At 33.0% G+C, this 57,671-nt stretch carries 60 protein-coding genes and 1 tRNA gene (2 of these 61 cut by a window edge); 38 read left to right on the forward strand and 23 right to left on the reverse strand.

Translation table 11 applies throughout. The features are described from left to right. The 6 genes from ACN5J3_RS09595 to ACN5J3_RS09620 form a co-directional block, all read right to left on the reverse strand. A protein-coding gene (locus tag ACN5J3_RS09595) for a cytochrome-c peroxidase (protein WP_418511604.1) crosses the window boundary here: on the reverse strand, positions 1–655 show its 5' portion. It extends 401 nt beyond the left edge of the window; only the first 655 of its 1,056 coding nucleotides appear in the window; its start codon is at positions 653–655; the stop codon falls past the left edge of the window. A 66-nt stretch (positions 656–721) separates the two neighbouring features. Next, a complete protein-coding gene (locus ACN5J3_RS09600) occupies positions 722–1,522 on the reverse strand; it encodes an MbnP family protein (protein ID WP_418511605.1) in 801 nt (266 codons plus the stop codon). A 76-nt stretch (positions 1,523–1,598) separates the two neighbouring features. Further along, positions 1,599–1,919: a hypothetical protein gene (locus ACN5J3_RS09605; RefSeq protein WP_418511606.1), complete on the reverse strand. Its 321-nt coding sequence runs from the start codon at positions 1,917–1,919 to the stop codon at positions 1,599–1,601. A 157-nt stretch (positions 1,920–2,076) separates the two neighbouring features. Next, entirely contained in the window at positions 2,077–2,274 is a 198-nt protein-coding gene (locus ACN5J3_RS09610) for a hypothetical protein (RefSeq protein WP_417289594.1), read from the reverse strand. A gap of 126 nt (positions 2,275–2,400) precedes the next feature. After that, entirely contained in the window at positions 2,401–3,201 is an 801-nt protein-coding gene (locus tag ACN5J3_RS09615) for a TIGR00266 family protein (protein WP_418509445.1), read from the reverse strand. 58 nt (positions 3,202–3,259) lie between these two features. Beyond that, positions 3,260–3,712: a DUF4442 domain-containing protein gene (locus tag ACN5J3_RS09620; protein WP_344728931.1), complete on the reverse strand. Its 453-nt coding sequence runs from the start codon at positions 3,710–3,712 to the stop codon at positions 3,260–3,262. A gap of 144 nt (positions 3,713–3,856) precedes the next feature. Between ACN5J3_RS09620 and ACN5J3_RS09625 the strand changes: the two genes are divergently transcribed. The 4 genes from ACN5J3_RS09625 to ACN5J3_RS09640 all read left to right on the forward strand — a co-directional run bounded on the left by ACN5J3_RS09625 (position 3,857) and on the right by ACN5J3_RS09640 (position 7,295). After that, positions 3,857–4,303: a DUF4870 domain-containing protein gene (locus tag ACN5J3_RS09625; RefSeq protein WP_344728929.1), complete on the forward strand. Its 447-nt coding sequence runs from the start codon at positions 3,857–3,859 to the stop codon at positions 4,301–4,303. Positions 4,304–4,347: 44 nt separating this feature from the next. After that, positions 4,348–4,689, forward strand: a complete 342-nt coding sequence (locus tag ACN5J3_RS09630) for a PadR family transcriptional regulator (RefSeq protein WP_344728927.1) — start codon at positions 4,348–4,350, stop codon at positions 4,687–4,689. After that, the gene (locus ACN5J3_RS09635; protein WP_418511607.1) at positions 4,686–6,476 is read left to right on the forward strand and encodes a PspC domain-containing protein; all 1,791 of its coding nucleotides are present in this window, start codon (positions 4,686–4,688) and stop codon (positions 6,474–6,476) included. The genes ACN5J3_RS09630 and ACN5J3_RS09635 overlap by 4 nt, the downstream gene beginning before the upstream one ends. A 99-nt stretch (positions 6,477–6,575) precedes the next feature. Beyond that, the gene (locus ACN5J3_RS09640; protein ID WP_418511608.1) at positions 6,576–7,295 is read left to right on the forward strand and encodes a head GIN domain-containing protein; all 720 of its coding nucleotides are present in this window, start codon (positions 6,576–6,578) and stop codon (positions 7,293–7,295) included. A 78-nt stretch (positions 7,296–7,373) separates the two neighbouring features. Here the strand turns inward: ACN5J3_RS09640 and trxB are convergent, their stop codons facing one another. Then, entirely contained in the window at positions 7,374–8,357 is a 984-nt protein-coding gene (trxB, locus tag ACN5J3_RS09645) for a thioredoxin-disulfide reductase (protein ID WP_418511609.1), read from the reverse strand. A 181-nt stretch (positions 8,358–8,538) separates the two neighbouring features. On the opposite strand from trxB, the gene ACN5J3_RS09650 reads away from it, so the two are divergent. Both ACN5J3_RS09650 and ACN5J3_RS09655 read left to right on the forward strand, forming a co-directional pair. After that, a complete protein-coding gene (locus ACN5J3_RS09650) occupies positions 8,539–8,949 on the forward strand; it encodes an arsenate reductase family protein (RefSeq protein WP_418511610.1) in 411 nt (136 codons plus the stop codon). Positions 8,950–8,982: 33 nt separating this feature from the next. After that, positions 8,983–10,350: an NAD-dependent succinate-semialdehyde dehydrogenase gene (locus tag ACN5J3_RS09655; RefSeq protein WP_418511611.1), complete on the forward strand. Its 1,368-nt coding sequence runs from the start codon at positions 8,983–8,985 to the stop codon at positions 10,348–10,350. A gap of 10 nt (positions 10,351–10,360) precedes the next feature. Here the strand turns inward: ACN5J3_RS09655 and ACN5J3_RS09660 are convergent, their stop codons facing one another. The 5 genes from ACN5J3_RS09660 to ACN5J3_RS09680 form a co-directional block, all read right to left on the reverse strand. Then, positions 10,361–10,561 carry a DUF6327 family protein gene (locus ACN5J3_RS09660; RefSeq protein ID WP_344728915.1) on the reverse strand — a complete coding sequence of 67 codons (201 nt, stop codon included), beginning with the start codon at positions 10,559–10,561 and terminating at the stop codon, positions 10,361–10,363. Positions 10,562–10,567: 6 nt separating this feature from the next. After that, the gene (locus ACN5J3_RS09665) at positions 10,568–10,915 is read right to left on the reverse strand and encodes a hypothetical protein (RefSeq protein ID WP_418511612.1); all 348 of its coding nucleotides are present in this window, start codon (positions 10,913–10,915) and stop codon (positions 10,568–10,570) included. A gap of 2 nt (positions 10,916–10,917) precedes the next feature. Next, the gene (locus ACN5J3_RS09670) at positions 10,918–11,247 is read right to left on the reverse strand and encodes a YtxH domain-containing protein (protein WP_417289654.1); all 330 of its coding nucleotides are present in this window, start codon (positions 11,245–11,247) and stop codon (positions 10,918–10,920) included. Between the two features lie 205 nt (positions 11,248–11,452). Further along, the gene (locus ACN5J3_RS09675) at positions 11,453–11,881 is read right to left on the reverse strand and encodes a peptidylprolyl isomerase (RefSeq protein WP_344728909.1); all 429 of its coding nucleotides are present in this window, start codon (positions 11,879–11,881) and stop codon (positions 11,453–11,455) included. 151 nt (positions 11,882–12,032) lie between these two features. Further along, a tRNA-Pro gene (locus tag ACN5J3_RS09680) sits at positions 12,033–12,107 on the reverse strand. Positions 12,108–12,202: 95 nt separating this feature from the next. On the opposite strand from ACN5J3_RS09680, the gene ACN5J3_RS09685 reads away from it, so the two are divergent. The 14 genes from ACN5J3_RS09685 to ACN5J3_RS09750 all read left to right on the forward strand — a co-directional run bounded on the left by ACN5J3_RS09685 (position 12,203) and on the right by ACN5J3_RS09750 (position 24,644). Then, complete coding sequence (locus ACN5J3_RS09685) at positions 12,203–13,300, forward strand: PQQ-dependent sugar dehydrogenase (protein ID WP_418511613.1); 1,098 nt, start codon at positions 12,203–12,205, stop codon at positions 13,298–13,300. A 1-nt stretch (position 13,301) separates the two neighbouring features. Then, positions 13,302–13,739, forward strand: a complete 438-nt coding sequence (locus ACN5J3_RS09690) for a c-type cytochrome (protein ID WP_418511614.1) — start codon at positions 13,302–13,304, stop codon at positions 13,737–13,739. A gap of 53 nt (positions 13,740–13,792) precedes the next feature. Next, positions 13,793–14,401, forward strand: coding sequence for a uridine kinase (gene udk / locus ACN5J3_RS09695; protein WP_344728790.1), 609 nt, complete (start codon positions 13,793–13,795; stop codon positions 14,399–14,401). Between the two features lie 4 nt (positions 14,402–14,405). Then, positions 14,406–14,732: an FtsB family cell division protein gene (locus tag ACN5J3_RS09700; protein ID WP_417289679.1), complete on the forward strand. Its 327-nt coding sequence runs from the start codon at positions 14,406–14,408 to the stop codon at positions 14,730–14,732. Next, on the forward strand, positions 14,725–16,083 hold the full coding sequence (locus ACN5J3_RS09705) for a methylmalonyl-CoA mutase subunit beta (protein WP_418511674.1): 1,359 nt from the start codon (positions 14,725–14,727) through the stop codon (positions 16,081–16,083). Before ACN5J3_RS09700 ends, ACN5J3_RS09705 begins: the two co-directional genes overlap by 8 nt. Positions 16,084–16,095: 12 nt before the next feature. Beyond that, the gene (locus ACN5J3_RS09710) at positions 16,096–16,779 is read left to right on the forward strand and encodes a hypothetical protein (RefSeq protein WP_418511615.1); all 684 of its coding nucleotides are present in this window, start codon (positions 16,096–16,098) and stop codon (positions 16,777–16,779) included. Positions 16,780–16,783: 4 nt separating this feature from the next. After that, positions 16,784–18,904, forward strand: a complete 2,121-nt coding sequence (gene scpA / locus ACN5J3_RS09715; protein WP_417289681.1) for a methylmalonyl-CoA mutase — start codon at positions 16,784–16,786, stop codon at positions 18,902–18,904. A 128-nt stretch (positions 18,905–19,032) separates the two neighbouring features. Beyond that, complete coding sequence (locus tag ACN5J3_RS09720) at positions 19,033–19,797, forward strand: AAA family ATPase (RefSeq protein ID WP_344728782.1); 765 nt, start codon at positions 19,033–19,035, stop codon at positions 19,795–19,797. 3 nt (positions 19,798–19,800) lie between these two features. Continuing rightward, positions 19,801–20,703 (forward strand): ParB/RepB/Spo0J family partition protein, encoded by a 903-nt coding sequence (locus ACN5J3_RS09725; RefSeq protein WP_344728780.1) that lies wholly within the window; start codon positions 19,801–19,803, stop codon positions 20,701–20,703. Further along, on the forward strand, positions 20,693–21,286 hold the full coding sequence (locus tag ACN5J3_RS09730) for a DUF5683 domain-containing protein (protein ID WP_344728778.1): 594 nt from the start codon (positions 20,693–20,695) through the stop codon (positions 21,284–21,286). Before ACN5J3_RS09725 ends, ACN5J3_RS09730 begins: the two co-directional genes overlap by 11 nt. Before the next feature lie 2 nt (positions 21,287–21,288). Beyond that, a complete protein-coding gene (gene dapB / locus ACN5J3_RS09735; RefSeq protein WP_417289682.1) occupies positions 21,289–21,993 on the forward strand; it encodes a 4-hydroxy-tetrahydrodipicolinate reductase in 705 nt (234 codons plus the stop codon). Positions 21,994–22,088: 95 nt separating this feature from the next. After that, positions 22,089–23,687: a signal peptidase I gene (gene lepB, locus ACN5J3_RS09740; RefSeq protein WP_418511616.1), complete on the forward strand. Its 1,599-nt coding sequence runs from the start codon at positions 22,089–22,091 to the stop codon at positions 23,685–23,687. A 22-nt stretch (positions 23,688–23,709) separates the two neighbouring features. After that, positions 23,710–24,330, forward strand: coding sequence for a WbqC family protein (locus tag ACN5J3_RS09745; RefSeq protein ID WP_418511617.1), 621 nt, complete (start codon positions 23,710–23,712; stop codon positions 24,328–24,330). Beyond that, positions 24,330–24,644, forward strand: coding sequence for a DUF6122 family protein (locus ACN5J3_RS09750; RefSeq protein ID WP_418511618.1), 315 nt, complete (start codon positions 24,330–24,332; stop codon positions 24,642–24,644). Before ACN5J3_RS09745 ends, ACN5J3_RS09750 begins: the two co-directional genes overlap by 1 nt. Here ACN5J3_RS09750 and ACN5J3_RS09755 read toward each other — a convergent pair. From ACN5J3_RS09755 to ACN5J3_RS09790, 8 genes are all read right to left on the reverse strand, one after another. Beyond that, positions 24,630–25,658, reverse strand: coding sequence for an endonuclease/exonuclease/phosphatase family protein (locus ACN5J3_RS09755; RefSeq protein WP_417289685.1), 1,029 nt, complete (start codon positions 25,656–25,658; stop codon positions 24,630–24,632). The two genes, ACN5J3_RS09750 and ACN5J3_RS09755, sit on opposite strands and share 15 nt — an antisense overlap. A gap of 14 nt (positions 25,659–25,672) precedes the next feature. After that, positions 25,673–26,542 (reverse strand): rhomboid family intramembrane serine protease, encoded by an 870-nt coding sequence (locus ACN5J3_RS09760; protein ID WP_344728765.1) that lies wholly within the window; start codon positions 26,540–26,542, stop codon positions 25,673–25,675. A gap of 3 nt (positions 26,543–26,545) precedes the next feature. Continuing rightward, complete coding sequence (locus tag ACN5J3_RS09765) at positions 26,546–27,304, reverse strand: rhomboid family intramembrane serine protease (protein WP_418509563.1); 759 nt, start codon at positions 27,302–27,304, stop codon at positions 26,546–26,548. 15 nt (positions 27,305–27,319) lie between these two features. Further along, positions 27,320–29,185, reverse strand: coding sequence for a DNA mismatch repair endonuclease MutL (mutL, locus tag ACN5J3_RS09770; RefSeq protein ID WP_418511619.1), 1,866 nt, complete (start codon positions 29,183–29,185; stop codon positions 27,320–27,322). Next, positions 29,185–29,469 carry a riboflavin synthase subunit beta gene (locus tag ACN5J3_RS09775; RefSeq protein WP_344728761.1) on the reverse strand — a complete coding sequence of 95 codons (285 nt, stop codon included), beginning with the start codon at positions 29,467–29,469 and terminating at the stop codon, positions 29,185–29,187. Before ACN5J3_RS09775 ends, mutL begins: the two co-directional genes overlap by 1 nt. Before the next feature lie 103 nt (positions 29,470–29,572). After that, complete coding sequence (locus tag ACN5J3_RS09780) at positions 29,573–29,803, reverse strand: hypothetical protein (RefSeq protein ID WP_344728760.1); 231 nt, start codon at positions 29,801–29,803, stop codon at positions 29,573–29,575. A 190-nt stretch (positions 29,804–29,993) separates the two neighbouring features. Then, entirely contained in the window at positions 29,994–30,473 is a 480-nt protein-coding gene (gene ribH / locus ACN5J3_RS09785) for a 6,7-dimethyl-8-ribityllumazine synthase (RefSeq protein ID WP_344728757.1), read from the reverse strand. Positions 30,474–30,497: 24 nt separating this feature from the next. Continuing rightward, positions 30,498–31,268, reverse strand: a complete 771-nt coding sequence (locus ACN5J3_RS09790) for a tetratricopeptide repeat protein (RefSeq protein ID WP_418511620.1) — start codon at positions 31,266–31,268, stop codon at positions 30,498–30,500. 129 nt (positions 31,269–31,397) lie between these two features. On the opposite strand from ACN5J3_RS09790, the gene recF reads away from it, so the two are divergent. The 3 genes from recF to ACN5J3_RS09805 are packed head-to-tail and all read left to right on the forward strand — an operon-like array spanning position 31,398 to position 33,222. Next, on the forward strand, positions 31,398–32,477 hold the full coding sequence (recF, locus tag ACN5J3_RS09795; RefSeq protein ID WP_418511621.1) for a DNA replication/repair protein RecF: 1,080 nt from the start codon (positions 31,398–31,400) through the stop codon (positions 32,475–32,477). Next, on the forward strand, positions 32,474–32,896 hold the full coding sequence (locus tag ACN5J3_RS09800) for a hypothetical protein (protein WP_417289689.1): 423 nt from the start codon (positions 32,474–32,476) through the stop codon (positions 32,894–32,896). Before recF ends, ACN5J3_RS09800 begins: the two co-directional genes overlap by 4 nt. Before the next feature lie 29 nt (positions 32,897–32,925). Then, complete coding sequence (locus ACN5J3_RS09805; protein ID WP_418509421.1) at positions 32,926–33,222, forward strand: DUF721 domain-containing protein; 297 nt, start codon at positions 32,926–32,928, stop codon at positions 33,220–33,222. A 71-nt stretch (positions 33,223–33,293) separates the two neighbouring features. Here ACN5J3_RS09805 and ACN5J3_RS09810 read toward each other — a convergent pair whose 3' ends face one another. Further along, positions 33,294–35,864: a M4 family metallopeptidase gene (locus ACN5J3_RS09810; RefSeq protein ID WP_418511622.1), complete on the reverse strand. Its 2,571-nt coding sequence runs from the start codon at positions 35,862–35,864 to the stop codon at positions 33,294–33,296. Positions 35,865–35,962: 98 nt separating this feature from the next. Next, the gene (locus ACN5J3_RS09815; RefSeq protein WP_344728745.1) at positions 35,963–36,382 is read right to left on the reverse strand and encodes a nucleoside-diphosphate kinase; all 420 of its coding nucleotides are present in this window, start codon (positions 36,380–36,382) and stop codon (positions 35,963–35,965) included. 87 nt (positions 36,383–36,469) lie between these two features. Here ACN5J3_RS09815 and ACN5J3_RS09820 point away from each other — a divergent pair, with 87 nt between their 5' ends. From ACN5J3_RS09820 to ACN5J3_RS09830, 3 genes are read left to right on the forward strand one after another with little or no spacing between them, the layout of a single operon-like run. Continuing rightward, the gene (locus ACN5J3_RS09820) at positions 36,470–37,489 is read left to right on the forward strand and encodes a DHH family phosphoesterase (RefSeq protein ID WP_418511623.1); all 1,020 of its coding nucleotides are present in this window, start codon (positions 36,470–36,472) and stop codon (positions 37,487–37,489) included. Next, the gene (gldI, locus tag ACN5J3_RS09825) at positions 37,482–38,027 is read left to right on the forward strand and encodes a gliding motility-associated peptidyl-prolyl isomerase GldI (RefSeq protein WP_417289692.1); all 546 of its coding nucleotides are present in this window, start codon (positions 37,482–37,484) and stop codon (positions 38,025–38,027) included. The genes ACN5J3_RS09820 and gldI overlap by 8 nt, the downstream gene beginning before the upstream one ends. A gap of 24 nt (positions 38,028–38,051) precedes the next feature. Beyond that, positions 38,052–39,266: a peptidylprolyl isomerase gene (locus ACN5J3_RS09830; RefSeq protein WP_418511624.1), complete on the forward strand. Its 1,215-nt coding sequence runs from the start codon at positions 38,052–38,054 to the stop codon at positions 39,264–39,266. A 54-nt stretch (positions 39,267–39,320) separates the two neighbouring features. Here ACN5J3_RS09830 and ACN5J3_RS09835 read toward each other — a convergent pair whose 3' ends face one another. After that, positions 39,321–40,781 carry an aminoacyl-histidine dipeptidase gene (locus ACN5J3_RS09835; RefSeq protein WP_418511625.1) on the reverse strand — a complete coding sequence of 487 codons (1,461 nt, stop codon included), beginning with the start codon at positions 40,779–40,781 and terminating at the stop codon, positions 39,321–39,323. Positions 40,782–40,856: 75 nt separating this feature from the next. On the opposite strand from ACN5J3_RS09835, the gene ACN5J3_RS09840 reads away from it, so the two are divergent. From ACN5J3_RS09840 to ACN5J3_RS09895, 12 genes are all read left to right on the forward strand, one after another. Next, complete coding sequence (locus ACN5J3_RS09840; protein ID WP_418511626.1) at positions 40,857–41,924, forward strand: DUF3810 domain-containing protein; 1,068 nt, start codon at positions 40,857–40,859, stop codon at positions 41,922–41,924. A 79-nt stretch (positions 41,925–42,003) separates the two neighbouring features. After that, on the forward strand, positions 42,004–44,991 hold the full coding sequence (locus ACN5J3_RS09845; protein WP_418511627.1) for an amidohydrolase family protein: 2,988 nt from the start codon (positions 42,004–42,006) through the stop codon (positions 44,989–44,991). A 6-nt stretch (positions 44,992–44,997) separates the two neighbouring features. Further along, positions 44,998–46,299, forward strand: coding sequence for an amidohydrolase family protein (locus ACN5J3_RS09850; RefSeq protein WP_418511628.1), 1,302 nt, complete (start codon positions 44,998–45,000; stop codon positions 46,297–46,299). A gap of 76 nt (positions 46,300–46,375) precedes the next feature. Further along, a complete protein-coding gene (locus tag ACN5J3_RS09855) occupies positions 46,376–47,173 on the forward strand; it encodes a TrmH family RNA methyltransferase (protein ID WP_418511629.1) in 798 nt (265 codons plus the stop codon). Further along, positions 47,170–48,402 carry a M48 family metallopeptidase gene (locus ACN5J3_RS09860; protein WP_418511630.1) on the forward strand — a complete coding sequence of 411 codons (1,233 nt, stop codon included), beginning with the start codon at positions 47,170–47,172 and terminating at the stop codon, positions 48,400–48,402. The genes ACN5J3_RS09855 and ACN5J3_RS09860 overlap by 4 nt, the downstream gene beginning before the upstream one ends. 5 nt (positions 48,403–48,407) lie before the next feature. Beyond that, on the forward strand, positions 48,408–48,863 hold the full coding sequence (locus ACN5J3_RS09865; RefSeq protein WP_418511632.1) for a hypothetical protein: 456 nt from the start codon (positions 48,408–48,410) through the stop codon (positions 48,861–48,863). 62 nt (positions 48,864–48,925) lie between these two features. Further along, positions 48,926–51,139, forward strand: coding sequence for a RelA/SpoT family protein (locus tag ACN5J3_RS09870; protein ID WP_417289701.1), 2,214 nt, complete (start codon positions 48,926–48,928; stop codon positions 51,137–51,139). 27 nt (positions 51,140–51,166) lie between these two features. Further along, complete coding sequence (locus ACN5J3_RS09875; RefSeq protein ID WP_418509411.1) at positions 51,167–51,619, forward strand: Fur family transcriptional regulator; 453 nt, start codon at positions 51,167–51,169, stop codon at positions 51,617–51,619. Positions 51,620–51,630: 11 nt separating this feature from the next. Further along, a complete protein-coding gene (locus ACN5J3_RS09880; RefSeq protein WP_418511633.1) occupies positions 51,631–52,902 on the forward strand; it encodes an adenylosuccinate synthase in 1,272 nt (423 codons plus the stop codon). Between the two features lie 397 nt (positions 52,903–53,299). Continuing rightward, positions 53,300–55,111 (forward strand): OstA-like protein, encoded by a 1,812-nt coding sequence (locus tag ACN5J3_RS09885; protein ID WP_418511634.1) that lies wholly within the window; start codon positions 53,300–53,302, stop codon positions 55,109–55,111. Between the two features lie 5 nt (positions 55,112–55,116). Next, the gene (locus ACN5J3_RS09890) at positions 55,117–56,292 is read left to right on the forward strand and encodes an aspartate aminotransferase family protein (protein WP_418511635.1); all 1,176 of its coding nucleotides are present in this window, start codon (positions 55,117–55,119) and stop codon (positions 56,290–56,292) included. Positions 56,293–56,444: 152 nt separating this feature from the next. After that, positions 56,445–57,671, forward strand: partial view of a tetratricopeptide repeat protein gene (locus ACN5J3_RS09895; RefSeq protein ID WP_417289706.1) — the 5' portion only. Its footprint extends 159 nt past the window's final position; the window shows 1,227 of its 1,386 coding nt (coding positions 1–1,227); the start codon lies at positions 56,445–56,447; its stop codon lies beyond the right edge, outside the window.

Genomic DNA, 57,671 nt, shown 5'->3' on the forward strand with positions numbered 1-57,671 from the left:
TATTATAACCGTCTAACTCTAATGCAGTAAATGTAACCTGATCTTCTGCCCTAATATATTTATCATATTTAGAATTTGAAGAAATCATAGTTATCATAAATTGCGATAACGCTTTAAGCATATTTGAGCTATTTATTTTACCGTCTTCAAATGCTCTTATAAAATCTTGTTTGTATTGAACATCAGCTTGTAATTTACTAACTACATTGCTTAATGTTTCTCCCATTTCTAGATCACTTGTTAATGGAATAATAGGCTGTAAATCCAGATGCGAAGCAGCTCCATCCCACATAAATTCATTTTGAAATGCCAAATTTTGCATTGGTTGAGAGTTTCTAAACCCAATACCTCCATTTACACCATGGCTTAATGTGTGCCCGTGATGTGTAAAAGCAAAAGCTTGCTCATGACAAAATGCACAAGGAATAGAGTTGTTTGCAGATAGTCTTCCGTCATAAAACAACTTTTTCCCTAAAGCAACACCAGCTTCTGTAGGCGGATTAGCTTCTAAATTATAAGCTATTTCTGGAAAATTATCAGGTTTTTCAATACTTACTGGAATAGGTTCGTATGCTGCTTGTGGTATGCTTGTTTCATCTTTATCACAAGAAAAAAACAACAATACCAATACCGGCATAATGTGTATTATTTTCATCTGCTATATATTTAAGATTAAAAAAACAGGAATACTCATAGCGTATTCCTGTTTTTCTTGAAAATATTACTCATTGTGTACGTGGTGTACAACAAACATTTTACTAATGTTATTAGCTATTACCGGAGTAGTTTGAGGATCTGTATGCACCTGACTGTAACCTTCTTCAAAATTTACTGAAGTTTCTCCATCAAAAACTTTAGAGATGTCTGCTTGTACATGAATTTGAGGTTCAACTCCTGGACGAACTCTTACAGTATTTGGAAACGGCAGTGTTACTTCTCTGTAGTTATCTAAATCTGTACCAACACTTCCCATGTGCACATTTAATGCACCATCTGTAGTTACTGCTGATGAATACGTACCATCAAACCTTGTAAAACGGTAGCCTGTTGCCCAAGACCAAAGCATACCTTCTTCTTGAGCGACTTCTAAAAAGTCTCCTTGTCCTTCAGCTCCTAATGCATAACGTTCCTGATCTATTCCTACACCAAAAGTTAACTCGGTGTAATTTGCAGCATCAACATTGTTTAATGTAATATAGATTTCACCTGCATTATTTGCATCAGCCTCATCTACAATAAAGATGTTTTCTTCATAAGGGTATACATACTCAATTCCGTTAGCATCTTTTAATTTGACATTACTTATTAAGTATTTTAAACTTTCTAATTTATAAGACTCGCCGTTTGATTTGTTATAGTTTACACCAAAAATAAAGTCTTGGTCACCTACTCCGTTATCAAACTTGATTACGACATCGCCTTTTTGACCTACTAAATTTGTTGATAATGAGTCATCATCTGATGAACATGATAATATAGTTATTGCTAGCATTAACATAAATGCTAATTTTAAAATTTTCATTTTTATGTTATTTTAATTTAATATTAGGGTACGCTCTATGGCAAGCACCAAAAAGCCTTGTAAAAAAAACTAGATATTAAATTAAATGCTGCGGTGGTTTATATTGGCTTTCGCCTTTTAAGAAGAAATAATTATTAAAATACCCATCAACAATATGTTTTGATATTGTTAGCTTGGGTTTTTTAGGTAATGTATATGTTTGTATCTGATTAAAAACAGGTAAGAAACCTTCAAAAACAGCTATACTATTAAGCTCGTTTTCATCTTCAGAGTTTTGAGTTTCTAAATTAAGTTGCTTTGCTAAATGACATTTACCATTACACTTTAGTTCTGGCTTATCAGTATTTATACAATACGTTTTTATGATGTAGTCTATATTTAGCTCATAATAAGCCATTTGCCCCAGATAATAAATAGGACGTAGCGAGAGCGCTAATAAAAACGTTATTGCAATTATTCTTTTCAGAAGAAAAATATTTTTGCAAAGATACTTCTAAAACTTTTTACATTAAAGTAAAAAACTAAAAAAGCGACTCCTTTAGAGTCGCTTTTTTTTATGGTTTTAAATAGATTAGACATTGATTTAATTCTGGGTTTTGCTGCACAAGTGATTGAATATAAATCTTGAGCTCTTCTATTTCGTAGGGTAATAATCTTTGAAGGGCTTTTTGTACTTCTTTGCAAAACAACGTAGCATCGAAACTTACTTTATTAAGTACAGTTTTAGTGTACTCAAACATTGCTCTTGCCATATTAATTTTAAGGTTATAGTTAGGTAGTTTTTTAATATAAGCTTTGTTTTATTGTTTGCTTAAAAATACTAAAAAAAAGGATTAGATTTTTATTTAAACAAAACTTTAACAAGAAAAAATTAGTGTTTAAAATCTGTTATCTCCATCTAGTAAATCTCCTAGCCCGCCTAAAATACTTCCTTCTCCTTTATCTTTTCCTCCAGATCGTGGTGCCGATGCCAAAACACGACCTGCTAGTCTACTAAATGGTAGTGATTGTATATAAACAGTTCCAGGACCTTGAAGCTTTGCAAAGAATAATCCTTCTCCTCCAAAAATGGAATTTTTAATACCTCCTACAAATTCTATATCATAATCTACATCTTGGGTAAAACCTACAATACAACCTGTATCTACTCGTAAAGTTTCTCCTGCTTGCAATTCTTTTTTAGCCATAGTTCCGCCTGCATGTACAAATGCCATGCCGTCTCCTTCTAGCTTTTGCATAATGAAACCTTCGCCACCAAACAACCCACGACCTAAACGTTTACTAAACTCAATGCCTACACTTACACCCTTTGCAGCGCATAAAAAGGCATCTTTTTGACAAATAAACTTACCACGAAATTCTGTTAAATCTATTGGCACTATTTTTCCTGGATATGGTGATGCAAAACTTACGTTTCTTTTTCCTGAAAGCTCATTGTAAAAAGCTGTCATAAATAAACTTTCTCCTGTAAGAATTCGCTTTCCAGCTCCTAAAATAGAACCTAAAAATCCTTTGTTCTTTGAAGAACCATCTCCAAAAATAGTTTCCATCTTTATACCATCATCCATCATCATAAAGCTTCCAGACTCTGCAATTACACCTTCTTGAGGGTCTAATTCAATTTCTACAAACTGCATTTCTTCTCCGTAAATTCTGTAATCTATTTCATGTGCTGTCATAATTATATATTTATTGATTGATGTATATAGGTTTCTTTTTTATTGTTTTTGTTACAAATCACTTCACTTTTATACTCCATTCAAAATAAAATGTTGAGACTTCAACATTATCTTGATTTACACCAATTGATTTCATCCAGAAGGTCTGACCTTCTCCTGTTTTTATTGCTTTATCAATAGCTTCGTTTATTAAGTCTCCATCATTGCACGTAAACGTAATACGTCCGGTTGCTTTTTTTGTAAACGTAGCTTTATTATTAGCTACAAGCATTGATATATTTTTACCACTTGACTTAATTTTACCTAAAACTAAAGCTCCAGTAGTCAATTCAGCAGCCATTCCTTGTACGGCCCAAAAAAGAGATTTAAATGGATTTTGATTAATCCAACGATGTTTTACTGTAACAACACAGCGTTGCTCTGTAATAGTTTTTACTCGTATTCCAGTAAAGTAAACTGCTGGTAATTTATAGAGATTAAACAAGTTAATCTTTCTTGGTGTAAGTTTCATTTAGCCTGTATTATTTCCTTAAAAATAGATAAAATATTCTATTTTCAATATGTTAATATTATGTTAATTTTAGGTACTTTGCATTGCATAATACCTTTTTTTAAACATATATTTGCATAAGAAACTATTATATACTTTTAAAAAATGATAGATAATCACCAAAAAAATATAGCCACATTTATTCATTTATCTAGCTTTTCTAGGTTTATTATTCCGTTAGGAAATTTTATTGGACCAATTATTTTATGGGTTGCCAATAAAGATAAATCTGAATTTATTGATACACATGGAAAACAAATTATTAATTTTCAAATAAGTATACTGCTATACGCTTTGGTTTTAGGAATGATAACCGTTCCATTATTCTTATTAAGCTTTTTTAATGGGTTTGACTTTATAGATGTAGATGCTTTTAATAGTGTAAGCATAAGTTTAAACAAACCTTCACCTTTGCTTTATGTTTCTGGTGGTTTAGGTTTTTTAACTGTCATTGGCTTCATTTTAGAGTTAGTATTAATAGTTAAAGCAAGTTTAACAGCCAAGGAAGGCTCACTATATAAATATCCGTTTACAATCAATTTCATCAAATAATCAATCAAAAAATGAACAGTTTCACAATTAAATCGAATTAGAACATGAAGATAGAAAACACAAAAGCACAAATGCGAAAAGGTGTTTTAGAATACTGCATATTATCCATCTTAAAAGATGATGATGCATATGTTGCAGAAATTTTAGAAACCTTAAAAGATGCAAAAATGCTTGTGGTAGAAGGAACCATTTACCCACTACTAACACGACTTAAAAACGCCGGACTTCTCAATTATAGATGGGAAGAATCTACTTCAGGACCGCCAAGAAAATATTACGGCTTAACAGAAACAGGAAAACTGTTTCTTAATGAACTTAACACCACTTGGAGTGAATTACAAAATGCAGTTAACATAGTAACCAGACAAAAAAACACAAAAAAATGAATAAAACAGTCAACATAAATTTAGCAGGTATATTTTTTCATATAGATGAAGATGCATACTTAAAATTACAACGCTATCTTGAGGCTATAAAACGTTCATTTACAGACTCTCAAGGTCGATCTGAAATTATATCAGACATTGAAGCTAGAATTGCTGAACTTTTTAACGAACGTGTTCAAAATGAAAAGCAAGTTATTTCAACAAAACAAGTTGACGAAGTTATTGCCATAATGGGACAACCTGAAGACTACCTTGTTGATGATGAAATCTTTGAAGATGAACCAAAAACCACTTACAAAAGTCAGCGCTCTGCATCAAAAAAACTTTTTAGAGACACAGACAACTCTTACATAGGTGGTGTTGCTTCTGGTTTAGCTCACTATTTAGGCATTGATGCTATTTGGGTACGTTTACTATGGTTATTGCTTGCTATAGGCTCTGGAGGAACATTTATTTTTATCTATGTTTTATTCTGGATATTAGTACCAGAAGCACTTACAACTGCTGATAAGCTTACTATGACTGGAGAACCAGTGAATATAAGTAACATTGAAAAAAAAATTAAAGACGGGTTTGAAAATGTATCACAAACAGTATCTGATACTGTAAAAAACATAGATTTACCTAAACAAGGAGAAAGAATAAAATCTACTTCTAAAGGTTTTTTTGACACCATAGGAGACATCATAATGTTTTTCTTGAAAGTTTTTGCCAAGTTTATAGGCATTATCTTAATCATGGTAGGTGCAGGTACACTTATAAGTCTTATTATAGGGTTATTTACAGTAGGCATTACAGATATTGTACATATTCCTGGTTTTGACTTTGTTGATGCCGCCAACGCAGCTGACACACCTGTTTGGTTTATTTCACTTCTACTATTATTTGCTGTTGGCGTTCCTTTTTTCTTTGTATTCTATTTAGGATTAAAAATATTGGTAAACAACCTTAAATCTATAGGTAATGTAGCTAAATTCTCTTTGTTAGGTTTATGGATAATGGCAATTATTGGACTTATTATAGTTGGCGTAAGACAAGCTAGTGAGCATGCCTATGATGCCAGTGTAACACATAAAGAAGAACTTTACATTACAGCAAAAGACACCTTGCATATAAAAATGGTTGATAATGAAAACTATTTTAAGTCTCATGGTAGATACTACAGAAATAATGGCTACAGAATTGTTCATGATGACAAGAATGAAAAAGTAATTTTAACATCAGACATTAGATTAATTGTTCGTTCTACAAAAGACTCACTTGCATCTATTCATATAGAGAAAAATGCTGAAGGCAGAAGTTATCAAATTGCTAGAAATAGAGCCGAAAACATTACGTACAATTACGCGCTAGTTGGTAATGAATTACAGTTAGAAAGTTATTTAATGACTGCATTCAACAATAAGTTTAGAGATCAACAAGTAGAAATAACGTTATACCTACCTATTGGGTCAACTTTATATGCTGATGAAAACACCTATAGTTTCCACAGAAACTCTAGTTATTATAATGATATTTTAGATAATGGTATGGAATCTCACTATCTAAAGGTATTAGACGGTAGTTTACTTTGTGAAAATTGCCCAGCTGATGAAGATGATGATTTTAAAGTTCGTGTAAACGTAGGCAATAAAGAATCGCATATCAAAATAAACGATGAAGGTCTAGAAATACAATCAAAAGATTCTAGCCTTGAAATTAACAACAACGGAATAAACGCAAAAGACGATGACGTAAATGTTAACATTGACGATAATGGTATTGAAATAACCACAGATAACAATTAACAACAACTCATCAATGCTATATAACAATTCAGAAAATCAAACTTTAAAAAAATAATTTAAGTTAAGATATTTAAACCATCAATCAAAAAACAATCAATCATGACAACCATCACCAAAATTATTATATCAATTGCCTTATCACTTATGGTATTATCATGCCAATTTGATATAAATAGCGTTCATGGTAACGGTAATGTTACTACCAGCAATCGTTCTGTAAACAAAAGCTTTAACAAAATTAAAGCTAGTCGCGGATTAGATGTCTATCTAACACAAAGCAATGATGAAAGTGTTTCTGTTGAAGCCGATGAAAACCTTCAAGAAATCATTATTACTGAAGTAGAAAATGACGTCTTAAAAATTTATGCTAGCGAAAATATTGGTCAGGCATCAGCAAGAAAAGTATTTGTAAATTTCAAAAACATTTCGGCAATAAAAGCTAGTAGCGGTAGTGATGTTTTTTCAACCAATACAATTATTGCTAACGATTTAGATCTTGCTTCTACCAGCGGTAGCGACTTAATACTAGATGTAAAAGCAAAAACCATAGACTGTAAATCATCAAGTGGTAGCGATCTAGAATTGTCTGGAACTGTAGATCACTTGATAGCTCAAGCTTCAAGTGGTAGTGATATTGAAGCCAGCGAGTTAAAATCAATAACATCTAGAGTAAAAGCAAGTAGCGGTGCAGAAATTGTTGTAAACACAAGTAAAGAACTCATAGCAAAAGCTTCAAGCGGTGGTGACGTAACTTATTACGGAAACCCTGAACGTGTTGATAAATCTGATGGTGTTTCTGGTTCAATTACCAAACAATAACTTAATCTATAATAACCAACCAATAAAAAACCCGAAGCTAAATGCTTCGGGTTTTTACCTTTAAAAAGAAATATTTTATTAATTGTATGTAGAAGTACTTACTTCAAAACTTGCATCTTTTGCTGCTAAATAGCGTTCTGCATCAAGTGCTGCCATACATCCTGTTCCTGCTGCTGTGATTGCTTGCCTATAAACATGATCTGCTGCATCACCACTTACAAAAACACCTTCTACATTGGTTTTACTTGTTCCTGGTACTGCATTTATTATATATCCTGTTGTATCAAGATCTAAATAGTCTTTAAAAACGTCAGTATTAGGTTTATGTCCAATAGCAACGAAAAACCCAGTAGCTGGTATTTCGTGCTTTTCATTTGTTTGGTTATTAAATACTCTAACACCAGTTACAACTTGACCATCTCCTAAAACCTCATCAGTTTCAGTATTATAAAGTATTTCTATATTTTCAGTATTTTGTACACGAGCTGCCATGATTTTTGAGGCTCTAAACTCATCGCGTCTTACCAACATAGTTACTTTTTTACAAAGTTTTGATAAGTAATGAGCTTCCTCACAAGCAGAATCTCCTGCTCCAACTATAACTACTTCTTGATTTCTATAGAAAAATCCGTCACAAACGGCACAAGCTGAAACGCCACCACCAAGCTTTAAATATTTTTGTTCAGACTCTAATCCTAGATATTTAGCTGATGCTCCTGTTGAAATAATGACTGTATCACAATGAATTTCTTTTGTATCATTTACCCAAACCTTATGTACATCACCAGAAAAATCTACTTTGGTAATCCAGCCATCTCTAACATCGGTATTGAAACGCTCTGCTTGTTTTTGTAACTGTATCATCATTTCTGGCCCTGTTATTCCTTCTGGGTATCCAGGAAAGTTTTCTACTTCATTAGTCGTTGTTAATTGTCCTCCTGGTTGAGATCCTTGATATAAAACAGGATTCATATTGGCTCTAGCTGCATAAATAGCTGCAGTATATCCTGCAGGTCCAGAACCTATTATTAAGCATTTTACTTTTTCAATTGTATCTGACATAATTATCTTTTGCGTTATTAATCATAACAAAAGTAGGTTTTTTAACTAAAAACTTACAGATTAGTTATTAACAGTTGTTATGATGCTATTTACATTTTCTATGTTCAATAATTTAAAATAGTTTTAACTATACTTCCTAGGTATTATACGTATTTTAGTAAAAACCACAACACAAAAAACAATGACTGTGATTTCAAAAAATAGCAAAACCAATAAAATTTTTTATAATTCAGAATCTACTATAGGCAAACAAACTTTGGGATATCTAAACGGATCTTTCAAAAGCTTACTCTCAATTGATGTCACAAAAACCAAAGTGACTGGCACGCAATGGAAAGAACTTGCTGATGGCTTAAATATGTCTTTAGAAGATTTAACAGATAAAAACCATCCTGAATTTAAAAAACATTACGACAAGCATATATCGCTTGATGAAACAGATTGGATTAAAGTACTAAATGCTCACCCTGAAGTACTAAAGAATCCTATTATAATTCTAGGTGAAAAATATTATAAAATTGAGAACCCTTCAGATGTTGAAAAGTTATTAGAACCCAATAGTAAAGACATTAACGAGAAGAAGCATATTTAAAATTATAAGGACTCAAAAATCATAAAAAACGACATGAAAAGTAACACTATAAAATCTATAAATCCTTTTAATGGTGAACTCATTAAAACATATGAATTGTTTACTGATAAAACTGTTGAAGACACAGTAAGTAAAGCTCATGAGACACAGCAAGATTGGAAACTATTAGATATAGACGACCGTACCGAACTTCTTGCCGAACTTTCTGATACACTTCTCCAAAACAAACAGATGTATGCTGAACTTATGACAAACGAAATGGGTAAACCCATTAGTCAAAGTATTGCTGAAATAGAGAAATGTGTGTTTTTATGTGATTTTTACGAAACTAATTCTGAAGAGCTTTTATCAGACGAAATAATTGATACCGAAGCAGAAGAAAGCTTTATTAGCTATGATCCTTTAGGTGTTATATTAGGAGTAATGCCATGGAACTACCCTTTTTGGCAAGTAATGCGCTTTGCGGTTCCTACACTTATGGCCGGAAATACAGTATTACTAAAACATGCTGCCAATGTTTCTGGATGTGCCTTAATACTACAAAAGCTATTTGAAGACGCTGGTTTTCCAGAAGGATGTTTTCAAACACTTCTTGTAAATCACAACCAAATAGAATCCATAATTGCAGACTCCCGAATAAAAGCAGTTTCTCTTACTGGTAGTGAAAAAGCAGGAAGAAAAATTGCTGAAATCGCTGGAAGAAATTTAAAAAAATGTGTTTTAGAATTAGGAGGCAACAATGCATGTATTGTATTAAATGATGCTGATCTAGAAAAGCATTTAGATACCATTGTTAATGCAAGAATGCAAAACACTGGACAAAGTTGTATTGCTGCAAAACGCTTTATTGTAGAAGCAGGTATTTATGATGTTTTTTTAGAAAAATTTCAAAAAAAAGTGTCAAGTTTAAAACACGGAGAGCCACTAAATTCTGAAACTCAAATAACCGTTCTAGCAAGACCTGACCTAGCTGATGATTTACAAAAACAAATAAATGACTCTATAGAAAAAGGCGCTAAAGTTATAATAGGAAACATAAAAAAAGACGCCTATTTTGAACCAACAATTCTAACAAACGTTACTCCTGGAATGCCGGTATTTGACGAAGAAACCTTTGGTCCTGTAGCTGCTATAATAAAAGCTAAAGATGTTGAAGACGCCTATGAGCTTGCTGCTAATTCTAAATTAGGGTTAGGAACTATGATTTTTAGCAAAAACACCAATGACGCTATTGATAGAATAAGCGCTATTGAAGACGGCGCTTTTTTTGTAAATGAATTGGTAAAATCTGATCCTAGGTTACCTTTTGGAGGCACTAAAAATTCTGGATATGGTAGAGAATTATCGCGAGAAGGTATTTTAGAATTTACGAATAAAAAAACAGTCTACGTAAGTAAATAACTTACGCCATTTATTTAAAAAAACGTTTTAATAATACATAAAACCCATATTTACCAGCCACATTAAAAATGGTACTAACCCAGTTGGCTGGTTTTAAATCATCTTTAAACTCGCTTTTAAGTAGTTTCATTTCTTCTAAAGCAATATTGCGTTCTAGTTTTAAGCGCGTTAAATCTTTTTCTATATCTTCAAAAGATTGATAGTTTTTCATAATAAGTTAGTCAAAAAATTTGGTTGCTAATGCTTTGATAATTTTGTTGTTTATAAAGTGTCTCTTATAGTAAATAATAGCTGTAATGATTAAAAACAAACCAGCTACTATAACATAACCTAAAGCTACATTATCAAGCCACTCACCTATAGCCACTGCTGCTGCAAGAGCTAAAAAAAACAAGCCTATAAATAATAAGCCGCCAATAATTAACCCTTTAGCAACAAGACTAATTGAAACTGTTAACTGCTGAAAAACCTTTAACTTATAGTACTCTTGTGTTTTTTTTACATAGGTTTCTCCTGCATCCGACATCTTGCCGGTTGTTTCATTTACAGATTCAAAAATATTCATATTTAAGATTTTTGATATTTCTTATTTTTAGCTTTTAAATCTGCTAGTTTCTTTTCTAAAGTTGTTATAACATCTTCGGTTTTATGACTCATATCAGACACAATGGCCTCAACTTGCTCATCTAGAGTTTCTTTTTTGCTAGATACAGTATCTGCAACCTTTTCTCTCATTTGCACAGCACTTTCATGCATTCGCTCTTTAGCTGACTGCGCTTCGTCTGCAATGCGCTGTCTAGTTTTTGAGCCCTTATCTGGTGCAAATAATATTCCTAAAGTTGCTCCAATTGCTGTTCCTGCTAATATTCCTAAAAGTGTGCTACTTTCTTTTCCCATAATTATTTAAGATTTTTTGTGTTAATAAATTGTTTTGCCGTTTCTTATTTAAGAATTCTCTTTTGAATTGTTATACTTGAAATGACTAACATTAACTTACCATAATTTTTTCGATTTACAATATCTTTTAAAAATACTTTAACACTATAAACAAAAAAAGCTTGGAACAAACCAAGCTTTTCTTATATCATAAAAATGATTATAATTATTTTATCTCAACCAATTCAAGTTCGAATGTTAAATCTTGACCAGCTAATGGGTGGTTTCCGTCAACAATAATATGATCGTCATTTACTTCAGCAATTCTAAACTGATGCTCTCTTCCGTCTTCACTTTTTGATACCAATCCCATACCCAATTCTGGAGTAATTTCTTGTGGTAATTGAGCTTTATCAACTTTATGGAATAATTCTTTTTGAACATCTCCATAAGCTTCAGCCATAGGAATATTTACAGTTTTTTTATCGTTTACTTTCATGTCAATGATCGCTTTTTCAAAACCAGGAATTAACATACCTTGACCTAAAGTTGCTTCTAAAGGCTCTCTTTCTAAAGAACTATCAAAAACTTGACCGTTACTTAATTTACCTGTGTAATGTACTCTTACCGTATCATTTTCTTTTACTTGACTCATAAATTTTGTTTTCTTGTTTTAAAAATCAGTACAAAACTATCATTTATAAACTGAACACCAATAAGATGTAGAAAGAATCTGTTTTAGTTAAGAGAATATTAACAAAAAGAAGAAATAAAAAAAGCCAAACTATTAAAGCTTGGCTTTTTTGTCGGGGTGGCAGGATTCGAACCTGCGACCTCCGCGTCCCAAACGCGGCGCGATAACCGGGCTACGCTACACCCCGAAAAATTGGTTATCAATTTAGGACTGCAAATATATAGCTTTTCTTTAAATTAAAAGAATAATTATTTTTAAATTTATATCCAATCTGTTTTTTTTATGAAACGACACTACACTTTGTTATTTACCATCGTATTTATCAGTCTTCTAGCTTGTGCTCAAGAGAAAAAAGACACAACAAAAAATAATTACGAACTTATAGTTCCTGACTTAACAATACCTTGGGGTTTTACTTTTTTACCAGACAACACTATTTTAATTACTGAAAAAGAAGGCAAACTCATTCATTATAAAAATGGTGCTAAAACTGAAATTTTGGGGTTACCAGAAATATATGTAAGAGGTCAAGGTGGTTTACTTGATATAGCTTTACACCCTGATTTTAAAAATAACGGTTGGATATATTTTACTTACGCATCGCCCAAAGGCACTACAAAAGGAGGCAACACTGCATTAATGCGAGCAAAAATTAAAAATAACACTTTAGTAAATAAAGAACTGCTATATAAAGCTGAACCAAACACTACAAAAGGGCAACATTTTGGCTCTAGGGTTGTTTTTGACAATAACGGCTATTTATATTTCTCAATAGGCGAACGTGGAGACAGAGACACAAACCCACAAGATATTACTAGAGATGGTGGTAAAATTTACAGACTGCATGATGATGGCTCTATACCTGAAGACAACCCTTTTATAAATATCTCTAATGCTAAAAAAGCAATTTACAGTTATGGTCATAGAAACCCTCAAGGCATGACTATTCATCCTAAAACTGGTGCTATTTGGTCTCATGAACATGGTCCAAGAGGTGGCGACGAAATAAACATTATAAGAGCAGGCAAAAACTACGGCTGGCCAGTAATAAGTTATGGTATAAATTACAGTGGAACAAAATTTACTGACATCACAAAAAAAGAAGGCATGGAACAACCTCTTCATTATTGGGATCCATCAATAGCCCCTAGCGGTATGGCTTTTATCTCTAGCGAAAATTATAAAAAATGGAAAGGAAACCTGCTTGTTGGCTCTCTAAAGTATCAATACGTAAGTAGGTGTATCATTCAAAATAACACCGTTATTAAAGAGGAAAAAATTTTAGAAAATCTAGGACGTGTGCGTTCAATAGTTCAAGCTCCTGATGGTTACATTTATGTAGGTATTGAAAATTTAGGAATAGTAAAACTTTTAAACTAAAATGTTAAAAAACATATCATTAATCATTATCGTATTAATACTCGTTACATCTTGTAAAAATACTAACAGTAAGCAGGATTTAGCAATAAACAACACTCAAGATCCAAAACTAAAATCTAGTATTCAACGAGGAAAAACAGTTTACTCTGATTTTTGTGTATCATGCCATATGCCTAACGGCAAAGGTGTTCCTAAAGCATTTCCTCCTTTAGCTAAATCTGATTTTTTAAAAAATAACCAAGAAAAAAGTATACACGCTATAAAATACGGACTAACAGGAAAAATTACCGTAAACGGTATTACCTACAATAGCGCCATGGTACCGTTAGGGCTATCTGATAGTGAAATTGCTGATGTTATGAATTATATTAATAATGCTTGGGGAAATAACATTTCTAATATTGTTACCACTGAAAAAGTTTCAAAAATTCAACGATAATTTTCGATAGTAAATAACTAAATTTGCCTTTTAATTATTAAAAAAAAGAATTCATGCTGATTATTGGAATTGCTGGTGGCACAGGATGCGGTAAAACAACCGTTGTTAATCAAATTTTAGATCAACTACCAGAAGGAGAAGTTGGTGTAATTTCTCAAGACTCTTATTATAAAGACACATCTCATTTAAGTTTTGATGAACGTGTAAAAATAAATTTTGACCATCCAAGATCTATTGATTTTGAACTTATTGAAACTCACTTAAAAGCTTTAAAAAAAGGAGAAACAATTCAGCAACCAGTATATTCTTTTGTAAAACATAACAGAACTGGAGACACAATATTAACACACCCAAGAAAAGTTATGATTGTAGAGGGTATTTTAATTTTATCTCACCCTGAAATTAGAGACCTTTTTGACATAAAAATATTTGTTCATGCTGATAGTGACGAACGATTAATACGAAGGTTAAAACGTGATATTTCAGAACGTGGTAGAGATTTAGACGAAGTTTTATCTCGCTATCAAAACACTCTAAAACCAATGCATCAGCAATTCATAGAACCTATGAAAGAATATGCCGATATTATAATACCAAACAATAAATATAATACCGTAGCTGTTGATATTGTAAAAACTATTATTAACGAACGTTTAGTATAAAAACATGGCTCTAAAAAACAACAAATACCTTAAACCCTTCAAGAATGTTTTTTTGTTAATTCTTGTTGTGTTTGCTGTTTGGATGATTTTTTTAGATTCTAACTCTTGGCTTATTCATCATGAATTAAATTCTGATATAGATGAACTTGAAGCCGAAAAAGAATACTATCAAAAAGAAATAATAAAAGACAAAAAAGCTATAAAAGCATTGAGCACAGAAGATGGCATAGAAAAACTAGCTCGAGAAAAATATTATATGAAAAAAGACAATGAAGATATTTATATTATAGAATATGAAGACAGCATTGTTAAAACAAGAAATGATGAGTGATAAGCTATTTAATGACTTTCCAGAGATTACCTCAAAGGAATGGAAACAAAAAATACAGGTAGATCTAAAAGGTGCTGACTATAACGAAACCTTAATTTGGAAAACAAACGAAGGAATTGATGTAAAACCATTTTATCATGCTGATGAATTTGAAACATTACCTGAAAATTCAAAAGCTCAAGCATCTAAATGGACTATTTGTGAAACCATTTTTGTTACTGACGCTAAAAAATCAAACGCGCAAGCCTTACAAGCCTTAAATAGAGGTGCTGAAAGTATACTTTTTGTTATTCCTAATAAAGACATTGCTATAGATCACTTACTAAATGACATTGACAATACGCAAACACCATTACATTTTCATTTACAGTTTTTAGACTCTAGCTTTACAGAAACTCTTACAAAATCTACCAATAAAGACAATACGTTTATACATTGTGATATCATTGGCAATTTGGCAAAATCAGGCAATTGGTTTTCAAATTTAAATGAAGATCATAAACAGCTTGAACTTATTTTTAAAGACACAAATACATTAAGCGTAGATTTATCTTTATACCAAAACGCCGGAGCCACAACTGTACAACAGCTAGCTTATGCATTAGCTCATGCAAATGAATATCTTAATTATTTAAAAGAACAACCATTAAACAACCTTAAAATTGTTTTCAATACAACCATTGGTACCAATTACTTTTTTGAGATAGCAAAACTTCGCGCCTTAAGATTATTGTGGCAAACACTAGCTTCTGAATACGAAGCCAATGTAAATTGTCATATATTCTCAACACCAACAAAGCGCAATAAAACACTTTACGACTACAACACCAACATGCTTCGTAGCACAACAGAATGTATGAGTGCCATTCTTGGAGGCGCAAATACCGTTTGTAATTTGGCTTACGATGCCATTTACCATAAAAATAATGAGTTTGGAAGTCGAATATCTAGAAATCAATTATTGGTTTTAAAACATGAAAGTTATTTCAATAAAGTAAACAACCCTTCTGACGGCGCTTACTACATTGAGAGTTTAACCAATCAACTTGCTGAAAAATCTCTTGCATTATTTAAAGATATAGAAGAAAACGGCGGATTTCTTCATCAGTTAAAAGAAGGCACAATTCAACGTAAAATAAAAGAAAGTGCCGAAAAAGAACAAGAGCAGTTTAATTCTGGAGACATTGTTTTATTAGGAACCAATAAGCACCCTAATCCTGAAGACAAAATGCAAAATGAACTAGAATTGTATCCTTTTGTAAAAACCAATACAAGAAAAACTCTTATAGAGCCTATCATAGAAAAAAGGTTGGCAGAAACCCTTGAACAAAACAGATTACAAACAGAATAAATAAAAAAATTCATGAAAACATCTTTAAAACTTTCAGTTATAGCAATTACATTATTACTATTAAATTGTGAAAACAAATCTAAAACAGTAATAGATTATAAATTTGCCGATAAAGAAACCGTAATTAATTGTGGAAACCCTGATCAAGCAAAATTATTAAACGAAGCCCTTTATAGCTTTGAAGATGATATTACACAGTTTTATTTTAAACAAAGTACAAATGTACCTGCTGCATACAATCGTTTCTTTAAATTAGCTGCTGCAAACAGAGTTAAATTTGAAGAAATTGCAACACCTCACACACTTGAAATTTTTGATGCTTTAAAAAACAACACTGATTTACTAAAAGACAATTCAATAAACTATAATTCAGAGATTATTTCTTGTCTTTCTGAAAACTTTCAATATAAAGATTTAAAAACCACATTTCATGCATTAGTTAGCACAAATAGCATGGACGCTACGTTGTTTTATCCAGCATTATTACCTCACATAAGAAACACTAAAACAGATAGAAATTTAGGGCTTTACGTCGCTTTAGATTTTTATTACAAAAACTTAAAAGATTTAGATCCTTCTCAACTAGGAAAAAAAGAGGAAACATCTAATACAGGCTTACCAAACAAAGCCTTAAAAAATGCACCAATTCAAAAAAACGCAACTGACCAAAAAGGTCACGAAGGTCACAATCATTAAAAGAATGAGCAGAAAAAATCTCCAACATATAAACATAAAGTCTAATTCGCTAAAGCCAAATACTGATATTTCAGAATTTGACACAGCTGAAAACATTCCTGTAAAATCTGACTACTCAAAAGCAGATATCAAAGATTTAGAACACCTAAATTTTGTAGCAGGAATAGCACCCAATTTACGTGGTCCATACAGCACCATGTATGTTCGCAGACCTTGGACAATACGCCAATATGCTGGGTTTAGTACTGCCGAAGAAAGTAACGCATTTTACAGACGTAACCTTGCTGCAGGACAAAAAGGCTTATCTGTAGCTTTTGATTTAGCAACGCATCGTGGCTACGATAGCGACCACGAGCGCGTTGTCGGCGATGTTGGTAAAGCTGGTGTTGCCATAGATAGTGTTGAAGACATGAAAGTACTCTTTGACCAAATACCTTTAGATAAAATGTCGGTATCCATGACTATGAATGGAGCTGTTTTACCTATTATGGCATTTTATATTGTTGCTGCAGAAGAACAAGGTGTAAAACCTGAACAGTTAGCAGGAACCATTCAAAATGATATTCTAAAAGAGTTTATGGTGCGTAATACTTACATCTATCCACCAACGCCTTCTATGAAAATCATTTCAGATATTTTTGAATACACAAGTCAAAATATGCCAAAATTCAATAGTATAAGTATATCTGGATACCACATGCAAGAAGCTGGTGCCACATGTGATATTGAACTTGCTTATACACTTGCTGATGGTTTAGAATATATCAGAAAAGGACTAGCTGCAGGAATGGATATTGACACCTTTGCTCCAAGACTATCTTTCTTCTGGGCAATTGGAATGAATCACTTTATGGAGATTGCTAAAATGCGTGCTGCAAGAATGCTTTGGGCAAAATTGGTAAAACAATTTAACCCAAAAAATTCTAAATCTTTAGCTCTACGTACACATTGTCAAACTAGTGGTTGGAGTTTAACAGAGCAAGATCCTTTTAACAATGTTGCTAGAACAACAATTGAAGCTGCAGCTGCGGCTTTTGGTGGCACACAAAGTTTACATACGAATGCACTTGATGAAGCCATTGCATTACCAACAGATTTTTCTGCTAGAATTGCGCGTAACACGCAAATATTTTTACAAGAAGAAACCCATATTACAAAAACCGTTGATCCTTGGGCAGGAAGCTATTATGTAGAAAAATTAACGCACGATATTGCTGAAAAAGCTTGGACTCTTATACAAGAAGTTGAAGACCTTGGTGGTATGACTAAAGCCATAGAATCTGGAATTCCTAAAATACGTATTGAAGAAGCCGCTGCTCGTAAGCAAGCTCGAATAGATTCTGGTCAAGACATTATTGTTGGTGTTAATAAATACAGACTTGATCAAGAAGACCCAATAACAACACTTGAAGTAGACAATCAAACGGTTAGAAACTCTCAAATAGACCGTATAAACAGCATAAAGGCTTCTAGAAATACAAGTAAAGTTGAGGCTACTTTAACAAATTTAACAGAAGCTGCTAAAACCGGAAAAGAAAATTTACTAGCTTTAGCAGTAGAAGCAGCAAGAGAGCGTGCTACTCTAGGAGAAATAAGCAATGCTCTAGAAGCTGCATTTGGACGTTATAAAGCACAAATAAAATCATTTTCTGGTGTGTATAGTAAAGAAATAAAAGACGACGAATCCTTTAAAAAAGCTAAAGACCTTGCTGATAAATTTGCAGAACAAGACGGTCGTAGACCTCGTATTATGATTGCAAAAATGGGACAAGATGGTCATGATCGTGGAGCAAAAGTTGTTGCTACTGGTTATGCCGATGTTGGTTTTGATGTAGATATTGGACCACTTTTTCAAACACCACAAGAAGCTGCAAAACAAGCTGTAGAAAACGATGTACATATTTTGGGTGTATCAAGTTTAGCTGCTGGGCACAAAACCCTTGTACCACAAGTCATTGAAGCTTTAAAAACCTATGGCCGTGAAGACATTATGGTAATAGTTGGTGGTGTAATACCAAAACAAGACTACCAGTACTTATTTGATGCTGGTGCTGTTGCGGTATTTGGTCCTGGAACTAAAATAAGTGATGCTGCTATTAAAATTCTAGAAATTTTAATTGATTAACGCTCTGTTTTTTCAATAACAAAAACCGCTATATCCAGAAGACATTAATATTCACTAAGTGTTAACAAATTCCATTTCATTTCCTAATAAATAATTGTATTTTTACGGAACTAAAACCAAATCAATTAATGGGTAAAATTATAGCAATTGCTAATCAAAAAGGTGGTGTAGGAAAAACAACTACATCTGTAAATTTAGCAGCTTCTTTGGGAGTTCTTGAGAAAAAAGTACTATTAATAGATGCCGACCCACAAGCAAATGCAACATCTGGATTAGGAATAGATGTTGAAACTGTAGAAATTGGGACATATCAACTTTTAGAACACACCAATTCTGTAAAAGACGCTATTATTAAAACAGATTCTCCAAATCTAGATGTAGTACCTGCTCATATAGATTTAGTAGCCATTGAAATTGAATTGGTAGATAAAGATGCGCGTGAGTATATGCTACAAAAAGCATTACAAGAAGTCAAAGACGAATACGATTTTATTTTAATTGATTGCGCTCCATCTTTAGGATTATTAACGCTTAATGCATTAACAGCATCAGACTCTGTTATTATCCCAATACAATGCGAATATTTTGCATTAGAAGGACTAGGCAAATTATTAAACACTGTAAAAAGTGTTCAGAAAATACATAACAAAACATTAGATATTGAAGGTTTATTGCTAACCATGTATGATTCTCGCTTAAGGTTATCAAATCAGGTTGTAGAAGAAGTACAAAAACATTTTAACGATATGGTATTTCAAACCATTATACAGCGAAATGTACGTTTAAGTGAAGCTCCTAGCTACGGAGAAAGCATTATTAATTACGATGCTGGTAGTAAAGGTGCTAGCAACTACTTAAGTTTAGCAAAAGAACTTATTAATAAAAACTCCTAATTTATGGCGAAGGCAACCAAGAAACAGGCTTTAGGAAGAGGACTATCAGCGCTTTTAAAAGATCCATCAAACGATATTTCATCGGTTCAAGATAAAAACGCAGACAAGGTTATTGGTAATATTGTAGAGCTTGAAATAGATGCTATTGAAATAAACCCTTTTCAACCTAGAACAAACTTCAACGAAGAAATGCTTCGTGAATTAGCTTCTTCTATTAAAGAATTAGGTGTTATTCAACCAATAACTGTAAGAAAACTAGACTTTAATAAATTTCAATTAGTATCTGGAGAACGTCGTTTTAGAGCATCAAAACTTATAGGATTAGAAACTATTCCTGCCTACATTCGTATTGCTAACGATCAAGAATCGTTAGAAATGGCTCTTGTTGAAAACATACAACGTCAAGATTTAGACCCTATTGAAATTGCTTTATCATACCAACGTTTAATTGATGAGATTAACCTCACTCAAGAACAAATGAGTGAACGTGTAGGAAAAAAACGTTCTACAATTGCTAATTATTTACGCTTACTTAAGTTAGATCCTATTATTCAAACAGGTATGCGAGATGGTTTTATATCAATGGGACATGGACGTGCTATAATAAATATAGAAGACCAAAACACGCAATTAGATATCTACGAAAAAATAATCACCAATAAACTATCTGTTAGAGATACTGAAGCTTTAGTAAGATCATATCAAACTGATAAAAAAGTAAAAACTCCGGCAGAGAAACAAGAACTTCCAAAGTACATAAAAAAAGGAGTTAAAGATTTTTCTGAATACTTTGGTCATAAAATAAACGTTAAAGTTTCAAAAAATGGTAAAGGAAACATTACCATTCCTTTTCATTCTGAAGAAGATTTTAATCGTATCATTAAACTTGTAAAACGTGACAATTAGATTTATTGCAACACTATTTTTTTCTATTTTCCTCTGTTTTAATTCTTTTGCTCAAGATGATAAAAATAAAGGCAAGAAATCAACTATTACACCTACAGAAGAGTTAGTAGTACAAGCTGGAGATCCTATTAGAGAACCTATAGATCCTTTATCTCCTGCTCGAGCGGCATTTTATTCTGCCGTTTTGCCTGGTTTAGGACAAGCTTACAATAAAAAATACTGGAAAATCCCTATTGTTTATGCTGGTTTAGGTATAAGTATGTATTTCTATTTAGACAATCATAAAGAATACAGTCGCTATCGCGATGCTTACAAAAGACGTCTTGCTGGTTTTTCAGATGATGAATTCCCAACAGTTACAAACGCTGGTTTAATTGAGGCGCAAAATACCCTACGAAGAAACAAAGAAATATCACTACTTGTTACCATAGGTTTGTATGCTTTAAATATTATTGATGCCAATGTAAGCGCACATTTATTACAGTATAATGTTGATGATAGGTTAACACTAAAACCTCATTATAAGATTAATGAATTTGACAATACCGGTGATTTAGGGCTAACACTTAATTTCAAATTTTAGCTATGAAAATTGCATTATTAGGCTACGGAAAAATGGGAAAAACCATTGAAAAAATTGCCATAGATCGTGGTCATGAAATTGTTATTAAAACATCTGACGAAGATGGCTATGATATTACAAAAGCAGATGTTGCTATAGACTTTAGCGTACCTAATGCTGCTTTTTTTAATATTGTAAACTGCTTTAAGCACCAAGTTCCTGTTATTTCTGGAACTACAGGTTGGCTAGACAACTACAATAAGGCTATTGCTATTTGTGAAGAAGAAAAAGGGGCTTTTATTTATGCTTCAAATTTTAGTTTAGGAGTAAATATTTTTTTCGAATTGAATAATTACCTAGCCAAAATGATGGGACAATTAAAGCAATATGAAGTGTCTATGGAAGAGATACATCATACACAAAAACTTGATGCACCTAGCGGAACTGCTATATCTCTTGCCGAAGGTATCATTAAAGAACATCCTGAATATACCAACTGGAAATTAGGTAATGAAGAGACAAACAAAACAATACCCATAACAGCAAAACGTATTGAAAATGTACCAGGAACTCATCGTATAGATTATGGTAGTCATACAGATACTATTTCTATTACGCATACAGCTCATAACCGAGAAGGGTTTGCTTTAGGTGCTGTTATAGCTGCCGAATGGATTTTAGGAAAAACGGGAGTATTCTCTATGAAAGACGTGTTAAATATTGGTTAAACCCATTACTATTAGTAACAATACTTAACGTTTTAACACCAACTATAAAATTAAAAACAAATAATTACATCTTGTAATTAGAAAAAATAAAGATTATGACACTTACGCAATGGTTAATTTTCTTCCTAGTAATTCAAGTTATTCATGGATTAGGAACGTGGAAACTATACACAAAAGCAGGAAGACAAGCTTGGGAAGCCTTTGCTCCTATTTACAATGCGGTAATTTTAATGAAGATTATAAATAGGCCTTGGTACTGGACAATTCTTTTGTTTCTTCCTATTGTAAACCTAATTATGTTTCCTGTTGTTTGGGTTGAAACCGCTAGAAGTTTTGGTAAAAACTCAAGTACTGATACCGCTTTAGCTATTTTTTCATTAGGCTTTTACAATTATTACCTAAATTATGCTACTGATGTAGAACACATTAAAGATCGTAGCCTACAACCAAGAACAGGTTTTGGAGATTGGGTTAGTTCTATTTTATTTGCTATTGTCGCAGCAACCATTGTACACACTTATTTTATTCAGCCGTATACCATTCCTACTTCATCATTAGAAAAATCTTTACTTGTAGGTGATTTTCTTTTTGTTAGTAAGTTTCATTACGGAGCAAGAATACCAATGACAACCGTAGCCGCGCCTATGGTACATGATACCATTCCTGTTTTAAATAAAAAATCTTATTTATATGATGATGTAAAAGGCAACAAAAGTGATTCTTGGATGAACAAACTTACACTGCCTTATTTAAGAATTCCTGGGTTTCAAGACATAAAACGCAATGATATTGTTGTTTTTAACTGGCCTGTTGACACACTTTACAATATGTATAAGCCAGCTGACAGAGCTTACCATAAACCTATAGATAAAGAAACCAACTATGTAAAACGTTGTGTAGGTTTACCAGGAGATTCTCTAGAGGTTCGTAACGGATATGTATACATCAACGGAAAACAAAATGAATTACCTGATAGAGCAAAACTTCAGTTTTCATATAGAGTAGAAACAAAAAACGGTCCTTTTAACAACTACTTGTTATCTGAACGTTATGGCATAACAGATTTCCCTAGATATAATCAAGATTATTCTGTTTGCTATTTCCCAGCTATAACCAAAGAAACTCTTGAAAAGTTTAAAGCACATCCTAATGTAAAAAGTATTGAACCTTTAAAACGTGAAGATGGTGAGCGTGAACCTAGTGTATTTCCTCATGATCCTAATTACAACTGGAACAATGACTTTTTTGGACCACTTTATATCCCAAAAGCAGGAGCAACAGTAAACCTTGATTTAGATGCACTACCGCTTTATAAACGTGCTATAGTAGAATATGAAAATAACACCTTACAGGTTAAGGGTAATCAAATTTACATTAATGGCGAACTCGCAACATCTTACACATTTAAAAAAGATTATTATTGGATGATGGGAGACAATCGTCATAACTCTCTTGATGCTCGTTCTTGGGGATTTGTACCATTTGACCATGTTGTAGGAAAACCAGTATTTATCTGGATGAGTTATAATGCAAACGGAAAAGGTATAAAAGAAAAAATTCGTTGGGAACGTCTATTTACTACCGTACACGGAAGTGGCGAACCTGTTTCTTATTTCATTCCGTTTTTAGTATTATTAGCTGGTTGGTTCGGGTTTAATACATGGCGCAAAAAGAAAAAAGAAAACGCTGCTTAAGTTATAATAAACCAGTGTATCAATGAACATTCTTATTCATCCAACTTATTTTCCTACAATTGCGCACTTTGTAGCCATTGTAAATGCTGAAAATATCATTTTTGAAATGGATGATAACTTTCAAAAGCAAACCTACAGAAACCGCACCTATATTTATGGTGCTAACGGAAAGTTGCTTTTAAATATTCCTGTTGTTCATACTCAAAAAACACGTCAAAAATATCGTGATGTACAAGTTTACAATGAAGAAAAATGGCAAATACAGCATTGGAAATCATTAGAATCTGCTTACAGAACATCACCTTTTTTTGAGTTTTACGAAGATGAGTTTGAACCGTTGTTTCAAGAGGAAGTAACCAACTTATTAGACTTTAATTTAAAGTGCTTTCATACAGTTTGTGACTGTTTACAATTAGATTTACATATATCTGAAACAGACGTTTACCATAAAGATGTAGCAGATATGACAGATTTTAGATACTTGGTAAATGCAAAAAAAGAAACGCCACCTATTTTTGAAAATTACACGCAAGTTTTTGATGATAAACATGGCTTTATAAACAACCTAAACATTCTTGATTTGCTATTTAATGAAGGACCAAATGCGGTCAATTATTTAGAATCTCAATCATTTCCTTGGTAATGATTCAAGCTATTGTTCATTACGGAATTCATTTTCTTTTACCGCTATTCATTGCTTTAGTTTGGTTTAAAAACAATTGGCTAAAAGCTTACTTAATCATGATGAGTGCTTTCATTATTGATTTAGATCACCTTCTAGCCTCACCTATTTTTGCTCCTAATAGATGTAGTATCAATTTTCATCCACTACATAGTTATGTTGCTATTGGATGCTATATATTTTTACTTTTTCCTAAAAAAACGAGACTTTTGGGGTTAGGTTTAGTTTCCCATATAGTTGCAGATACTACAGATTGTTTTTTAATGCAATTTTAAATTAGCCAAAATGGGATAATGATCTGAATAATCATCATCAAAAGTTTTAAAATCTGTTACTTCAAAAGTTTTATCAGCTAGGATAAAATCAATCCTAATAGGGAAAAACTTAAAATTATGAGTTCTTCCAAAACCATTACCAGCATGTTTAAAAGTATCTTTTAAATCTCCTTTTATCTCTTTATAAACATAAGAAAATGCCGTGTTGTTGAAATCGCCACAAATAATCATTTTGTAATGACATTGTTTTTTATGAAGCAAAAATAATTCGGTTTGAAATTGTTGCATTTTAAATGTTTGTCCTACCCTTTTCAATAAGCGTTCAGAATCTTCTTCTTTAAGTTTATTTACATCAGCATCAATTTTTAAAGATTGTAAATGCACATTGTATACTCTTATTGTATCTTGCTTTTTTACAATATCTACAAAAACAGCATTATTAGATGTATTAGGAAACTCTATTGAGCCAGAATTTATAATAGGATATTGCGAAAAAATAGCTTGTCCGTATTTGGTTTTATTCCCAGAGAGTTTTTCGTATTTGTACTTAAAAAACGATAAATCAATATTTTTATGAGGATGATACTCCTGCATACTTAATACATCTGGTGAACTTTTCTTAATTAAGTTAACCATTTTAGTCTCTATGCCATTTTCAGGTATCCAATCATATACATTAAATAAACGCACGTTATAATTCATAACAGACAATAATGTTGATTGGTCTTTGGTATTGTCTTCAGATGTAGAAAATTTATAAAGCGAGCCAAAACTAAAATACCCAATAACTAAAACCACAAGTGATAGCATGAGTTGCTTTTTTAGTTTTACAAGCCAGTATAAAAAAAACAAAACGTTTACCAAGATAAGAAAAGGCACTCCCAAACTTAACACTGATAAAACGGCAAATGTTTTAGGTGGAAAAAAAGGCAATATATAAGATAATAAGAGCATGGTAGCCACTAAAGCATTAACAAGGTAAATTAATTTATCAATAAACTTTAGTCCTTTCATAGTTGCTGCTACACTTATTTTCCTGCTCTAAACAAGAATTCTTTTTCTTCTTTGGTTAAACTATCGTAACCGCTTTTACTTATTTTATCTAAAATAATATCTATTTTCTTTTGCTTATTAAACTCACTAAATTCTTCTTTAGTATAACCAGCAACCTTACCTGACTTGTTTTTATGTACTGTTTTAAGTGGTGACGTTTTTGTTTTCTTAAACATACTAGCAATGGTATCCATGAAACGCTCAAAACCAGATCCTATATCTTGTCCTTTATGTAATTGTGTTGCATAGAAATAACCCAATAAAGCACCTCCTAGATGCGCTAGGTTACCGCCTGCATTTAAACCAAATAAGCCTAGAACATCAAGCACTACAATAGCAGCACCAAGATACCAAAGTTTTAAATTAAAAGTAAAAACTCGCACTTCAGTAGTTGGCATGTAAGCGCATAAAAATATAAGTAAAGCCCTAACAGCTGCAGATGCACCAACTAACCTGCTTTTACCCACAAAAAAATCAGGAAAAACATTATAGCCAACCATGAATAATAATCCACCAGCTATGGCTCCTAAAAAATAGACATTAAGTGCTATTTTAACACTAAATAGATTTGTAAACATACGACCGATAAAGTATAGCCAAAGCATGTTAAAAACGATGTGCCAAAAATCATAATGTGCAAAAGCATATGTAATTATAGACCAAGGTTGTAATAAAAAATCAAAAAAATCACTTGGTAATTCTAACCAAGCTAAACTAGAACCTTGATTAAGAACGGCTCTTAAAATTAAGCCTAAAAGAAACACAACAACATTAACACCAATGATTTTCTCAAAAACATTAAGTCGCTGTAATTTATCTTGTATATCTTGATTTAAGGAAGTCATATATTAATTCCAACGATTTTTATTAAACTGTGTTTTTTTCCAATACCACATAATTAAAAAACCAGTTAATGCGCCACCAATGTGGGCTACATAAGCTGTGTTGCTTGGACTAAAAAATGATTGTCCTGTTAATGCTGATATTAAATCTAAAGCAATTATTCCAGGAATAAAATACTTTGCCTTAATAGGAACTGGTAAAAAAATCAGCATTAATTTGGCTTCTGGGTACAACATACCAAATGCAACTAAAACACCCATAATAGCACCAGATGCTCCTACCATTGTACTATTGAAAACACCAACAAAATTACCTAACTGTTCTTGAGTCATGTGATTCAACCAACGTGTATCATAAACATTATAACCAGATTTTAGCGTTTCGTAAACCTGTGTCTGGTCAAAACCTGCTTCGTTAAGCAAAGACATGCCTGAATAGAATTTGAAATAATAATACCCTATCATTAATAGTACGGCGCCTAATCCTGATGAAACATAAAAAAACAAAAACTTTTTAGCTCCAAAGCGTTGTTCTACAGCTGTACCAAACATCCACAAAGCAAACATGTTAAATAAAATATGCATAAAACCTCCATGCATAAACATATGTGTTATTATCTGCCAAGGCTGAAAAGCTGGATTTTTAGGAAAATGTACCGCAAACCAATCATAAAACAACGTACCACCTCCAACGGTCATTGTACCAATAAACATAAGTACATTGATAATTATTAAATGCTTTACAGTATCTGTTATTCTATTCATCATAAGGCTATACTTTTAAACAAATTTTTTATCTAATTCGTCAACCGATAATGTAATAAATGTTGTTTTATTAAACGGTGACATATTAGGTTCCTTACATCCAAACAAACTATTTACTAAATGTTCTTGCTCTGGAACTGTTAGTGTTTGCCCGGTTTTTACAGCCAAGCTTTTTGCCATAGATTTTGCTAATAAATCAGCTGAACTAAAATGACTATCTGGCACTTCGTTTTCTACATCACTAATAAGTTGCTCTAATACCACTGACACCTCACTAGCAGGAACACTTACAGGCACTCCTGATATTTCAACACTTTCTTTAGTAACGTTTGAAAACACAAAACCGGTATGTTCTAAATCTTCTTTTACTTGATTTATGATATCAATCTCTTGTGTAGAAAAATGTAATTCAATAGGAAATAATAACTGCTGACTTACACTTTCTTTAACAGTAATGTGTTGTAAAAAATCTTCGTATAAAACACGTTGATGAGAGCGGTGCTGATCTAAAACCAACATACCAGACTTTATGGTACTTACAATATATTTATTATGAAGCTGATAAGTGCTTTTAGAGTTTTCCACAGCCTTATCATCATTAAAAATAGAGGCTGTTTTTTCTTCTGTTTCAAACTGAACACTCGTAAACTCTTGCTGACTTTGTGTTCCTTTAGATTCCAAGCCTACATACAAGCTATCCCAACTTGATGGTGTTTGTTTTTTGAATGCTGTAGTCTGTTTGCTTGATCGCTGCTCTTTAAAATTATTTTGTTCTTGAAAAGGATTAAAATCTCTATCAACTTCTATTTGTGGTGTACTTACACCTTTATCTTTGTAATTATAAGGTGTATCTAATTGTGCATCGCGATCAAAATCTAAAACAGGTGCAATATTAAATTGCCCCAAACTATGCTTTACAGATGCTCTTAAAATTGCATAAAGCGTATGCTCATCATCAAACTTTATTTCAGTTTTTGTAGGATGAATATTGATATCAATTGTTTGCGGATCTACAGTAAGATTCAGAAAATAACTAGCATGAGTTCCGTCTTTTAAAAGTCCGTCAAAAGCCGAATTTATAGCGTGGTTTAAATAGGCATTTTTTATAAATCTATCATTTACAAAAAAGAATTGTTCGCCTCGTGTTTTCTTGGCATATTCAGGTTTTCCAACAAATCCAGAAATTTTAAGTACTTCGGTATCTTCATTTACTGGAACTAATTTTTCGTTGGTTTTATTTCCAAATATATTTACAATGCGTTGCCTGTAATTACTTTCTGGCAGATTAAACAATTCATTTCCATTATGATACATCATAAAATGAATCCCAGGATGAGCCAATGTTACACGGTGAAATTCATCTATGATATGACGTAATTCAACTTGATTAGATTTTAAAAAATTTCGTCTTGCAGGAATATTAAAGAAAAGGTTTTTTACCGCAATTGAGGTTCCTTTTGGAGTTACTACAATCTCTTGTGATACAATCTCGCTACCTTCTATTATCAGGTTTGTACCTACTTCGTCATCTTCTTGTTTGGTTTTTAACTCTACATGAGCAATGGCTGCTATACTAGCTAATGCTTCTCCACGAAAACCTTTGGTATGCAATTGAAATAAGTCATCAGCTGAACGAATTTTTGATGTTGCATGGCGCTCAAAACTTAAACGCGCATCTGTAGCACTCATTCCGCTACCGTTATCAATAACTTGAACTAGTGTTTTTCCTGCTTCTTTTATAAGTAATTTTATGCTTGTTGCTTGTGCATCTATAGCGTTTTCTAAAAGCTCTTTTACTACAGAGGCTGGTCTTTGTACAACTTCTCCTGCAGCGATTTGATTAGCTACATGATCTGGTAATAACTGAATGATATCTGTCATTAGTTTTTAGGGAAAAAAATGGATAAATCAAACTCGATAAAAATAAGGAATAGCAATATTAAGACACCTATAATAATTAAAACACGTTTATTAGCCTTTTCATCTGTATTGTTTTTATAATCTTCAAGAGCATTGTTTAGCTTTCCTTTAAGACCTTTTGTTGTACCTACAGTGGTTCTAAAATCGTCAAATTTATGTTTTATTTCGTAAGGACTTCCTTCACCTTTGTAGTGTCTTGGTGTATAGCTATACTTTTTATTTTGTCGTGTTTTAAAAATTCCCATACTGTTACGTATTATTCTTTTGTTCTACTTCAATAATCATACTTGCTGCAAACAAGTTCTTTTAAATGCTTATGAAACTAAATTAAAATGATTTTTTATTGTACTAACCACCAAGGTTTGTTTCATAATTACTTAATATGCACCAAAGAACAATGACCATAATTAAGAACACTATAAGATAAGGAAGAGATAAAAGTTTGCCAGTTTTTTGCTTACGCTTTCGAGACTCTTCAACCCAATTCAATTCAAAATTAGGTTTAGAATCGGCTTCTTTATCTTGAGAATGTCTTGGTTTGTAATTAAACTGCTTGTTTTTACGTTGTTTAAAAATCACGCTTCTTACTTCCTTTATTATACTTCAAATGTACTTAAAATACCAAGAAATATTGGGTTTAGAATGCCAAAAATTGTTAACAAGCAATGTTTTAAAATACAAATCTTTTGTGCAAATGTACAGAAGCAAGAACTGTGCCTTACTAAAAAACAGAGGTTAAATTAGCTTTCGCTATTATATAAAGGCGACATTACTTACCTAAATGCACCATTTTTATGGCAGCTATGGCAGCTTCGGTTCCTTTATTACCATGTTTACCACCTGAACGGTCTATGGCTTGTTGCAGATTATTGTCTGTTAGAACACAAAATATAACTGGTATGTCGTGTAGTATGTTTAAGTCTTTAATACCTTGAGAAACAGCTTCACAAACAAAATCAAAATGTTTTGTTTCTCCTTGTATCACACTACCTATAGCAATAACAGCATCTACACCTTGTTGCTGCATTTTTTTACTACCATAAATAAGCTCATAACTTCCAGGAACATTCCATCTTATTATGTTTTCGGCTGCTACATCGTGGTCTAATAGCGTTTGGTAAGCGCCATTAAAAAGTCCTTCTGTAATGGTATCATTCCATTCAGAAACAACAATCCCAAACCGAAAATCTTTCGCGCTTGGGATTGTAGCTTTATCGTAATCTGATAAATTATTATTTGCTGTTGCCATGTTTTTTCCGAATTAATCGGTAAATTATTTATTTGCCAACACTTGTGCTTTTCCTATGAAGACATCAATATTTGCTGCCTCATTAGAGTTTGCATAGTTATCTTTTATGTCTTTAAAGTAAGTTAATGCTTTGTCTGCTTTTCCTAACTCTAAAGCTATAACACCTGCTTTAAATACATACATTGGTGTTGTAAACTCATTCGTACGCATTTTAGCTGCTTCTTCATAGTAACTTAAAGCATCTTCTTTTTGGTTTAATTGCACAAAAGCATCACCAATTGCACCTTTTGCCATAGGAGCTAAAATTTCATCATCACTAGAAAAATCACTTAAATAAGTAACGGCATTTTTATAGTCTTTAAGGTTTAAGTAAGCCATACCTGCATAATAGTTTGCTAGGTTAGCTGCTTGGCTTCCGCTATATTCAGAAACAATATCAAGCATTCCTAATTTACCTTCACCTCCGTTTAGAGCTAATGTATATAAAGAATCTTTTGAAGTAGCATTTACTGCTTCGTTGTAATATTTTTTAGCTTGGTACATATCATTCATAGCTTCGGTTTGTTTTGGCTTTGCTACAAACTCATTGTAACCTAAATAGCCTAAAACCACAGCGGCTACAACACCAATTATAACGAAAATGTACTTTTGGTTTTTAATAACCCAATCTTCGGTTTTAGATGCTGTTTCATCTAATGTATTAAAAACTTCAGCTGTTGTTGATTGTTCTTCTTCAACCTGTACTACTTCTTCTTTCGTCTTTGGTTTATATCCTCTTTTCTTATAAGTTGCCATATATTTCTAAATTAATGCGCCGCAAAAATATGATTTTTCTTCATAAATAAAAGTGTATTTATTTGTTATTTTTCAATAATTTGCACATCTTTTCAAGAATACACTAAAACGACCCTAAGTTAATTTTTTATGATATTAAAATCACTTTCATTACTTAATTATAAAAATTTTGAAAGTCAGTCATTTACTTTTAATGATAAAATAAATTGTTTTGTAGGAAATAATGGCGTTGGCAAGACCAATGTTCTAGATGCTATTTATCATTTATCGTTTGGTAAAAGTTATTTTAACCCTATTGCGTCTCAAAATATTAAGCATGGTGAACAATTTTTTGTTGTAAATGGCGAATACGATAAGCTTGATAATTCTGAAAAAATTGTTGTTAGCTTAAAAAAGGGACAAAAAAAAGTAATAAAACGAAATGGTAAAGCCTATGAAAAATTTAGTGATCATATAGGTTTTTTGCCTCTTGTCATTATTTCTCCTGCTGATAGAGATTTAATTATTGAAGGCAGCTCAACACGTAGAAAATTTATTGATAGTGTTATTTCTCAAAGTGACAAAGCCTATCTTGAAGATGTTATAAATTATAACAAGATAGTTACTCAAAGAAATTCATTACTTAAATATTTTGCACTAAATAATACGTTTAATAAAGACACGCTTGAGGTTTATGATAGCCAACTACACACCTTTGGGCATCGTATTTTTGAAAAACGCCAAGCTTTTCTAGAAGTATTTGTTCCTATATTTAAAGCCAGATATAAAGCTATAAGTAGCGGAGATGAAACTGTTAATTTGCTATACAAAAGTGATTTACTAGAAAATACTTTAGAGGTACTTTTAAAAAACTGTATTAACAAAGACAAAGCTTTACAATACACAAGCGCAGGAACACACAAAGACGATTTAGAGTTTACAATAGAATCGCATCCTATCAAGAAATTTGGAAGTCAAGGACAACAAAAATCTTTTTTAATTGCTTTAAAATTAGCGCAGTTTGATTTTATTAAAACGCAAAGTGGTGTTAGTCCTATTCTTCTTCTGGATGATATTTTTGATAAACTTGATGAACAACGTGTATCTAAAATAATCAAGCTTGTAGATGATGAAAACTTTGGTCAATTGTTTATTAGCGATACACATGCTGACAGAACTGAAAAAGCTATAAAACAAGTGCATCAATCTTATGAAATATATAATTTATGAAACAGCTTATCATTATAGCTATATGCATTACCTTTATTACAAGTTGCAGTAAGCATGTAAAAAACTACATACCTAATATATCTGGTTACTGGGAAATTGAAAAAGTCACTCTACCTGATGGCACTGTAAAAGAGTATGCTTACAACAATACCATAGATTACCTAGAAATAACTGACAGCATAAATGGTATTAGAAAAAAACTAAAACCAACACTCAATAATACATTTGAGACATCAAATATTATTGAAAACTTTGAAATAAAAATAGAAAACGACAGCTTAAACTTATATTACAAAACACCTTTTGATACCTGGAAAGAAACCATTTTATTAGCTACAGAATCGCAATTAAAAGTGGTAAATAAAAACAAAGCTGTATTTGTATATAAACGTTTTGAACCAATAAAAATCACTAATTAAATTACCTTTAATCTTTTTTTAAATAAAACATGGCCAAACGTAACAACGAACACATATCTATATCTGATGCTTTAAAAGAATTTGTTGAAACCAACAAACTTGAACGCGGTTTAAACCGAATTAATGTTGCTGATGCCTGGAAAGATATGATGGGAAATGGAGTAAATAATTATACAACGGCAATTTCCCTAAAAGGAGATACTTTATATGTACAATTAAGCTCAAGTGTTTTACGTGAAGAATTAAGCTACGGCAAAGAAAAAATAATAAGCATGCTTAACGAGAATCTAGGAAAAGAACTTGTTAAAACACTTATTTTAAGATAAACCATTACACAACTATAAATCATAAAAAAAGCCTGTATTTCTACAGGCTTTTTTATTTATAATTACAAAGTTTATTCTTTAATTAACTTGATAACCTTTTCAGCATTACTAGATTTTACTTTCATAAAATACATACCAGAAGCAACACCAGTCAAGTCTAATTGTTGAGATTTGCTATTATTATTTAATTTGACTGTTTTAATAATACGACCATTAATATCATAAACACTAGCTTGAATTAAAGTTATGTTTCCTACATTATTTAATGTAAACATTCCATTAGAAGGATTCGGATACACTTTAATACTATTATCTAAAACATTATGCTCGGCTACAGATAACGGATAGTTACAGTTATAGATTGCTAGGTCATCAACAAACCAGCCAGTCACACCATTACAACCATCTGTACCAACTTCAAATCTAAATTGAATGGTTGCGTTTTCTACAACACCAATAGAAGATAAGTTAATAAAACTACGTCCCCAACTTCCAGACAATGAACCTTCATCAGCTCCTGTAAATGCTGCTTCACCTGCCATAGGATTATCATTACCTTGATTTTGCGGATTTATAAAACCATTATAACCATTTTGAGTAAATGCGCTTAATGGCAATAACGTCCATAAGCCGCCATTTAAACTATACTTAATATTTGCGCCATCCCAGTTAGATTCTGTTGCTATGTAGTGCATAAAGCTCATCTGAAAATCACCATCAGTGTAGTCAGGAATTGTAATTACAGGACTTTGCAAACGAATAATACCATTTTGAAAAGACGTACTACAATTTCCATTAACAGGATCTACTCCAAACATAGCTTGTCCTGCTCTATTATCTGGCAAACCTGTTACCACTTCCCATTCTCTAGATTCCCAAGTCAATACATTTTCCGGTAACTGTTCTACAGTCCATGTTCCGATACCACTTTCCCAATCTTCAAAAAATATAGCATTATCTGTTGCTGCATCACAAGGATCAGTTGTTGCTGCTAAAATAGGTTCATAATCACATGATGCTGGATCCATTCTCATTTCTACAGCCAATAAAGCATTTACTAGTTGGTTGTAATCTGATGCTGTTATTATTTCACCTGATAAACCTGCTGCTGTTTCACTTGTTGTTAGTCCTTCTAAATTTACACCTATTAAATCAGTACATGAAGCTTCTAGCGCATCTGCCAGGTTTAAAAAGTCACTTGTTGGAGTTAAGTACTCACTTTGAGCTCTCCAAAATATATGTGCTGCTTTAGTAAAACCTATTCCGGTTACTGTTTGCCCATTATATGTTCCTCCATCTACCAATAATGCATAGGCATGATTTGGTATTCCTGAGTTAATATGCACTCCACCACTATCAAAATCACCACAAGAATATTGTGTTTCGTCAGATACTTTCCCTGGATTTCCATAACAAGTAGGATTCCACATATCTCTCAAACCACTTCCTCCATTTATTGATGTGGCATCCTCTGCTATTATCCATCTATCAGTACTCCCACAAGCATCGGTACGAATACCTAAGTCTTCTTCAAAGTCATTAAAGTTATTTAGTATATCAATGGTTTCTCCCCATATATCTGAGTAAGATTCGTTTATTGCTCCAGATTGATATGCATAAATTAATCCGCTTGTATATTGCGTGTAAGCATGTCCCCATTCATGAGCAATAACGTCATCTGCAGCTGTGCCATCACAATATTCAGCAAAACTACCATTCCATCGTGCATTAGGGCATGAAAAGTTAGTACTATTGTTTAATGTTACCATTTGACCATCGGCACCATCAAAAGAAACATAACCAAATGCATTATTAAAAAAGTTATAAACATGCTCTGACGCAACCACTTCATTTTGTTGCCAAACTGATAAAGTACCAGGAAAAACATCACCTTCTTCCCACACGATGTTTCCTATACTAGATTCATGTACCACACGATCTATAGCATGAGCCATTCCTGTAAACTGCTCTACAAGTTCTCCTGTATGAGCGTTTATATATAAGAATTCACGAACATCTTTGTCATTTCTCACCTCAACTTCATATACTAAATATTGAGAGCCAAAGGTATTTTGAATTAATCCTTTTTGAAAAATAAACATATCTGTATTAAACACGAATGTAGAATATCCAGAATAGTTAATGCCTTGCTCTGCGACAGTTTGTAAGGATATAGCTTTTGCCTGACTACTAGTTAATGTTGGCTCTGTTTTTATTTTTTTATCAACAGCAATAACATTACCGTTTATAGCTGTAAGCGCATTTGATTTATTAAAGTGAAAACGCAATTGTCCTGAAAACACTGTCACACCTTGATGTTGTTGTTTTAAAACCACATGATTTAGCCCATGTTTATCTGTCTTAACTGGTAAGACTTTAAAAGCTTCACGAACTGTACTTAAACCAAATATTTCTTTATGGTTTTCAAGAAATGTTTGAACTTTTGCTTCCAATGAAGCGCCTGCAATCTCCATTGGTTTATCAGCTGGAAATCTAATAAATTCAATATCAGAAGCATTGTTTAGAGAAACGGTTGCATTAGTTTGTTTCTCAAAATCTCTTAATGCTTTTTGTTTGTCTTGAGCATTTACAAAAACACACAACACCAACGCAATAAAAGATAAAACTGTAGATTTTTTCATAATATTTTTTTTGGATTATGCGAATTTACCACATATAAACGAAAAAAGCCTAAAACATTAACATTTTAGGCTTTTTTCAATATTTATTTTTTAGGTCTCTAGAACATTTCTCTTCCAGAAAAATGGAATGCACCTTCTATTGCTGCATTTTCATCACTATCACTACCATGTACTGCGTTTTCTCCTATTGAAGCTGCATACAATTTACGTATAGTTCCTTCTGCTGCTTCTGCTGGATTTGTAGCACCTATTAAAGTTCTAAAATCTTCAACAGCATTGTCTTTTTCTAGAATAGCAGCAACTATAGGACCACGAGTCATATATTCTACTAATTCTCCAAAAAATGGACGCTCATTATGAATAGCATAAAATGTTTCTGCGTCTTTTTTTGTCATTTGAGTTAATTTCATTGCTACAATTCTAAAACCTGAAGCAGTAATTTTCTCTAAAATTGCGCCAATATGCCCTTTTTCAACTGCATCTGGCTTAAGCATTGTAAATGTTCTATTTGTTGCCATTTGTTTATTTTAATTTGCTGCAAAAGTACTATATTTCTTTATAAAAACAAGGCGATACATTTTTAAAAAATTGTATCTTCGCTTTCTATGACAAATGAAGACATCAACAGCATAAAACAGCTTTTAAAATCTCCAAAAAAAATTGTTATTGTGCCTCACAAAAACCCTGATGGAGATGCCATTGGATCTACATTAGGACTATATCTATATCTCTTAAAATTTAATCATCAAGCAACAATAATTGCTCCAAATGCGTATCCTGATTTTTTAAAATGGATGCCTCAAGAAAGTACTATTTTAAAGTATGATACCCAAACAGAAATGTGCGACAAACTAATTCATGAAGCCGAAATACTGTTTACGTTAGACTTTAATGCTCTAAATAGAACTGGAGATATGGAAACATCTTTAGCAACTAGTCACGGTACTAAAATAATGATTGATCATCATCAACAACCTGATGATTATGCATTGTACACTTACTCTGATGTTACCATGAGCTCAACATGCGAAATGGTTTACAATTTCATTGATATGCTTGGCGACAACACACTAATTGATGCAGACATTGCCACTTGTCTTTATACAGGAATAATGACAGATACGGGTTCTTTTAGGTTTTCATCTACCACAAGTAACACGCATAGAATTATTGCAAACCTTATAGATAAAGGTGCTGAAAACTCTGAAATTCATAACGCCATATATGACACCAACAGTTATGACAGGTTACAACTTTTAGGACGTGCCTTAAGCAACCTAAAAGTACTTAGCGATTATAAAACAGCTTACATAACACTTACTCAAGAAGAGCTAAACACCTTTAATTTTAAAAAAGGTGACACTGAAGGTTTTGTAAATTATGCCCTATCTCTAGATGGTATCATTTTTGCTGCCATTTTTATTGAAGACAAACAGAATGATATAATTAAAATATCATTACGCTCTAAAGGAGATTTCTCTGTAAATGAATTTTCAAGAGCTCATTTTCAAGGTGGCGGACATACTAATGCTGCTGGCGGAAAAAGCGATTTAAATATGAAAGCTACTGTTGATAAATTTATTAGTATATTACCTGACTATAAAAACACCCTAAATCATGCGTAACATTATAGTTATATGCGCCTTTTTGACTATAGTTTTAGCTTGCAAGTCTCCTGAAGCTAGGCGACCTATATCTGCTAAATCAGGATCTTTTATTGACAAGTCGGTTGCTAGAAACATAAAGCTAAACGAAAGCGAATATAAACGCATTGAAGAAATTATTAAAAACAATCCTCAAAACAACTATATAGCATCGCAAAATGGCTTTTGGTATTATTATAACACAAAAATTGCCGACACTACAAAAACACCTAGTTTTGGAGACATTATAAATTACACCTATAATGTAAAAACTTTAAGCGGTCAACTTGTTTATTCTAAAGATGAGATAAAAACTCAAAATTATGTTATGGATAAACAAGAGCTTTTTTCTGGACTTCGCGAAGGTCTAAAACTTATGAAAGCGGGAGAAACCGTTACATTTTTATTTCCATCACAAAAGGCTTATGGGTATTATGGCGATGAAAACAAAATAGGCACCAATGCACCACTCATGTGTGAGGTTACAGTAAACTCAATAAAAACAAGTGAATCAAATTAACAATCAAACAATAAACACATAAAAATGAAAATCTTAAAAAATAGTATCAAGCTTTTAGCACTTTCGTTACTTATAAGTTTTACGTCATGTAGTCAGCAAAAATACCCAGAATTAGAAGATGGGTTATATGCTGAATTTGTAACAAACAAAGGCACAATGGTAGCTAAATTATTTTATAAAGAAGTACCTGCTACTGTAGCAAATTTTGTCGCTCTTGCTGAAGGAACACATCCTATGACTGATGAAAAATTTAAAAACAAAAAATATTTCAACGGACTTACTTTCCATAGAGTTATGGATAAGTTCATGATACAAGGAGGAGATCCTGATGGAAACGGAATGGGCGGACCTGGATACAAATTCACAAGTGAGTTTGACGTTAACTTAAGACACGATAAACCAGGTATATTATCAATGGCTAACTCTGGTGGTTTAGACACTAACGGAAGTCAATTTTTTATCACTGAAGTTCCTTACCCAAGTTTAGATGCTTTTGATGCAAATGGAAATTTAAAGCCTTGCGAAAACCCAAGAGTAAGTTGTCATGGTGTTTTTGGAGAATTAGTTTTAGGGCTTGATGTACAAGATAGCATTTCAAATGTAGCAGTATCTAAAGATAGACAAACCTTAAATAAGCCTTTAGAAGATGTTGTTATGACAGAGGTAAACATCATAAGAAAAGGTGCTGATGCTAAAGCATTTGATGCTGCAAAAGTTTTTTCTGATGAATACCCAAATTTAGGTGATAAAATAGCAGCTATCAAAGAAGAAGCTGAAAAGAAAATTAAAGAAAGTGCTGCTGTAGCCGCAGATTCTTTTATAAAAAAATATGGTGATTTAGGAACTGTAAAACGTACTGAAACTGGTTTAGTAATGATTTTTACTGAAAAAGGCACTGATGAAAAACCTACATCTCAACAAAAAGCACTAATTGATTGCGCTGGTTACTTTGTAGATGGTCGCTTGTTTTACACCACAAAAAAAGACGTGGCTCAAGCTAATAACCAATATAATGAGCAGCAAGATAAAGCTGGAATGTACAAACCTTTTTCAATGCCTTATAACGAAACTGCACAGTTAGTACCTGGCTTTAGAGAATCTATGTTAAATATGAACATAGGTGATAAAGTAAAAGCTTTTATTCCGTCTTATTTAGGTTATGGTGATAGCGGTAGAGGACCTATTCCACCAAACACTAACCTTGTTTTTGATATAGAGCTTGTTGGCATAGATAAATAACAACACCTTATATAGATAAAAAAAAGCAGCTTTTAAAGCTGCTTTTTTTTGGGGTTATTTTTTAGGAATTTGTTTTAAAATCTCAAGAACAAACTTCCAATATTTTTGTGCTGAACTTATACTTGCTCGTTCATCTGGAGAGTGCGCTCCTTTTATAGTTGGCCCAAAACTTATCATATCCATATCTGGATAATTTTGCCCTAAAATACCACACTCTAAACCAGCGTGACAAGCAGCTACATGCGCTTTTTCTCCATTCATTTCTTCATATAAGGCATCGAGTACTTTAAGTATTGGCGAGTCCATATTTGGAGCCCAACCCGGATAGTCACCTGAAAACTCTACTTCACAACCAGTTAATTCAAACGTTGCGCGTAATGTATTAGCCAAATCCCATTTAGAACTTTCTACTGAAGAACGTGTTAAACATCCTATTTTTATCTCACCGTCTTTTACAATAACTCGTGCTATGTTATTTGATGTTTCTACCAAATCAGGAATATCTGCACTCATTCTATAAACACCATTTAGAGCAGCATAAAGTGCACGTGTAAGCCCTTCTTGAACACCTAAATCCATAATCATTTTTGGTGTTTCAGATTTTGAAACCTCTATTTCTAAATCTGGCTCCATAGTCTTTAACTCGGTTTTAATAACCTGAGCCATTTGAGCCATCTCCATAATAAAAGCATCTTCATGTATACTATCTATAGCTACAATGGCTTTACTTTCTCTAGGTATTGCATTACGAAGACTTCCTCCGTCTATTTCAGAAATACGTAATCCAAAATTCTCAAAACCATCAAACAATAAACGGTTCATTATTTTATTTGCATTTCCTAATCCTTCATGAATTTGCATTCCTGAATGTCCGCCTTGTAAACCTTTTACTGTTACAGTAAATCCTGTTTTAAACTCTGGAGTCTCTTCCTCTTTATAGCTACGTCTTGCTGTAACATCTACTCCACCAGCACAACCAACACCTATTTCGTCATCTTCTTCGGTATCAAGATTTAAAAGAATACCGCCTTCTAGCAAACCTCCTTTAAGTCCCATAGCACCTGTCATACCTGTTTCTTCATCAATGGTAAATAAAGCTTCTATTGCAGGATGTGCTATGTCTGTGCTTTCTAAAATAGCCATAATTGTCGCAACACCTAAACCATTATCTGCTCCAAGTGTAGTACCTTTTGCACGAACCCAATCTCCATCTACATACATTGCAATACCTTGTGTAGCAAAATCAAAATTGGTATCCGCATTTTTTTGATGTACCATATCTAAATGTGATTGCATAACCACAGTTGTTCGGTCTTCCATACCTGCGGTTGCTGGTTTCTTAATGATAACATTTCCTACTTCATCTTCTATAGTTTCTAGTCCTAGATTTTTACCAAAGTCTTTCATAAAAGCAATAATCTGTTCTTCTTTTTTAGAAGCTCTTGGCACAGCATTTAAATCGGCAAACTTATTCCAAAGTTGTTTTGGTTCTAATTCTCTTATTTCTGAATTCATTGTGTCTATTTTTTTACTTTCACAAAGGTAGTTATAACTCATAGAGTATTACAAACATTTCCTTATTTTTGAAAGATGCTGAAACACCCAAAACCTTATTTAGCGTTTGCTATAATTCCGCTATACGTTGTTGTAAAAGTACTTTCTAGATTCCCAGATTTTATAGAAACCTATTACAGCAACGGTATTTACCCTATTATTTCTAAAGCATTACGATACGTTTTTGGCTGGCTTCCATTTTCTTTTGGCGATATTTTTTATGCGATTGCCATCATTTACATTTTTAGATGGTTTATTATTAACAAGCAACGCTTGAGGAAAAATACAAAGCAGTGGTTTATTGATGTATTTTCTACCATTTCTGTTGTCTATTTTGCATTTCATGCGTTTTGGGCATTAAATTATTATAGAAAACCTCTTCATACTAATTTACATCTAGATGCAGATTACACCACAGAACAATTAGTTAATGTCTCAAAAAAACTAATAGAAAAATCTAATTCATTACAATTTGACATTGCAAAAAATGACACTTTAAAAGTGGTATTTCCCTATTCTAAAAGAGACATTTTAAATCTTGTCCCTAAAGGATATGATGTTTTAAAAGAAACGTATCCACATTTAGAATACAAACCCATTAGTATTAAAAAATCTCTATTTAGCTTACCGCTAACCTACATGGGTTTTAGCGGCTATTTAAACCCATTAACAAACGAAGCGCAAGTAGATGGTTTAATTCCGTCTTACAAATTTCCCACAACAGCTTCTCATGAAGTTGCTCACCAGCTTGGTTATGCTGCTGAAAATGAAGCTAACTTTATTGGGAGCTTGGCAGCTATGAATCATCCTGATACTTACTTTAAATATTCTGGTTACACGTTTGCTCTACGCCATTGCCTTAATGAAATTTATTTAAGAGATCCTGAATTATATATTTGTTTAGTAGAAAACATCAACATTGGTATTCTAAAAAACTACAAAGAAGTACAATTGTTTTGGGATAGCTACAAAAATCCAACTGAACCTTTATTTAAAAAAACCTACAATTCATACCTTCAAGCCAATAATCAAAAAGACGGCATGAAAAGCTATAGTTATGTGGTAGCACTTGTAGTGAATTACTTTGAAAACCACGACTTGTAAATGTTAAAAAGATAAAATCAAATTCTTGAACAATACATATTAACTATATTTAGACTTCAAATTTTCTAACCCATACCAAATGATAAAAAAGTATCTAGTTATCGTGATGGTTTTGTGTACTTTCTCTTTATCGGCACAAGACTATTTCCCTAAAAACGATGGTGTAAAAACAACCAATTCAAACTATACAGCATTTACAAATGCTAAAATTTACACTTCGCCAACACAAATTATTGAAAAAGGAACACTTCTTATAAAAGATGGCAAAGTAGTGGCTTCTGGCTCATCTGTTTCAATTCCAAAAAACACAGTGATAATTAATATTGAAGGTAAAACAATATATCCTTCATTTATTGATATCTATACCGATTTTGGTGTCAGCAAGCCTAATTCAGCTGCTAGTTCAAGAGCTCCTCAATACGACTCTAACCGTGAAGGCTACTACTGGAATGATCACATAAGACCCGAACAAAAGGCTATTGATCATTTCAACTTTAATGATAAAACTGCTGAAGATTTACGAAAAGCCGGCTTTGGTGTTGTTAACACTCACATTCCTGATGGTATTATTCAAGGAACAGGAAGCTTAATTGCCTTAATTCCTCAAGGAAGTGATGCTGACAGAATATTAGATAACAATTCAATACAATATTTATCATTAAGAAAAAGTGTGGCTTCAAGGCAAGCCTATCCTACATCATTAATGGGTACAATGGCACTTTTAAGACAAGTAAATTATGATGCTGATTGGTATGCAAAAGGCCTTGCTAAAACAACCGATCGCTCTTTAGAGGCATTTAACAAAAACAAATCCCTAGTACAAGTTATTCATGCTGGGAATAAAATGAATGCGCTCCGATTAGATAAACTAGGTGATGAATTTAACACACAATATGTTATTGTAGGTGGTGGCGATGAATACGAGCGCATAGATGCTATCAAGGCTACCAATGCTACATTTATTATCCCATTAGATTTCCCTGATGCTTATGATGTTGAAGATCCGCTTTTAGCTCAAGCTGCAAGTTTATCAGACTTACGTGAATGGAACCAAAAACCTGCAAACCCAAAATTTTTAGCAGAAAAAAACGTGCCATTTACATTAACACTACACGGACTTAAAGCTCCTAAAGATTTCATGCCTAACATTCAAAAGGCAATTGAATATGGTCTAGACAAAACCAAAGCTCTTGAGGCTCTAACAACTGTTCCTGCAAAAATACTAGGTAAAGAAAACACTTTAGGAACCCTTAAAAATGGCGCATACGCAAACTTTTTAATTACTTCGGGTGATGTTTTTGAAAAAGAAACAACGCTTTATGAAAACTGGGTAAAAGGAAAAAAACATGAAATTGCACCTATGAATACTACAGATATTCGTGGCGACTACAAACTGTCTATAGCTGGCACCGATTACGAACTTTCAATTTCTGGAGAGTTAAACAAGCTTAAATCTAGCATAAAAACAGACAACAACAATTTAGGTTCTAAAATAACGTACAATGATGATTGGGTAAACATTACATTCTCTAGTATTGATACTACAAAACAAGACTACATTAGGTTATCATCAAGAGTAACAGCTTCAAAAAACCTAAATGGTAAAGCTATTTTACCAAACGGAAATGAAACATCATTTTATGCCACAAAAATTGAAAAAGCTGATAAAACAAAAAATGACAATGATGATAAAAACAATAAAAAGAATGACGATGCTGTTAAACTATTTCCTGTAACGTATCCTAACGAAGCTTTTGGCTCTAAAACACTACCTCAACAAGAAGCTATTTTATTTAAAAACGCTACTGTTTGGACAAACGAAAACGAAGGCATTCTTAAGCAAACAGACGTTTTAATCAAAGATGGAAAAATTGCTAAAATAGGTACTAACTTATCTGCCGGCAATGCACAAGTAATTGATGCCACAGGAAAACACCTAACTGCTGGTATTATAGATGAGCATTCGCATATTGCTACTGATGCCGTAAATGAAGCTGGTCAAAACTCTTCAGCCGAAGTTACTATTGAAGATGTTGTAAACCCTGAAGACATTGATATTTATCGCAATTTAGCAGGTGGCGTTACATCAATCCAAATTCTACATGGATCAGCAAATCCTATTGGTGGTCGTTCGGCTATTATCAAACTAAAATGGGGAGAATCTGCCAACCAACTTATTTACAACAACACGCCAAAATTTATAAAATTTGCTTTGGGTGAAAATGTTAAACAATCTAATTGGGGCGATAATGCAAGAACCCGATTCCCACAAACAAGAATGGGTGTAGAACAAGTATATATCGATTATTTTACCAGAGCACAAGAATATGACGCTCTTAAAAAAAGCGGGAAACCATATCGTAAAGATTTAGAATTAGAAACACTCGCTGAAATTCTAAATAAAGAACGATTTATTTCTTGTCACTCCTATGTGCAAAGCGAAATAAATATGCTTATGAAAGTAGCAGAGAAATTCAATTTTAACATCAACACCTTTACACACATTTTAGAAGGCTACAAACTAGCAGATAAAATGAAAGCTCATGGCGTTGGCGGCTCAACATTTAGTGATTGGTGGGCATACAAATTTGAAGTTAACGATGCAATCCCTTACAATGCAGCAATCATGCACAATCAAGGTGTTACTGTTGCTATAAATAGTGACGATGCCGAAATGTCTAGACGTTTAAATCAAGAAGCTGCAAAAACTGTTAAATACGGAGGCATGACTGAAGAAGATGCTTGGAAATTTGTAACACTAAACCCTGCAAAACTTTTACATATTGATAACCGTGTTGGAAGTATTAAAATAGGTAAAGATGCCGATGTTGTTCTATGGTCTGACAATCCATTATCAATATACGCTAAAGCCGAAAAAACCATTATTGAAGGCGCTGTCTATTTTGATATAGAAAAAGATAAAGCCATGCGTGCTGATATGAAGAAAGAAAAGAACGAGCTTATTACTATGATGCTTCAAGCAAAAAATAAAGGCTTAAAAACACAACCAATTAAAAACAAAGAAAAGCACATATTACACTGTGACACTGTTGATCACCAAAACTAAAACACTATGAAAATTTTAAAACTATTTACTGTATTCGTTTTATTGTTGTGTGTATCAACAATAACAGCACAACAAACACCTGCATCAAAACAAGTGCAAGCTATAACTATTGAAGGCGCTACCGCGCACCTCGGAACTGGTGATGTTATTGAAAACTCATTAATCATGTTTGAAAACGGTAAGCTTACATTTGTTGGTAGTGCTATGGCAAAAATTGCAAGAAAAGGAACCATTATCAATGCTAAAGGCAAGCATATATATCCAGGTTTTATCATTCCTAACTCAACATTAGGTTTGGTAGAAATTGATGCCGTAAGAGCCACTCAAGACAACCGAGAAGTAGGGCAAATGAATCCTCACATCCGTAGTTTGATTGCTTACAACACCGAATCTAAAATCATAGAAAGTATGCGTCCTAATGGCGTTTTAGTGGGGCAAATCACACCGCAAGGCGGTCGTATTTCTGGCACATCATCAGTTGTGCAGTTTGATGCTTGGAACTGGGAAGACGCTTCAATAAAAACAGATGATGGCATTCATTTAAACTGGCCAAATCCTTATTCAAAAGGCCGCTGGTGGCTTGGAGAACCAGCAACATTAAAGCCTAATGATAATTACGGAAAACAAGTTGAAGCACTAACATCTTACATTACCCAAAGCAAAGCTTATAATAACGGAGATAATAACACAAAACACCTTCCTTTTAATGCTTTGAAACCTATTTTTACAGGAAGTAAAACGCTATATATTCATGCTGATGATGAGAAAAGCATAACAGACGCTATTATGTTTGCCAAAGATACAGGTGTAAAAAACACAGTTATAATTGGCGGATACGAAGCTTACAAAGTAACCGATTTACTAAAACAGCATAACATTGCTGTTATATTGAACCGCGTACATAGTCGACCTAATACTGATGATGAAGACTATGACCTACCTTTTAAAGCTGCAAAACTATTAGTAGACAAAGGTATTCTGGTTGCTCTACAAGCAAACGGTGATATGGAACGTATGAACTCAAGAAACTTGCCTTTTTATGCTGGAACTTGCGCAGCTTACGGACTTGATAAAGAAGAAGCTCTAAAACTTATCACCTCTAATACAGCAAAAATATTAGGCGTTGATGAGATTTGTGGTTCACTAGAAGTAGGTAAAGATGCTACACTATTCATTAGTGAAGGTGATGCTCTTGATATGCGAACCAACCAGTTAATAAAAGCTTTTATTCAAGGACGCGATATAAGTTTAGAAACTCACCAAACCGAACTTTGGCAACGTTATTCAAATAAATACAAAAATCAATAATATAAAAAGCGGGTCTGATAGACTCGCTTTTTTTTAAATTATAGTTTAAGCAAAAACCTTACTTTTGCTATTCATTATGACAAAGCAAATTACTAGCGTTCAAAACGCTTTTATAAAAGACCTATTCCAACTCAAGGAAAAATCTCGAGCTCGTAAAAAAACGGGAAACTTTTTAATTGAAGGTAAGCGCGAGTTATCATTAGCTATAAAAGGAGACTATACTATTGAAACGGTTTTATTTTATTCTGAGTTAATTTCTGAATCAGAATTGAAAAGTCTAATAGGTACATCATACAATATCATAGAAATATCTAAAGAGGTCTATCAAAAACTAGCACATCGAGACACTACCGAAGGCGTTCTTGCTGTTGCAAAGTCAAAACAACACAACCTGAACGATATTCAGTTAAGCTCTAAAAACCCACTAATTTTAGTCGCTGAAGCCCCTGAAAAACCAGGCAATATAGGTGCTATTTTACGCACTGCCGATGCTGCTAATGTTGACGCTGTTATAATCGCTAATCCTAAAACCGATTTGTACAACCCCAATATTATTCGTTCTAGCGTGGGTTGTGTGTTTACAAAACCTATTGCCACAGGAACCACAACGCAAATTATAACCTACCTAAAAGCTAACAGCATACATATTTACTGTGCAGCATTACAGGCTTCTGTAAACTACCACACACAAGACTACACAAAGCCTACAGCCATTGTTGTTGGCACTGAAGCTACAGGCTTAAGTGATGAATGGCTTACTGCTTCTACCCAAAATATCATTATCCCTATGCAAGGCGAAATAGACTCTATGAATGTCTCTGTTGCTGCAGGAATACTTATTTTTGAAACAAAACGACAACGCAATTTTAAATGACAGCTACTACGCTTTTCTACATCATCATAGCTATTATTATTATCAACTTTATTGTTGACAAGGTTTTAGATACCCTCAACGCAAAGCATTTTAATGATACAATTCCTGAAACCTTAAAAGATGTTTATGACGAAGCTGATTATAAAAAATCACAAGCTTACAAAACAACAAATTATAAGTTTGGTGTTATTACAAGCTCCTTTTCGCTTCTGCTTACATTGGTTTTTTTAGTGTTTGACGGTTTTGAATACATTGACAATATAGCAAGAGAATTTAGTGACAACACGATAGTTATAGCGTTAGTTTTCTTTGGCATTATTATGATAGGCAGTGACATCATCACAACGCCATTTTCTTATTATAAAACCTTTGTTATAGAAGAACGTTTTGGATTTAATAAAACTACCAAACAAACATTCTTCTTAGATAAGATAAAAAGCTGGGTAATGATGGCTATAGTTGGTGGCGGCATTTTAGCCTTAATCATCTGGTTTTATCAAGCTACAAAAACAAACTTCTGGCTTTATACTTGGGCTTTAGTAACTGCTTTTACAGTGTTTATGAATATGTTTTACTCTAAATTAATAGTACCTATATTCAACAAACAAACACCTCTTGAACCTGGTACATTACGTGATAAAATATCAGCTTACGCAAATACCGTTGGCTTTAAACTAGATAAAATATTTGTAATTGATGGTTCTAAACGTAGTACAAAAGCCAATGCTTATTTCTCTGGGTTTGGCAGCGAAAAACGTGTTACACTTTATGATACCTTAATCAATGATTTAGATGATGATGAAATTGTGGCTGTATTAGCGCATGAAGTTGGACATTACAAAAAGAAACACATTATTTTCAACCTTGTTGCCTCGGTTATCTTAACAGGTATTACACTGTACATCCTTTCAATTTTTATTTCAAACCCTATACTATCACAAGCCATTGGTGTAAAAACACCGAGCTTTCACATTGGTTTAATAGCTTTTGGAATGCTGTATGCACCGATTTCTGAAATCACAGGTTTAATTATGAACTGGTTCTCAAGAAAATTTGAATACCAAGCTGATGATTATGCAAAGTACACTTACAAAGCTCAACCGCTAATTTCTGCCTTAAAAAAACTATCTAAAAACAGCTTAAGCAACCTTACACCACATCCTGCTTATGTTTTTATGCACTACTCACATCCTTCATTATTAAAGCGAGTTCAAAACTTAAAGAAGTAAACCATTTGAAAAAAACGGTTCAAATACAATTCAAAGAAAAACACTTCATAAATAAGTTAGGTAATATTTTAAGTATCGTGTTGTTTTTAGTTTTAATCTACTACTTGGTATCAGCTAGCTTTTATAGATTAAATTTCAGCGAAAATGCAATTTTTATTTTTCTACTACTACTTGCATTTGTCATCTCTGGTTCTTTAGCTTATTACAGAACCTATGACACAGCCACTATTGACTTTATAAACGAAGGAATTATTATACAGGCTAAAATTGGCTTTATCCCAATAAAATATGAAGACATAACGTTTTTTAAAAGCTATGGCATTATATATTACGATGAAAACACAGTTGAGTTTTTAATAGAAACTAAAAATTCAAATACTTACAAAATAAAATCGCATCCTGACATTTATGAGAGCCTAATAAGTGTTTTTCCTGATAAAAATGGAAAGTATTTGCTATAAAAGTCCTATAAAAACCAAAACAAACTATTGCTCATTAAGTTTCTTTATCTTATTTTAGTTATATGACAGAAATTGATATAGAAAAAGAGAACGCTGCCATTGCCAAAGCCTACAAAGAGCTCCTTAGAGTAAGTTATAGAACCCTTTCTGATGACGACAAAAAACTAATAAGAAAAGCCTTTGAAGTCGCTTTAGATGCACACAGCGAACAACGAAGAAAATCTGGAGAAGCTTACATCTTCCATCCTATTGCTGTGGCTAAAATTGTAGCTCAAGAAATTGGACTTGACGCAACATCTATTGCCGCTGCATTACTACACGATGTTGTTGAAGACAACGAAAACTACGCTATTTCTGACATTGAACAACTTTTTGGTGAAACTGTAGCTCGTATTGTTGATGGACTTACAAAAATTTCCTCTCTAAACAAATCTACCGATGTTTCTCTACAAGCAGAAAATTTTAGAAAAATGCTGCTTACACTCAATGATGATGTAAGAGTTATTATCATAAAAATTGCTGACAGGTTGCACAACATGCAAACTATGGATTCTATGCGTGCTGACAAACAAGTGAAAATCGCATCTGAAACCCTATACATTTATGCTCCATTAGCTCATAGAATAGGTTTATATAATATAAAAACCGAACTAGAAGATTTAGGCCTAAAATATACAGAACCTGAAGTATACAATGACATTCTAACAAAAATTAAAGAAAGTAAAGAAGAACAAGATGCTTATATAAAAGAGTTTAGTGATGTTATCAGAACGTCTCTAGATAAAGAAAGGCTTAATTACGAAATCAAAGGGCGTCCAAAATCTATATTTTCTATACGCAGAAAAATGCTTAATCAAGGCGTTACCTTTGATGAAGTATATGACAAGTTTGCGGTAAGAATTATTTACAACAGTGATCTTGATAATGAAAAGTTCCTAGCTTGGAAAATTTACTCTATCGTTACAGATCATTTTAGACCAAACCCTACAAGACTTCGTGATTGGATATCCTCACCAAAATCAACAGGTTACGAAGCTCTTCATATTACCGTTGTAGGCCCTAAAGGACGCTGGGTAGAAGTACAAATTCGTAGTGAACGCATGAATGAAATTGCAGAAAAAGGCTATGCAGCACACTACAAATATAAAGAAGGTAATGACAATGACGACAGTTTAGACTCATGGATATCAAGACTTCAAGAAGCTTTAGAAAGCCCTGAAACTAATGCTGTAGACTTTGTAGAGCAGTTCAAACTAAATCTTTACTCTAAAGAAATTTTTGTTTTCACCCCAAAAGGCGATTTAAAATCATTACCTAAAGGCGCAACACCTCTTGATTTTGCTTTTAGTATTCATACTGAAATTGGTATGAAAACTCGTGGCGCTAAAGTAAACGGCAAACTAGTCCCTTTAAGCCATACCCTAAAAAGCGGTGACCGTGTTGATGTGTTAACCTCTGAAAGCGCAAAACCTAACCCTAACTGGCTAGATTATGCCACAACAGCACGTGCTAGAAGCAAAATTAAATCAGCTCTTAAAGAAGATAAAAAAGAAATTGCTGAAGACGGAAAAGAAATTTTACGCCGTAAACTAAAACAGCTCAAAATAAATTTAGATGAAAAATCTATAAACCAACTCGTTAATCATTTTAAACTAAAAACCAGTTTAGACTTATTTTATCGTGTTGGTGTCGGCACAATAGACAATGCCATGCTTAAAGACTTTGCCTCATCCAGAAGCAATGCCTTTATGAGCTACTTAAAAAACAAAATCTCTAGAAAACCTTCCATTCCAAAAGAAGAACTAGAAAAAGATGAAATAACATCAAAATATGATCAATTAGTTTTTGGTAAAGAAGAAGAAAAATTAGATTACAAATTTGCAAATTGCTGCAATCCAATTCCAGGAGATCCTGTATTCGGTTTCCTTACCATAAACGATGGGCTAAAAGTGCATAAAAAAAACTGCCCTAACGCTGTAAGTTTACAATCAAACTATGCATACAGAATCATGACTGCAAAATGGATTGATTCTTCACAACAAGAATTTGCAACACAAATAAAACTCTCTGGTATAGATAATTTAGGACTCGTAAACAACATTACACAAGTCATTTCATCAAACATGCATGTCAACATGAAAAGCATCAGTTTTGAAAGTGATGATGGTGTTTTCTCTGGTAAAATTAACGTAGTTGTACAAAACAATACCATGTTAAAAAAGCTTATGGATAACCTAAAAAAAATTAATGGTATAGATAAAGTATACAGAGTTTAAAAATAAGTGTAAATTTGCATTGAAATTATGAGTGTAAAAACAGATATAAAAAACCAGGAAATTGTTAAAAATGTCTTTACAGCCTACTTAGAGGAAAAAGGACATAGAAAAACACCAGAACGCTACGCTATTCTTCAAGAAATTTATGATAGTGAGGAGCATTTTGATATAGAATCATTATACCTCAACATGAAAAACAAAAAGTATCGCGTTAGTAGAGCCACACTTTACAATACTATAGAACTACTTTTAGAGTGCGGATTAGTTAGGAAACATCAGTTTGGTCAAAATCAAGCTCATTATGAGAAATCTTACTTTGACAAACAACACGACCATGTAATTCTAACTGATACTGGTGAAGTGATAGAATTTTGCGACCCTCGTATACAATCTATCAAAAAAACAATTGAAGAAGTTTTTGATATTGAAATCACAAACCACTCACTTTACTTTTACGGCAACAAAAAAACAACTAAATAACATATTTTATAATGGCAGTAGATTTACTACTAGGATTACAATGGGGAGACGAAGGCAAAGGAAAAATTGTTGATGTTCTTACCTCCAAATACAACATTATTGCTAGATTTCAAGGTGGGCCTAACGCTGGTCACACACTAGTATTTAATGGTAAAAAACACGTTTTACATACCATTCCTTCAGGAATTTTTCATGACGATGCAGTCAATTTAGTAGGAAATGGTGTTGTTATAGATCCTGTCATTTTCAAAAAAGAACTAGACAACCTAGAAGCACAAGGCGTTGATTACAAAAAAAACCTTTTTATCTCTAGAAAAGCGCACATCATACTACCTACACACCGCTTACTAGACGCTGCTAGTGAGGCTTCAAAAGGAAAAGCAAAAATTGGTTCAACTCTAAAAGGTATCGGACCAACTTACATGGATAAAACCGGAAGAAACGGTATTCGTGTAGGTGATTTAGAATTAGCTGACTGGAAAGAAAAATACCGCGCTCTTGCAGACAAACATGAATCCATGATTGCGTTCTATGATGTAGATGTACAGTATGATTTAGCCGAGTTAGAGAAAGAATTCTTTGAAGCTGTTAAAGTCTTAAAATCATTAAAACTTATAGACTCTGAAGAATATATCTTTCAAGCTCAAAAAGACAAAAAAACCATTTTGGCTGAAGGCGCTCAGGGCTCATTATTAGATATAGACTTCGGTACATACCCATTTGTAACATCAAGCAATACAACAGCAGCCGGAGCATGCACAGGTTTAGGTATTGCTCCAAACAGAATTGGTGATGTTTTTGGTATTTTCAAAGCATACACAACACGTGTTGGTTCTGGGCCATTCCCAACAGAATTATTTGACGAAGATGGTGCTACTATGGCAAAAGTTGGTCACGAATTTGGAGCAACAACAGGACGTCCACGTCGTTGTGGTTGGTTAGATTTAGTAGCTTTAAAATATGCTTGCCAAGTAAATGGTGTTACACAATTAATGATGATGAAAGCTGATGTACTTTCTGGTTTCAAAACCCTAAAAGTATGTACAGCCTACAAATACAAAGGTGAAACTATCACACATTTACCATACAACATCGAGCCTGAAAATGTAGAACCAATTTACACTGATTTTAAAGGCTGGTCAGAAGATCTTACAGAAATGTCTGATGCTTCAAAAATGCCTAAAGAATTAAATGATTATATCGCATTTTTAGAAAAAGAACTTGAAACTCCTATCACTATAGTATCTGTTGGCCCTGATAGAAAACAAACTATTTTTAGGTAGTTCTACTATTATAGCATCCCAACAACGATTGGGATCACATAATTACAATATAACACAAACCCTGTCATAATATTTTCATGACAGGGTTTGTCTATATAAGCCCTAAATACAACATCTCACAACCCTAATCTTGTTCACTTAAATAAACTTTAAAACAAAATCATATAATACATTATTTGATTTATATCCAACAAAAATTTGCATGAAACTCCTAGAAAATCAATTGTATTTCTCTAAAACTTAAACAGCTCCTTAACAACAATCGCATAAGCTTTTCTATTAAAAAAATCATAATCCACAATCAAAGATTATTATAATCATTATTTTTGCTGAAAATCAACATCTATTGAAACAGTTACGCATATACAGTATTCTTTGTTTGATATGGTTCACAACCATGACTAATGCACAAGAACAAAAACGCATTGAGGTAAAATATTCAGGATTTTTAGAATTTAATGATGCTAAAAACCCAGGAATAAAAACCATGACAAGAGATGATTCTGGTCAAATTCACGTGGTGCATGAAGGCGTAGACATGTGGTGCGATCAAGCCCTACTCTACACAAACGAAGACTTTATTGAAGCATACGGCAATGTAAGTATGAAACAAGGAGATACCATAAACATGACCGCAAAGTATGCTGAATATAGCGGAAAAACGCAATTAGCATTTACAAGTGGTGATGTTGTTTTAACAGAACCCAACTCAACTTTAACCACTGACACGCTCTACTTTGACCGTGTCAAGCAACAATCTTTCTACAAAAGTGGTGGCCGTGTAGTTAGAGATTCTTCTGGAACGATAACAAGTACCATAGGACGTTACTACATGGATGCTAAAAAATACCAATTCGTAAATGATGTTGTACTTGTGCACCCAGATTATAGAATAAACACCAACCAATTAGATTTTTATTCAGAAAGCGGTTATGCATATTTATATGGCCCTTCTACAATCACCACAGACGAGAGCACAACCTACTGCGAGCGAGGCTTCTATGATACCGAAAACAAAATAGGTTATGGCATCAAGAAAACACGCATAGATTATGACAACCGCATCTTTGAGGGAGATAGTATGTACTTTGACAATAACCGAAGTTTTGCTTCGGCCACAAACAATATTAAAGTAACAGACACAGCTAATAATAGTGTCATAAAAGGACATTATGCTGAAGTTTATAAAGAACGAGATTCTGTTTTTATTACTAAGCGCGCCCTCGCAATTACCGTACAAGAAAAAGACTCCATCTATATGCATGCTGATACACTTATGGTTACAGGAAAACCTGAACACCGTATCACAAGAGCTTTTAGAAATGTAAAAATGTATAAATCTGACATGAGCGGCAAAGCAGATTCTGTGCATGTAGATCACTTAAACGGTTTAACACAAATGATTAATCTAGCTCGATTATCATCCAATGACCCTTTTGCTCAAAAAAGAACACCGGTATTATGGAATTTACAAAACCAAATGACTGGAGACACCATTCATATAAAATCTAATCCTGAAACAGAAAAAATTGATTCCCTTTTTGTTTTTGAAAATGCATTTATAGTTAGTAGAGATACCATTAGTGAAGATGGCTACAATCAAGTAAAAGGTCAAAGTCTTACAGGCTTGTTTGATGACCAAAATAATTTAAACCAGGTTGATATCATCAAAAATGCCGAATCTATTTTTTATGCTCGTAATGATGAGCAAGAACTATTTGGTATAGACAAAGCAAAATCAGGAAGTATTACTATATTTTTTGAAGAAGGAGAAATAGATCAATATAACAGATATAAAGAAGCCGAAGCAAAAACATATCCAGAATCTGAACTTCCTAAAAACGCTAGAAAGCTACGTGGCTTTGTTTGGCGAGAAGAAGAACGACCTAAAAGTATAGAAGACTTATTTAGTGATGACCCACCTCTAAACCTTCCTACCATAAAAGGGCTAGACGACTATGTTCCTCAAGAAGAATTCTTTGACAAGGCTATGATAGAGCGTATTGATCAAGCTGAAAAAGATGAAGAAGAAAAGGAAGACAAAAAACAGCAACAGGACTTAAAAGAAAAGAAAAAGAAAGCTTATAAAGTTTCTAGAAACCTCCCTAAAGAGATTCAAGAACAACGCATTCAAGAAGATTCTTTAAAAAATTCTGGTGTATTAGTAAATCCCCCAAAACAAGCTCCTAAAAAACAAGGAGACAATTAATTACAATGACATCAGATTTTTTCACATACCAAGCGCAAACATCAGAAAATCCTCTTGCTATGGAAGTCTCTCACGCAAACGGATCTTATATTTACGACAGTAAAAACAAAGCTTATTTAGATTTTGTTGCTGGTGTGTCTGCATGCACATTAGGCCATAAACACCCTAAAGTTGTTTCGGCTATAAAAGAGCAACTAGACCGCTATTTACATGTCATGGTATATGGTGAATACATACAAGAGCCTGCTGTAAACCTAGCCAAGTTATTAGCTAAACACCTACCAGAATCATTAAATAAAACCTACTTAACAAACTCTGGCACAGAAGCTATTGAAGGCGCTTTAAAGCTTGCAAAAAGAGCTACAGGTCGCTCTCAAATCATTGCCGCAAAGCATGCCTATCATGGCAATACTATGGGCTCTATGAGTATTATGGGCTTTGAAGAACGAAAACAAGCTTTTAGACCTCTTTTGCCTGATGTCTCTTTTATTACTTTCAATGATAATAGTGATTTAACAAACATCACTACAAAAACAGCTTGTGTTATTTTAGAAACCATACAAGGTGGAGCAGGTTTTATAGAACCAAAAAACAACTACCTTGAAAATGTTAGAAAACGCTGTGACCAAGTTGGTGCGCTATTAATTTTAGATGAAATTCAACCAGGCGTAGGAAGAACAGGCAAGCTTTTTGGTTTTGAAAACTACAACTGCATACCAGATATTTTAGTTTCAGGTAAAGGACTTGGAGGCGGCATGCCTATTGGTGCATTTACAGCATCTACAAAACTTATGGACTTACTACAAGACAATCCAAAGTTTGGTCATATAACAACCTTTGGCGGACATCCTGTTATTGCTGCTGCGGCTTATGCTACACTAAAAGAAGTTGTTGAAAGTGATTTAATGCAACAAGCTATTGAGAAAGAAGCTTTAGTACGAAAACACCTTATACATCCATTGATTACAGAAATACGAGGAAAAGGATTAATGCTTGCTGCCTTAACTCCTTCAGCTGATATAACCAACAACGTGGTATTAAAAGCTCAAGACAACGGATTGATTCTTTTTTGGCTTCTTTTTGAACCTAAAGCCATACGAATAACGCCACCGCTAACCATTTCAAACGAAGAACTTATAGAAGGCTGCAAAATCATTACCGATATATTAGACACGCTTTAAGCTATTTTTAAACCAAAAACCACTGAAAATCAACAAACAACACCCTAACACATCAAACCTGTTGATTACTTTGTTAAAAACATTTGCCGTAATCGCTGTTTTTAACTCATTTAGAACACTAAATTTAGTACGTAAACCATACAAATGTGCTTATGGAGTTTAGTCCTAACGACAACAACAACTTACCACTTACTAAATTTGAGTCAATGCTAAAAACAAATAATGTTTTGTTTTTTGACTCTGAAGAATTTGAGAACATAATTCATCACTACCTTACACAAGGCAAAGTAGCTTTAGCTAAAAAAGCCATTAAATTAGGATTAGAACAACATCCTACATCAACTAATTTAAAATTGTTTCAGGTAGAAGTTCTTGTGTTTGAAAACAAATTAAATCAAGCTGATAAAATACTTAACAGCTTACATGATTTAGAACCTCAAAACGAAGAAATATACATTCAAAAGGCTAATATTCTATCTAAAAAAGATGACCATGAAAAGGCTATAAACGTCTTAAAAAAATCATTAGAACTTACTGAAGATGTGTCTGATATTTATTCTCTAATTGGTATGGAATACTTGTTTCTAGATAAGTTTGAAGATGCTAAATCATATTTCATGAAGTGTTTAGAAACTGATTTAGAAGACTATTCAGCACTTTACAACATGATGTATTGCTTTGATTTTCTAGAACAAACCGAAGAAGCCATAGAATACCTAAATGCATACCTTAACAACAACCCATATTGTGAAGTTGCTTGGCACCAATTAGGAAAACAATATTACGACTTACAAGATTATAAAAAAGCACTAGCAGCTTTTGATTTTGCAATTATTTCTGATGACACGTTTATTGGTGCTTATATAGAAAAGGGAAAAGTATTAGAAAAGCTAAAAAAATATCAAGAAGCGATTGAAAATTATTCTATCACTCTAAAACTTGATGACCCAACATCTTTTGCTCTTTTACGTATTGGCTCATGTTATGAGAAATTAGGAAATCAAGAATTAGCCGTTCAATATTACTACAAAACAGTACACGAAGACCCTTTATTAGATAAAGGTTGGATCGCCATAACAAAATTCTACACCAAACAACGTAATTTTCAAAAATCACTTTACTACATTAATAAAGCAATTAATATAGATGCAGAAAATGTAACTTACTGGAAATTATACGCTAAAATAAACCAACGTTTAAACTTTCTAGAAGAAGCTGAACGAGGCTTTAAAAAAGCATTAGAACTTGGCAACTATGAGATTGACACTTGGCTAACCAGAGGTGATATTTTATTACAGTTAGGTGAAACCGAAGCCGCAGTATATAATTTTTTACAAGCTTCTGAATTTTATCCTGAAAATGCAGAAATAGAATACCGA

The sequence above is a fragment of the Corallibacter sp. genome, assembly GCF_048381695.1.
GTDB classification, from domain to species: domain Bacteria; phylum Bacteroidota; class Bacteroidia; order Flavobacteriales; family Flavobacteriaceae; genus Corallibacter; species Corallibacter vietnamensis.

Excerpts from the sequence above, each read along its gene's own strand:
- ACN5J3_RS09600 (WP_418511605.1), bottom strand. The coding sequence starts at position 1,522 with ATGAAAATTTTAAAATTAGCATTTATGTTAATGCTAGCAATAACTATA.
- ACN5J3_RS09605 (WP_418511606.1), bottom strand. The coding sequence starts at position 1,919 with ATGGCTTATTATGAGCTAAATATAGACTACATCATAAAAACGTATTGT.
- ACN5J3_RS09610 (WP_417289594.1), bottom strand. The coding sequence starts at position 2,274 with ATGGCAAGAGCAATGTTTGAGTACACTAAAACTGTACTTAATAAAGTA.
- ACN5J3_RS09615 (WP_418509445.1), bottom strand. The coding sequence starts at position 3,201 with ATGACAGCACATGAAATAGATTACAGAATTTACGGAGAAGAAATGCAG.
- ACN5J3_RS09620 (WP_344728931.1), bottom strand. The coding sequence starts at position 3,712 with ATGAAACTTACACCAAGAAAGATTAACTTGTTTAATCTCTATAAATTA.
- ACN5J3_RS09625 (WP_344728929.1), top strand. The coding sequence starts at position 3,857 with ATGATAGATAATCACCAAAAAAATATAGCCACATTTATTCATTTATCT.
- ACN5J3_RS09630 (WP_344728927.1), top strand. The coding sequence starts at position 4,348 with ATGAAGATAGAAAACACAAAAGCACAAATGCGAAAAGGTGTTTTAGAA.
- ACN5J3_RS09635 (WP_418511607.1), top strand. The coding sequence starts at position 4,686 with ATGAATAAAACAGTCAACATAAATTTAGCAGGTATATTTTTTCATATA.
- ACN5J3_RS09640 (WP_418511608.1), top strand. The coding sequence starts at position 6,576 with ATGACAACCATCACCAAAATTATTATATCAATTGCCTTATCACTTATG.
- trxB (WP_418511609.1), bottom strand. The coding sequence starts at position 8,357 with ATGTCAGATACAATTGAAAAAGTAAAATGCTTAATAATAGGTTCTGGA.
- ACN5J3_RS09650 (WP_418511610.1), top strand. The coding sequence starts at position 8,539 with ATGACTGTGATTTCAAAAAATAGCAAAACCAATAAAATTTTTTATAAT.
- ACN5J3_RS09655 (WP_418511611.1), top strand. The coding sequence starts at position 8,983 with ATGAAAAGTAACACTATAAAATCTATAAATCCTTTTAATGGTGAACTC.
- ACN5J3_RS09660 (WP_344728915.1), bottom strand. The coding sequence starts at position 10,561 with ATGAAAAACTATCAATCTTTTGAAGATATAGAAAAAGATTTAACGCGC.
- ACN5J3_RS09665 (WP_418511612.1), bottom strand. The coding sequence starts at position 10,915 with ATGAATATTTTTGAATCTGTAAATGAAACAACCGGCAAGATGTCGGAT.
- ACN5J3_RS09670 (WP_417289654.1), bottom strand. The coding sequence starts at position 11,247 with ATGGGAAAAGAAAGTAGCACACTTTTAGGAATATTAGCAGGAACAGCA.
- ACN5J3_RS09675 (WP_344728909.1), bottom strand. The coding sequence starts at position 11,881 with ATGAGTCAAGTAAAAGAAAATGATACGGTAAGAGTACATTACACAGGT.
- ACN5J3_RS09685 (WP_418511613.1), top strand. The coding sequence starts at position 12,203 with ATGAAACGACACTACACTTTGTTATTTACCATCGTATTTATCAGTCTT.
- ACN5J3_RS09690 (WP_418511614.1), top strand. The coding sequence starts at position 13,302 with ATGTTAAAAAACATATCATTAATCATTATCGTATTAATACTCGTTACA.
- udk (WP_344728790.1), top strand. The coding sequence starts at position 13,793 with ATGCTGATTATTGGAATTGCTGGTGGCACAGGATGCGGTAAAACAACC.
- ACN5J3_RS09700 (WP_417289679.1), top strand. The coding sequence starts at position 14,406 with ATGGCTCTAAAAAACAACAAATACCTTAAACCCTTCAAGAATGTTTTT.
- ACN5J3_RS09705 (WP_418511674.1), top strand. The coding sequence starts at position 14,725 with ATGAGTGATAAGCTATTTAATGACTTTCCAGAGATTACCTCAAAGGAA.
- ACN5J3_RS09710 (WP_418511615.1), top strand. The coding sequence starts at position 16,096 with ATGAAAACATCTTTAAAACTTTCAGTTATAGCAATTACATTATTACTA.
- scpA (WP_417289681.1), top strand. The coding sequence starts at position 16,784 with ATGAGCAGAAAAAATCTCCAACATATAAACATAAAGTCTAATTCGCTA.
- ACN5J3_RS09720 (WP_344728782.1), top strand. The coding sequence starts at position 19,033 with ATGGGTAAAATTATAGCAATTGCTAATCAAAAAGGTGGTGTAGGAAAA.
- ACN5J3_RS09725 (WP_344728780.1), top strand. The coding sequence starts at position 19,801 with ATGGCGAAGGCAACCAAGAAACAGGCTTTAGGAAGAGGACTATCAGCG.
- dapB (WP_417289682.1), top strand. The coding sequence starts at position 21,289 with ATGAAAATTGCATTATTAGGCTACGGAAAAATGGGAAAAACCATTGAA.
- lepB (WP_418511616.1), top strand. The coding sequence starts at position 22,089 with ATGACACTTACGCAATGGTTAATTTTCTTCCTAGTAATTCAAGTTATT.
- ACN5J3_RS09745 (WP_418511617.1), top strand. The coding sequence starts at position 23,710 with ATGAACATTCTTATTCATCCAACTTATTTTCCTACAATTGCGCACTTT.
- ACN5J3_RS09750 (WP_418511618.1), top strand. The coding sequence starts at position 24,330 with ATGATTCAAGCTATTGTTCATTACGGAATTCATTTTCTTTTACCGCTA.
- ACN5J3_RS09755 (WP_417289685.1), bottom strand. The coding sequence starts at position 25,658 with ATGAAAGGACTAAAGTTTATTGATAAATTAATTTACCTTGTTAATGCT.
- ACN5J3_RS09760 (WP_344728765.1), bottom strand. The coding sequence starts at position 26,542 with ATGACTTCCTTAAATCAAGATATACAAGATAAATTACAGCGACTTAAT.
- ACN5J3_RS09765 (WP_418509563.1), bottom strand. The coding sequence starts at position 27,304 with ATGAATAGAATAACAGATACTGTAAAGCATTTAATAATTATCAATGTA.
- mutL (WP_418511619.1), bottom strand. The coding sequence starts at position 29,185 with ATGACAGATATCATTCAGTTATTACCAGATCATGTAGCTAATCAAATC.
- ACN5J3_RS09775 (WP_344728761.1), bottom strand. The coding sequence starts at position 29,469 with ATGGGAATTTTTAAAACACGACAAAATAAAAAGTATAGCTATACACCA.
- ribH (WP_344728757.1), bottom strand. The coding sequence starts at position 30,473 with ATGGCAACAGCAAATAATAATTTATCAGATTACGATAAAGCTACAATC.
- ACN5J3_RS09790 (WP_418511620.1), bottom strand. The coding sequence starts at position 31,268 with ATGGCAACTTATAAGAAAAGAGGATATAAACCAAAGACGAAAGAAGAA.
- recF (WP_418511621.1), top strand. The coding sequence starts at position 31,398 with ATGATATTAAAATCACTTTCATTACTTAATTATAAAAATTTTGAAAGT.
- ACN5J3_RS09800 (WP_417289689.1), top strand. The coding sequence starts at position 32,474 with ATGAAACAGCTTATCATTATAGCTATATGCATTACCTTTATTACAAGT.
- ACN5J3_RS09805 (WP_418509421.1), top strand. The coding sequence starts at position 32,926 with ATGGCCAAACGTAACAACGAACACATATCTATATCTGATGCTTTAAAA.
- ACN5J3_RS09810 (WP_418511622.1), bottom strand. The coding sequence starts at position 35,864 with ATGAAAAAATCTACAGTTTTATCTTTTATTGCGTTGGTGTTGTGTGTT.
- ACN5J3_RS09815 (WP_344728745.1), bottom strand. The coding sequence starts at position 36,382 with ATGGCAACAAATAGAACATTTACAATGCTTAAGCCAGATGCAGTTGAA.
- ACN5J3_RS09820 (WP_418511623.1), top strand. The coding sequence starts at position 36,470 with ATGACAAATGAAGACATCAACAGCATAAAACAGCTTTTAAAATCTCCA.
- gldI (WP_417289692.1), top strand. The coding sequence starts at position 37,482 with ATGCGTAACATTATAGTTATATGCGCCTTTTTGACTATAGTTTTAGCT.
- ACN5J3_RS09830 (WP_418511624.1), top strand. The coding sequence starts at position 38,052 with ATGAAAATCTTAAAAAATAGTATCAAGCTTTTAGCACTTTCGTTACTT.
- ACN5J3_RS09835 (WP_418511625.1), bottom strand. The coding sequence starts at position 40,781 with ATGAATTCAGAAATAAGAGAATTAGAACCAAAACAACTTTGGAATAAG.
- ACN5J3_RS09840 (WP_418511626.1), top strand. The coding sequence starts at position 40,857 with ATGCTGAAACACCCAAAACCTTATTTAGCGTTTGCTATAATTCCGCTA.
- ACN5J3_RS09845 (WP_418511627.1), top strand. The coding sequence starts at position 42,004 with ATGATAAAAAAGTATCTAGTTATCGTGATGGTTTTGTGTACTTTCTCT.
- ACN5J3_RS09850 (WP_418511628.1), top strand. The coding sequence starts at position 44,998 with ATGAAAATTTTAAAACTATTTACTGTATTCGTTTTATTGTTGTGTGTA.
- ACN5J3_RS09855 (WP_418511629.1), top strand. The coding sequence starts at position 46,376 with ATGACAAAGCAAATTACTAGCGTTCAAAACGCTTTTATAAAAGACCTA.
- ACN5J3_RS09860 (WP_418511630.1), top strand. The coding sequence starts at position 47,170 with ATGACAGCTACTACGCTTTTCTACATCATCATAGCTATTATTATTATC.
- ACN5J3_RS09870 (WP_417289701.1), top strand. The coding sequence starts at position 48,926 with ATGACAGAAATTGATATAGAAAAAGAGAACGCTGCCATTGCCAAAGCC.
- ACN5J3_RS09875 (WP_418509411.1), top strand. The coding sequence starts at position 51,167 with ATGAGTGTAAAAACAGATATAAAAAACCAGGAAATTGTTAAAAATGTC.
- ACN5J3_RS09880 (WP_418511633.1), top strand. The coding sequence starts at position 51,631 with ATGGCAGTAGATTTACTACTAGGATTACAATGGGGAGACGAAGGCAAA.
- ACN5J3_RS09885 (WP_418511634.1), top strand. The coding sequence starts at position 53,300 with ATGACTAATGCACAAGAACAAAAACGCATTGAGGTAAAATATTCAGGA.
- ACN5J3_RS09890 (WP_418511635.1), top strand. The coding sequence starts at position 55,117 with ATGACATCAGATTTTTTCACATACCAAGCGCAAACATCAGAAAATCCT.